Below are 57,671 nucleotides of genomic sequence, written 5' to 3' on the forward strand. Positions count from 1 at the left end.
TTGTATTTAAAAGGAAAAAGAGTATGTCATTAGACATACTCTTCTGTGATCCGCATGGGGCTCGAACCCATGACCCCAACATTAAAAGTGTTGTGCTCTACCAGCTGAGCTAGCGGATCTCCATTGCTCTTGTCAATTGCGGTTGCAAAGGTACTAAGTTTTTCTGAGCGTACCAAATAATTTGAGACATTTCTTTCTTTTAACCTTATTCATAGAGTTCTTTTATGCGTTTAGGCGTTTCCTTGGTAAGTGTCGATGGTTGACACATGTGGTGCGCAGCCTCCAATGAAAGCGTAGAAATGATGGAGATGAAATGATGAGAGATTGATCTGATAAAATGAAAACCAATTTTGCTGTCACTCCTGTCATTCAGTTTGGTGTTATAAGATTCTGGTTTACAGCCTGTCATGCGAAGTGTTAAAAGTGACAGCAACTATAATTAAAAATAAATTAAGGTATTTGTGGGTTAGATAGGGCGTATATTTCTTTTGTAATTTATGCTGTACTCAATTATTTTATGTAAGTTTATACTTCCTTATTAAACATATATTCTATAGTGATGTATGCTTGTATAATGATTAGATAAAGATAACATCATTACGATGAAATATTTTCTTTTGAATGTTTTGTTAGTTCTTTGTGGTTGTAGCTCTTATGACTATAAAGTATCATCGCTACCAAGTAAAGAACTTTCCTATCAAGAATTACCAAAGGAAGTAAGGCTTTACTTGTCATCAATTAAGCCTTGCGACCCTTCAACGGGAGCACTTCTTGTGGTTGATTCTATAGATAGTTTGAGGTATTCGTTAGAGGATGTAGCTACAATAGTGGGACCTTGGATAGCCTTTATAAAGTTGGTGGATAATAAAATGGGATTGGTCTATAGGATAGAGTGGAATGCTCCTGAACCATACATAATACTTGATGGTGCATTGTATATTCCCGATAGATATAATATACTCTGTAGTGATGAGATTCAAAGGGCGAAGTATGTAAGGTATCAATTAAGGTGATTGTCTTCTTTTAGTGTGTAACTTTAAAGAATGTAATAAGATTATCATATACAAAAAGGGGGCGATATTAAAAGTATGGATTATTCAATCTTATTTAGTTATCTAGCCTCGCTAGTACTAATGGATTGCCATCCGTCGGACATAGACTATTATATTCTTACTTTTAATAGCTCCCTTCTTGTAATCTTTTAAATGCTAGTAAGCCTTACTATTAGTAAGCGAAGAGAGGATAAGCAGCCATTGTCTCGTTTACTTTCTCACGTACTCTCTTGATTACCTGTTCGTTCTCTGGATCAGCGAGAACCTCATCAATAAGGTCAGCACAGAGCAACATCATGTCTTCTTTACAGCCACGTGTTGTCATTGCGGCAGTACCAAGACGCAAACCACTTGTCTGGAATGCTGAACGCTCATCGTATGGAACCTTATTCTTATTGGCTGTGATATCAGCAGCAACAAGTGCCGTCTCTGCCACCTTTCCAGTAAGGTCTGGATATTTCTGACGTAGATCGAGCAACATAGAATGGTTATCTGTACCACCACTAACAATGCTGAAGCCCTTATCAACGAGTGCTTGTGCAAGAACAGAAGCATTCTTCTTTACCTGCATAGCATATTCCTTCCAACTTGGGAGAAGGTTCTCACCGAAGCCAACTGCCTTTGCTGCAATGACATGCTCTAATGGTCCACCCTGGTTACCAGGGAATACTGCAGAATTGAAGAGCATTGACATTGGTTTTACAACGCCTTTCTTTGTAGTAAGTCCCCATGGATTCTCAAAGTCTTTACCCATTAGAATAACACCACCACGTGGTCCACGAAGTGTCTTATGGGTTGTTGTTGTAACAATATGAGCATACTTTACGGGGTTATCCAACAATCCAGCAGCAATGAGACCAGCAGGATGTGCCATGTCAATCATCAATAAAGCACCTACTTCGTCAGCTATTTTGCGCATACGCTTATAGTCCCATTCACGGCTATAAGCTGATCCTCCACCAATAATTAGCTTTGGCTTATGTTCAAGAGCGAGCCTTTCCATCTCATCATAATCCACTCTTCCCGTCTCACGATTCAGTGTGTAACCAACGTGGTGATAAAGGATTCCAGAAGTATTCACCTCACTACCATGAGAGAGATGCCCTCCTTGGTCAAGGTCTAAACCCATAAATGTGTCACCAGGTTTTAGTACTGCGAGCAAAACAGCTTGGTTTGCTTGTGCGCCAGAGTGTGGTTGAACGTTGGCATACTCTGCTCCGAAGAGTTGTTTTACACGCTCAATAGCAAGCGTTTCAACCTGGTCAACCACTTGACATCCACCATAATAGCGTTTGCCGGGATAACCCTCTGCGTACTTGTTAGTGAGGTAAGAACCCATAGCCTGCATTACTTCATCGCTAACAAAGTTCTCAGATGCAATCAGCTCCATACCTTTGAGCTGGCGCTTGTGCTCCATCTCAATGAGGTCGAAAATTTCTTGATCTCTTCTCATGTGTATTGAAAGTTTTAAAGGAGTCCGTGTTTTTCTAGACGAACTCGGGGTTAGTAATATGTCGCAAATATACGAATTAATGTTCTAACATGCAAACGTATCAAAAAAATAATGTACCTTTGCAGGCACAATCTCTTATTCTCTTGATTAGTAAGGATAATCTTCTGACGAATAAAAGATTTGTTCTGATAATTAAACAACAATATATTATGAAACTTAAAGAGTTGTTTCAAGCCTACGAGTTTGATGAGATTTATCCACAAATAGGACTTATGTTTCCTAAAGGTCGTCATTTGCGGAATGAGTTCCGTAATGCATACGACTTGTTATTGAGCATTAATCCTGTGTTATCAAAGAAGCAAATCCGGTATCAACTGATGGAAGATCCCGAAACAAATGAGATGTTCTTCGGTGCTGACGACCACGATTTCAATGGTCCATGGGATGTGTTATTAGGCAAGGAAGTGAAGAAAGAACCGAAAGTAGACCTAACGGATGAGGAGTTAGTGGCTAATTGTCTGCTTAATACAGTCCTCATTGGTCGTCATCCTCGTCCTTTCGATAAAGACTATCAAGCAATTATAAAGTGAGAAATAAGTAGTTTGAAGTTTGGTAAGATATAATTTCTCGAGGTATCATAGATGTTATTAGCAATCTAGGATACCTCAGAAATTTGTTTATGAGACTTTTACCTTTGTCTCGTAAAAGTATTTTTAACCTCTAATCATTGTAATTATCATCTTGAAACGCTCTGCTGCATTTACTGAATGATGGGCACCGCTAGGGATGATGAAGCTTTCGCCTGCACTAATAACGTGCTTTGTGCCTTCGACGGTTAGCTCCATCTTACCCTCAATCACCTGTATGAGAGCATCAAAAGGAGTGGAGTGTTCTGATAAACTTTGTCCTACATCGAAGCTGAAGAGTGTCACACTTCCTGCGTTGCTATGTATTAATTCCTTGCTAATTACACCACCATCAGCGTAATCAATTACCTTGTTTGCTGAAAAGATAGTACCTTTCTCTAGTTTTGCCATATCTTTATAATTAAATTGTTTATAACTGTTTACTATCTCCTAACAAGCAATAAGAATGCCACAGAAAGCCTTGGTAACAAATGTTACTCGTTCTCTTTATGCTGTGTTGCAGCTATATTTCGTTTCAAGCCTTCGAACTTTACACGCTTAACAGCTGACCCTTTAAATAATCGTCGATAATCTTCAATAGAAAGATTGTGCCATGCTTCCCTACTCATTGAGAGTAGTTCGGCTTTCGGTTGTAGACTTGGTTCGGTGTTAGGAGTGGCAAAACGATTCCAAGGACAGGCTGTTTGGCATCTGTCGCAACCATAGATTGTATCGCCCATAGCTGCCTTTGCATCCTCTGACAAGTCCCCTCTATTCTCAATCAGTTGGTACGATAAGCATCTATCTGTATGAAAGTCTTCATTCGGGATGATGGCTTTCGTAGGGCAAGCATCTATACATCTACGGCAGTTACCGCACCTACTCTCCATAGGTTCGTCATATTTATCAACGTCGAAAGGAAGAAATATCTCCCCGAGAAAGAACATCGAACCAGCATGAGGTATGATAAGTTGATGATTTCGCCCAACCCATCCTAAGCCTGCTTTTTGTGCCCAATAACGTTCAAGAACAGGTGCTGTATCACAGAAACAACGTATCTCTAATTCCTCCTCTTGTCCTTCCTTGTTTTCTTGAGAAGCATTAAGATAAGGTTCTGATTCCCTTATTTTATTAGCCAACTCCCGCATCTTTGCCTTCATTAAGTCGTGGTAATCCTGTCCTAGAGCGTATGCTGCAAACTGATATTCACCTTTGTGTAGGTGTTGAGAAGGGGCATAATTGAGGGCAAGAGATATTATACTTCGCACACCTGGAACCAGTTTACGAGGATCGAGACGCTTCTCTAAATAATTCGACATATATGCCATGGTTGCTTCCTCACCATTCTCCAGCCATTTCCGATACCCTTTTGCAACCTCTTCATCAACTGGTTCTGCCTTTGCAACCCCATAAGAGAAGAATCCAAGACGCTTTGCTTCTTCCTTTATCCATGTTGCGTTGATACTAATCATCTTGTTTCTTCGGGATTATCAGGGAATGTCTTAAACTCATATCCTTGTTCCTTGAGCCATTGAAGTGACTCTGGAAGTGCAGTACGGAGCTTGTCTATACTCTTTAAAGAGTCATGGAAGGTGATGATAGAACCATTTCTTGCATATCGTTTTACGTTCTCTACCACGTCTTTTGCAGTCAATAACTTAGAATAATCACGTGTGACAAGATCCCACATCACGACTCTGTAATTTTGTTTCACCCACCAGTAAACAGTGTGTCGAAGCCATCCGTGAGGTGGACGGAAGTAGGGAGTATTAAGCAAGTTATCAGCTTTTGTGACATCAACAGCGTAAGTTAACGTCCAATGTCTAAATGATCCGAGGTGGTGATAAGTGTGATTTCCCACTTTATGCCCTCTCCTTATCACCTCTTTATATAGGTCTGGATGTTTCCTTACATTATCTGCCACCATAAAAAACATAGCCTTCGCACCGAATTCATCCAACACATCAAGGATGAAAGGAGTGGCTTCTGGGATGGGACCATCATCAAAGGTAAGGTATACAGAATGGTCATTCTTATCCATGCGCCATAATGCGTGCGGATAAAAGAGGCGTAGCCATCGTGCTGGTTGTTCTATTAACATTGATACTTATAGCTAATTTTAATAAGTGATAATGTATGATATAAGAAGAAACTGGAGTGTAGCCACCTACATAAGGTAGACCACGCTCCAGTTTTATTTATTCCGTCTTTATCAAGACATAGATACTTTTAAAGTTGGATTATTCTCCCTGCTTCCATGTACCTCCTAGGCTTGCAAACCTGTTCATAAGCCCGTTCAACTGTCCAGCATGCTTGTTAGCCCATGCCCTGTCAGTATGATCATTAGCATTAACAAGATTCATCATAATTTGGAAGTGCATCTTGCATGAACTTTGCGACATATCGAAGTAACGTGAAGGAAGCGACATGTAGTAATTAGCGTACTGCATTGAAATCTTCCAAAGAGCGTCATATAACTGACGAGCCTTTGCCTTCTGTCCCAACATGGCATAAGCCTGCGCCATGTCACCAGAGCCACTCATATAACTTATTGGTACATTATAATAAGGTATCTCTTTCTCTGCCTTCTGCAGAACCTTCAGTGCTTTCGCTTTCTCACCCTTAGCAATAAGGTGGAGCGCAAGGTTTGCCATCTCCCGACGATGCGTATAACACATACGTGCAACAGTCTCATCAATATACAAGCCAGGCTTACTTAATCCTCCCCACTTGAATCGATTCATCACGACATTATATGTCTTTTCTGTATCGAAATTACGTAGATTGATTCCCAACGGATTGTTTCCACCTTGTGTCGTATTGAATGGTGTGATACGATTTACTAATCCCTCTTGAATGAAGTTATCACCGAGATTCATGAAGTTCTCACTTCCTACGGTAACAGCTACATAGAGTGGGCGAGTCCAATTACAATTAGCAATCATCTCAAGCATCATCAAGTCATTCTTGTATAATGCCTGCTTCCCTGCCAAAGAGATAACCATACGATCAGGAATAGAGTCACCTGGACGCATCATACCACTTCGTTTCACCGCTTCCTTATCAATAGTCATGTAGATGGTATCGGTTGGAATGAGGTGAGTGTCTTGATTCTTTGAGCGTACCCAGTACTTTAGTATATTCTTCAATTCGAATGGTTCGTCACCAAACTGAGCTTTTGCTGCGGCGGGATTCTGCTTATAGAAGTCCAAAACTTGCTGTTTGAACTCTGGTTGAATAGGTATAATCTCATTCGTACCACTCACATAATCAAGTCGTGGCCATGATATTGGCACACTCGGAGAGTTGTAAGCAGGGCGACGCATCTGGTCTATATACCAGTCAGTTTGTAGGTAAGAAAGGTTACAAACACGTGTGTCTGTCCTTACACCTTCAACCTCTTGATTGTACCAGAGTGGGAAGGTATCATTGTCACCATTGGTGAAGATGATAGGAGCTCCCTTATCTTGAAGTGACATCAAATAGTTCTGTCCGAAGTCACGACATGTATAACGACCAGAACGATCATGGTCATCCCAAGTCTGTGATGCCATCTGAATTGGCACGAGCAAACAAGCTATTGAAATCACAGATGCCGATAATACGGGTGCAATCTTCAGTTTTCTTGCCCAATCATAGAGTGCCAAAACACCCAAACCACACCATATTGCGTAAGCATAGAATGATCCCGCATAGGCATAATCACGCTCACGTGGCTGGCTAGGAGTCTGATTCAAATAGATGACAATAGCCAAACCTGTCATAAAGAACAGGAAGAATACCACCCAGAACTGCTGTATTCCACGCTTACCACGCCATGCTTGCCAGAACAACCCAAGTAGTCCGAGCAATAATGGAAGACAATAGAAGACGTTGTGACCTTTGTTTGCTTTCAGCTCATCTGGCAATTTACTCTGGTCTCCATAGAGTGCGTTATCAATGAACGATATACCTGTTATCCAGTTACCATGCTCTGGTTCACCATTGCCTTGTAGGTCATTTTGACGTCCAGCAAAGTTCCACATGAAGTAACGCCAGTACATGAAATTACATTGATAAGAGAAGAAGAACTTTAGATTCTCCCATTGTGTAGGCATCTTCACACCATCAACATCATGCCCTGTAACGCCTCCCATCCATTGTTCATACTGTGCAGCGTGAGCATCATCATACATTCGTGGGAAGAACATGTTCTGTTGGAACACCTGCGTAGCCTTGTTTCTAACGAGGAAGTAAGAGTCTTTCTCATCCTTAGAAGCCTTCTCTTTACGCTCATAGACAGGCGCTCCCTCCTTGAATTTATAGTGCATACCATCCTCTGCCACTGCCGGTTGACTCGTATAAGCCTGACCGTAGAGTAGGGGCCAATCACCATACTGATTACGACTCAGATAACTACCCAATGTGAAAATATCCTCTGGTGAGTTCTGATCCATCGGAGGGTTAGCTGTAGAGCGAATAACTATTACAGCATAAGATGAGTAACCGATTATCAGCATCAGCATACATAGTAAAGCTGTGTTCTTGACACGTGCAGATACTAACATTACTGGTTGCTTCTTACCATCCTTGTTAACTGGTCTGCGCCAGCGCAAAAGGAAGAAAACAATGGCTAAAACAACGATTCCGATGAAGAAAGCACTCCATCCATAACCATAGAAAGGAATACCAATTAAGGCAAAAGCCAATAGGAATGCAATGTTTTGGCGAGCCTGACTCTTATCCTGATAAGTCTCATAAATGCCCCACACAAAAGCGGATACAAGCAGTACTATATATATAATGGTACCCGTGTTGAATGGCATGCCTAAGGTGTTAGTAAAGAACAATTCAAACCATCCACCTACGGTGATAATACCAGGAACAACGCCATAAAGCACGGCTGCAACTAGTATGACAGACACGAGCAGAGCTAACAATGAACCTTTCAAGTTGGCATCTGGTACCTTTTTATAATAGTAAATTAGAACGATGGCAGGGATACAGAGGAGGTTCAACAGGTGTACACCGATAGAAAGACCAGTCATATAGAAGATTAATACCAACCATCTGTCGGAATGTGGTTTGTCTGCTGCATCTTCCCACTTGAGTATCAGCCAGAACACAACAGCAGTGAAGGCTGATGAGTAAGCATACACTTCACCCTCAACAGCAGAGAACCAGAACGTATCGCTGAAGGTGTAGATCAATGCACCGACAAGACCTGCTCCCTCGATAGCAATGGTCTTTGCAAGTGACGGAGCATCACCATCACGAACGATAAGACGGCGTGAAAGATGAGTAATAGTCCAAAACAAGAACATGATACAAGTAGCCGACAGCAATGCACTCATCGTGTTGACCATCTTTGCAACTTGTGTTGGATCACTCGCAAAGTGTGAGAATAGATTAGCAGTAAGCATGAAGAACGGTGCCCCGGGAGGGTGACCTATCTCTAACTTATAGCCTGTTGTAATGAACTCTGGACAGTCCCAAAAGCTGGCTGTCGGCTCAATTGTGGAACAATAGACGAATGCGGCGACTAAGAAAGCCACCCATCCTACGATGTTGTCCACCAATCTGAATTGTTTCATTTGTGTGATTAGTATTTACAATCTACCGCTTATCAGCATGGGAAAAGGGCAGAATCTGTTTATTCCGAAATAATCTTTGCAAAGGTAGTAATTATATATTAAGAATCAATGAAAGATGGTTTGAAAATATATTAAAATGCTTTTCTCTTCGATTGGCTCCATCTGGAATATGTCCTTTCCTTGCTGTTTTAAGGTCGTTATTAAGCTATTCAATTCACCATAAAAACACGAATTTAATTTTAATTTAGTTTGCTGTCACTTTTAACACTTTGCGTAGTTTATTGGTTTACAGTACTTTATGACATACAATTAACTGACAGGAATGACAGTAAAAATGAAATTGCTCTCAGTCTGCCAAGTATGAGCTTTTTGTATCAGAAGCCTCTCCATGTCTTGAGAGAGGAGGGGGATGTCTCTAAATCTCTCCCCGTCTGTCCCTACTTTGTGACATCTACTCCAATTGACGAGGGCGTTTCTTTATATCAACGAGGGCGTTTCCTTGCTTCAAAGAAAGGCTCTCTTGAATGCGAGAAGGGCGTCTCTTTCTTTGCAACCTCTTGTTTGTTGCTAACGAGACCAAGTCTCGTTACACATCTCCCAGCACTCAGCTACCATGTAAACACACATTTCGCTAAGTATTTTTCGCCTTTCGGAGAGGTAGAGTGGGGCTTTTAGAGGGATTTTGGGGAGGCTACTATTGAATTATAACCGACCGATTTCTGATAGTACATCAGCCACATCTTCGGGTGTATTGAATAGGATACCTTCCTCCAACTCATTATCTGATAACTGATTAAGAAGCTCTTTTGCGGATGCCTCATCAAAGCGTGGTTCACCCTTTGTGTTGGTCTTTGCGAGTAGAGCTGATAGTATTTCTTTGCGGAATTCTTCGATTGACATAATACTAATAGGTTATTGTTTGGAGTAAAAGAGTTATACGTTTTGCATTAAAATAAAGTGTGGGTGCGCCTCATCGCCATAGTTGGCTTGATAAGTAAAGCCCTCATATTCAAATGAAAGGAGGTCGCTTGGTTTTGTGAGACGATTGCGAAGAATATAGCTCGTCATCGCTCCTCGACAGCTCTTGGCATATACACTCACAGCCTTCAGACGGCTACCTTGATCTACCATAAACTGCGGTTGGATAATACGAACAGCCTTTTGCAGTCGCTTCCAGTCGAAGAGTTGCTGAAACTCTGCCGTTGCCAAGTGTACAAGCACGCCGTCATCATCTTGCACCACATTGATGAGTATATCGGTTAGTAAGGGCTTCCAATATGCAAACATATTCTTTCCATCATTCTGCATGAGCTTTGCCTTGCCCTCAAGACGATAAGGGTGAATGAGATCCAAGGGGCGCAAGAGTCCATAAAGAAAGCTCGTTATCCATAGATGATCATCGGCAAAACGGAAGTCATCGGGACTATATTGCTGTGCTTTCAAGCACTTATAAGCCTGTCCATAATAGGCTAGGAGAGCTGGAAGAAGTGCCTCCCGATTGAAGAAGTCTTGATAACGTAGCTTGTTTTCCAGGGCTATTTTCTCATTGCAATGTAGTTCCTTGGATAGGATATCAACGGACATCTCGCCCAGTTCTAACGCCATTCTCCCCACTTCCTTACCGAAGTGTGGCTCGTGCGTGAGGGGTACTTGCACCGAAGTGGTGCTATTCATTATCTTTGCCGAAGCAAGTAGCATTTGCATATTTAGTGCTTATTGGGGGCTTTGCAGGAGTTAATGAGGTTATAGGAGTTAATGAAGTAAAGACAATACTGCCATTGATTGCATTGCTTTCATACGACTACAAGCAACAGAAGGGATGTCTTAACTCCATTCACTCCTTCACTTCTTTCACTCCTATAGAAGTCTATTTCCTAATACTTCAACCCCATATTATAAAGGATGAAACCATAGATATCGGCTTGTTCCTCTAGTTGTTTAGATAGAGGCTTACCACTTCCATGTCCTGCCTTAGTATCAATACGAATCAAAACAGGTGTGTCGCCAGCATTACAAGCTTGTAAAGTGGCAGCAAACTTGAATGAGTGTGCAGGTACAACACGGTCATCATGGTCGGCAGTTGTTATGAGTGTGGCTGGATAATGAGTGCCAGGACGAAGGTTATGAAGCGGAGAATACGAACGAAGATACTCAAACATCTCCTTTGAATCGGCACTTGTTCCATAGTCAGGAGCCCAGTTCCAACCAATAGTAAACTTGTGGTAACGCAACATATCCATTACTCCCACCTGTGGAATACATACCTTAAAGAGGTCGGGGCGTTGCGTCATACAAGCGCCAACAAGCAGTCCGCCGTTTGAACCACCCACTATGGCGAGATAGTCCTTACTGGTATATTTGTTTGTAATCAACCATTCCCCAGCAGAGATAAAGTCGTCAAACACGTTCTGTTTATGCAGTTTCGTACCAGCGAGATGCCACTCTTCTCCATACTCACTACCGCCTCTCAAGCATGCTTGTGCATAGATACCTCCATTCTCAAGGAACGGTATTCTGTTAGATGCGAAGTAGGGTGGCATGGCAATGTTAAAGCCTCCGTAACCATAAAGATACACCGGATTCTTGCCGTTGCGTTTGAGTCCTTTCTTATAAGTAATGAACAGTGGGACACGTGTACCATCCTTACTTGGATAGAAGACTTGCTCTGTTACGTAGTCAGAAGACCGAAACTTAACCTTCGGAGTAGCGTACACTTTGCTTTCATTTGACGCTATATCGTACTGATAAATAGAGTTTGGAATGGTGAAGGAAGAGAATGAATAGAACACTTCCTTGCGGTCTTTTTTACCATAGAAAGCGGCACTTCCCACTGTTGGTAACTTGATTTCAGCCAGTTGCTTACCATCTAAGTCATAGACAAAAGCATGATTCGACGCATCCTTCATATAGTTTAGTATCATCTTACCATCTACGAAGGTCACGTCTTCCAACATATCTTTACTTTCAGGAACAAGCGTTTTCCACTCATTGAATCCAGGGTGTTCTATATCCGTAACCATCAATCGGTTCTTAGGGGCACCATCATTCGTGAGGAAGTACATCTTGTCACCTATAGTCTGTACAAGGCTATATTGCAAGTCAAGATTGGATGTCATCTGAATGAACTGACTATTGGGTTTGCGTAAATCACGTACATATACACAATTACCAGAGCCTGCACCGCTTTCGTAAAGGAACATCATTGTCTCGTCCTCGTTGGTAGATACGAAGTAAAAACGCATGGGATTGGCTGGGTTCTGATAGAACAACTGGTCTTCAGACTGCGGTGTTCCAATCTTGTGATAATAGATCTTCTGCACTGCATTCACATTACTATATTCATGTCCTTTGACGGGTGCGTCGTAGGCACTATAGTAGAATCCATCCCCCTGCCAAGCGGCACCTGAGAACTTAGCCCACATGATATGATCATCAAGGAGTTCGCCTGTTTGAGGATTCATAACATAGAATTCCTCCCAGTCACTGCCACTACGTGATATGGCATAAGCCGCGTATTTACCATTATGAGAGAAGCTAATACTTTTTAAAGCAACCGTTCCGTCCTCTGATAACTTATTAGGGTTAAGGAGGATGCGAGCGTTCTTCTCATCACCAAGATGGTCCATTACATAAAGGACGCTTTGGTTCTGTAGACCATTGTTCTTATAGAACAACCACTTCCCGATAGCCTTATTATAAGAAGGTGCAGATAACTTCTCGTAATTAGCTAACTCTTTCATGCGTTGGAAGAGTTTGCTTCGGAAAGGAATGCGAGCAAGGTACTGTTGTGTTACCTCATTCTCCTTCTTCACCCACTCGGCTGTTGCTTTAGAGCTATCATTCTCTAATGGGCGATAAGGGTCAGCCACTTGCACACCGAAATAGGTGTCAACTGTGTTGTCTTTAGGCGCTTGCGGATAGTTAATCTTCTGTGCCATTACACTCGTTACGGACATTACTGCCGCTGTTAATAATACTTGCTTCTTCATGTGGTAAAAGGTTAAAATGAATTATCTTAGGCTTTCTTGATACCACTCATAGAGCTTCTCTACACCTTGATCTATCTCTACTTTATGTGTCCAACCAAGTCTATGGAGTTTCTCAACATCGATGAGTTTGCGTGGAGTACCATTGGGTTTATCAGCATCCCAGACAATTTCTCCCTCGAAATGAACTGTTTTCTTTACGAGTTCCGCCAGTTCTTTAATGGTCAATTCTTTGCCAGTACCAACATTAATGTGGCAGTTTCGGATCTCACCTAACGATGGGATAGCACCTCCACGACCCTCTGAATTGTTGCGATCGACGGCTCCATCAATCTTAGCACCATAGAAAACACTTGAATACTTATCGATCCCGATGATATCTTTGAAGTCTACATTCAGGAGGACATGCACGCTGGCATCAGCCATATCTTCGCTCCAAAGGAACTCACGAAGTGGACTACCATCACCCCAGAGTGTCACTTTATTGTTCTCGATTCCATAGAATGATAATGCCTTTAAAATGCGTTCCTTAGCGTTCTTTCCATCAACATTTCCTTCGCCAATGAGTGCCCTCAACTGGTCAGTTGGGTTGATGGGGCGTTTATCCATGTCGTTGCGTATAGCATTCCAGTTGCCCTCGTGGATGAGTTTAGACAAGTAAATCTTACGCATCATGGCTGGCATTACATGCGAGTTTTCTAAGTGGAAGTTGTCGTTAGGACCATAGAGATTGGTTGGCATAACGGCTATGTAATTCGTTCCATATTGTAGGTTGTAGCTCTCGCACATCTTTAGTCCTGCTATCTTAGCAATGGCGTATTCCTCATTTGTATATTCAAGAGGAGAAGTGAGAAGCGCATCCTCCTTCATTGGTTGTGGTGCATTCTTAGGATAGATACAAGTACTTCCTAAGAAAAGTAACTTCTCCACACCATGGAGATAGCTCTGTTCTATGACATTGCATTGCATCTTCATGTTCTGCATAATGAAGTCTGCACGATACAAAGAGTTCGCCATGATACCACCAACGAAGGCTGCAGCCAATACAACAGCATCGGGTTTCTCTTCATCAAAGAATCGCTTTACAGCAAGCTGATCGGTTAAGTCCAACTCCTTATGTGACCTACCCACAAGATTCTTATAACCTCTTTTTTCAAGGTTATTCCATATAGCTGAACCCACCAAACCATGGTGTCCAGCTACATAGATCTTACTATCTTTATTCATTCTTTCGTGTTATTACCTTATTTCACAATACCCTTCTCAAGATATTCTGCTAAGTTTGTTCTAACCTTCTCAGCCGCACCATCCGATGCAACCTTAGCCATATCGTGATCAACCATGATATTGACAAGTTCTTCAAAGCTCGTACTATTAGGATTCCATCCCAGCTTAGCTTTCGCCTTGGTAGGGTCACCCCAGAGGTTAACAACGTCTGTTGGACGATAGAAGTCAGGGCTAACTTCGATCAAGACATTGCCTGTTGCCTTGTCAATACCTTTCTCATTCATACCTTCACCCTTAAACTCCAATTCAATACCAACACGTTTAAAAGCATGATAACAGAACTCACGAACACTGTGTTGAACGCCTGTTGCGATAACAAAGTCCTCTGGTTGTTCCTGTTGCAAGATAAGCCACATACACTCGACATAGTCCTTTGCATACCCCCAGTCACGTAATGAACTCAGGTTGCCCAAATAGAGTTTCTCTTGTTTACCTTGCTTTATTCTTGCTGCTGCGAGAGTAATCTTTCGAGTCACAAAGGTCTCTCCGCGACGTTCACTCTCATGGTTGAAAAGAATGCCAGAGCAGCAGTACATGTTATAAGCCTCTCGATATTCTTTTACAATCCAGAAGCCGTATTGCTTTGCAACAGCGTATGGACTATAAGGGTGGAAAGGCGTATTCTCGTTCTGTGGAACCTCCTCAACCTTACCATATAACTCTGAAGTTGAAGCTTGATAGATACGACATGTATCTGTCAAATCCAACTGGCGAACTGCTTCTAATATTCGCAACACACCGACAGCATCAACATCTGCAGTGAACTCAGGCGAGTCGAAGCTCACTTGAACATGGCTTTGTGCGGCGAGATTGTATATCTCATTGGGGCGAACCTTACCTATAACGCCAAGGATACTCATAGAGTCTCCAAGATCAGCATAGTGTAAGTGGAAATGTGGAAGACCCTCTAAGTGAGCAATGCGCTCACGGAAGTCTACTGATGAACGGCGTATAGTACCATGAACATCATATCCTTTCTCGAGTAATAACTCAGCCAAATAGGAACCATCTTGTCCCGTGATACCAGTGATAAGAGCTGTTTTTTGCATTGTTTTTAAGTTTTATCTGTTATTTTGTTGTAAGCCGTTATGTCATTACTTACGAATGCACAAAGATACAAATTATTATTAATAATCAAAGTTTTCAATGGGTATATTCTTTAGAATTATGCGTTAACTGTTTTGGATTTAACCCATATTTGGGTGTAAAGAGCCATGTGATCGAACTATACAGTATATAGCTCTAAAAGTACTTTTAATTTACTTAATCCATGGAAAATCATTCGTATATCAAGCACACAAAATCTCTAATTTAGTTTTAATTATAGTTGCTGTCATTTTTAACATTTATGGTAATGGCTTGTTCTTCAGTAGATTAAGAGCTATAAAGGAATGATAGGAGTGACAGTAACCAGCATCTTCTCTTTTTTATATAGTCTAACACTCTTCTACATCCTTTTGTTTTTAACTTTACAATTAGGATTTAGTTCTTCCTAAATTTATCTATCGAAGAATTATTCGTATATGTTAGTTTTATATAGTCTACGATCTCCCTCAAAACAAATATGTGCTTTCCTTAAATGGAAGAAAGCCTTTCTTGAGTGTGAGAAGAGGCTTCCTTTGATTGCAAGTAAGGCTTTCCTTTAAAACAAAAAGCCTTCTCCTGTAACAGAGAAGGCATGTCGTTATCTAATTAAATTAGGTAGAAAAATTATCCAACCATGCTCTTGAGATCTTCATCAACAGTTGTAATACCACCGAGACCGAAGTTCTCTACCAATACTTTCAGTACGTTTGGTGAAACGAAAGCTGGCAACGTTGGTCCTATATGGATGTTCTTTATACCGAGATGGAGTAAGGCTAAGAGAACGATAACAGCCTTCTGCTCATACCATGCAATATTGAATTCGATTGGAAGATCATTGATATCGTTAGCACCAAAAATCTCTTTTAGCTTCATAGCTACGACTGCCCATGAGTAAGAGTCATTACATTGACCAGCATCCAATACACGTGGAATACCATTGATATCACCAAGGTTTAGTTTGTTATACTTGAACTTTGCGCAACCACTGGTTAAGATAACTGTGTCCTTTGGAAGGCGACTTGCGAAGTCACGATAGTAGTCGCGGCTCTTCATACGACCATCACAACCACTCATAACAATGAACTTGCGAATAGCACCAGACTTTACAGCATCAACAACCTTATCGGCAAGTGCGAATACTTGTGCATGTGCGAATCCACCAATAATCTCGCCTTGCTCGATAGCAGTTGGTGCTTTGCAGGTCTTAGCAATCTCAATTACTTCAGAGAAGTCTTTGTGTCCGTTTGCATCAGCAGTGATGTGTTTCCAACCTGGATAACCTGTTGCATTGGTTGTGAAGACGCGATCCTTGTAGCTTGCCTTTGGTGAAGGAGGAACGATACAGTTCGTTGTGAAGACAATAGGACCATTGAAGGTCTCGAATTCTTCCTTCTGTTTCCACCATGCGTTACCATAGTTACCAACAAGATGCTTGTACTTCTTCAACTGTGGATAATAGTGTGCTGGCAACATTTCACCATGGGTGTAAACGTCGATACCAGTACCCTCTGTCTGCTCCAACAATTGCTCAATATCCTTCAAGTCGTGACCAGAAATGAGGATTCCAGGACGATTACCAGTACCGATGTTAACCTTGGTCAACTCTGGATTACCATATGCCTGTGTGTTTGCCTTATCGAGTAGAGCCATCGCATCAACACCATATTTACCAGTCTCCATAACGGTTGCGAGCAAGGTTTCCATATCAGCGTTTGGGTTGGAAACAATGCCTAATGCCTTCTCCATAAAGGCGATGATCTCATCGTTGCGTTCGTCGAGGCGTGATGCATGCTCATAATATGCAGCCATACCTTTCAAGCCTAATACGGTCAATTCCTTTAGTGAACGAAAGTCTTCATTCTCGGTACGTAACACTCCTTCTCGATTTCCTTCGGCTTCATAATCAGCCTTTTCTCCACCCCACATAATCTCTTGGTAATCAGGGAGGGTAACATTCTTTGAAGCCGCAAGATCGAGTAACTCACGTTTCAATTGTACACCCTTATCCACTTTAGCTAATATTGCTTGGTCATCGAAGTTAGCATTGGTGATGGTAACGAAGAGTGAGTCAACGATATAGTCACCTACTTCCTGACTTGTCTCAACACCTGCTTTGCGAAGTGAATCAGCGATAGTTCCAATACCACGAGTCACTGCGAGTAATAAATCTTGCCAACGACTTGTATCTGCCTTTTTACCACATACACCTTGAATAGTACATCCTGTGCCTTTTGCTGTTTCCTGACATTGGAAACAAAACATCTTGTTCTCTGCCATTTTAAATTATTTCTATGTAATGTTTTAATTTCGTTTTCGGTTGCAAAAATATAGACTAAATCATGGCTATAAGGTAACATTTGTGACTTTGCAAGGTTAAAGTATATTAAATATTAATCGTCCCTAATACCCTGTATAAGACTTGTTAAGTGTAAAAAAGAACATTAACAAGGATAAAGATAAAGTCCCTATTATACAAAGGTATGAGTTATGTGCATGTAAATATTTAGCTCTTTACAAATGAAGGGACAATTATGGTAATCGGAAAAACAACAACTAACAGATATTAAAAATTATACATAGCACTTGACAATATTAATTTATTATGCTATATTTGCATTGTAATAACATATTGGTAACTAAAAATCCACGGTTATGGCTAAGTATAATTTAACTGAAAAAAAGGAGAAGATGGCCGCGTACCGTAGTTTGGTAAGTCCGCAATTGATGGATGAACTTAAGGAGAAAATTCTGAATATCATTCTAATCCAGCAGCGTTACAAAGATAAGAATTATTCTGCGAAACAACTGGCTGAGGACTTAGGAACTAACACGCGTTACATCTCTGCAGTAGTAAATGTAAGGTTTCACATGAACTATACATCGTTCGTTAACAAGTTCCGAATCGAGGAAGCAATGGCCTTACTAGTTGACAAACGCTATCAGGATCTCAATATGGAGGATATCAGTGACATGGTTGGCTTCTCTAATAGACAGTCTTTCTATGCATCATTCTATCGTATTAATGGTGTGACCCCACGTGACTATAAGATGCGTCATCTAGCACAACATCCTTCAGAAGAGATGCGATTAAAGAAGCCACTAAGAAAGTAATCGGTGGCAAGTATATCATTAAGTCTATGATTGAAACAGCAGAAGAAGAATTTAATTATCTAGGTGAACATTTTGCCGATATACAAATGTTAAGGTATCGGCTACCCGAGTTTAGAACACTGACACTCAATCAGAAGCAACTCATTTATTGCCTTTCTAAGGCTACACTATTTGGACGTGACATTACGTTTGACCAGTTTGGAAAGTATAATCTCCGCATCCGAAAGATGTTGGAGACTATTTTCGTATATGCTCAAAAGGATAAACTCTCTGGTTGGAAAGGTAATTTTGATGGTCAGAGTGATAGATTTTTTAAGCAAAGAAACAAACTTGAGGATGAATTTCAAGGCTTAGAACAATATTTGAAGCAGGTGTGGTTTGCCAATGGTATATACCATCATTATGCTTGTGACAAGTTTGTTCCTTTATTCTCTGAGGACTTTTTGCGTGAAGCTACATTGAGTGTTGATGCAAAGTTGCTTCCACTTAAAGAAGGCGAAAGCGTTGAAGCCATGCTTGATGAGCTTTGCCCGATTATCTTTGACCCTACGGTTTTGCCCAAGCGGGTGGATAAGTCGGATGGTATTGATATAGTTCAAGCATCTGCATGTAACTTCTATGAAGGTGTAAATCAGCATGAAGTAGAGGCGTTCTATGCCCAAATGAAGTTGGATGATGTTAATAATAAGATGTCTGTTAGCGATAGTTTGTCAGTTGAACAGACCTCTCCACACCTGTATGGTGCGCCCTCCTATGGTCTAAATTCGACCCTTATAAAGGAGAATGGTGTCATTCGTGAAGACGCATGGAAGCTATCTGGCAAGTATGGAGCAGCCATTGAGAAGATCGTCTATTGGTTGGAACGTGCAAAGACTTATGCTGAGAATGATCAACAATGCCGTGTCATAAGTCTGCTTATACATTATTATATTACAGGAGACCTGCGTGACTTTGATGCTTACTCGATAGAGTGGCTTAAAGAGCAAGACGGTCGTATTGATTTTATCAACGGTTTTATTGAAGTGTATGGAGACCCCATGGGACTAAAAGGATCATGGGAAGGCATTGTAGAATACAAGGATCTTAAAGCAACGCATCGCACACAAACAATCTCAACAAATGCTCAGTGGTTTGAAGATCATTCCCCCGTTAATCCTATTTTCCGCAAGGTAAAGGTGAAGGGAGTCACTGCGAACGTCATTTGTGCAGCTATGCTTGGTGGCGACGAGTACCCTGCTTCAGCTATTGGAATCAATCTTCCCAATGCCGATTGGATACGTGCGGAGTATGGTTCTAAGAGTGTTACTATCTCCAATCTGACGCATGCTTATGATATGGCAGCTAAGGGTAACGGATTCAGAGAGGAATTCGTTATCGATGAAGACACCCGCAAATTGATGGATAAATATGCTGATAAGACGGACAACTTACACACCGATTTGCATGAATGTCTTGGTCACGGAAGTGGTAGACTGCTCCCTGGAACCGATCCAGATGCGCTGAAGAATTACGGAAACACCATTGAGGAAGCTCGTGCCGACCTCTTCGGACTCTATTATATAGCCGATGATAAGCTCATTGAACTTGGTTTACTCGATGACAAAGAGGCCTACAAAGCCCAGTATTATGGCTATATGATGAACGGACTACTTACTCAGCAGGTACGCATTAAGCCTGGTAAACAGATTGAGGAGTCCCACATGCAGAACCGAGCACTCATTGCTCAATGGGCAATGGAACTAGGTAAAGCGGATAAGGTAATCGAACTGGTCACACGCAAAGATGCAACTACTGGTGAGGAGAAGACCTATGTTCAAATCAATGACTATGCTGCTTTGCGCCGTATCTTCGCACACGAATTAGCCGAGATACAGCGTATTAAGAGTGAAGGCGACTTTGAATCGGCTCGAAAGCTGGTTGAGCGTTATGCCATCCAATTGGATGCTAACCTCCATGAGGAGGTACTCCGACGATACAAGCGATTGAATATTGCCCCGTATAAAGGCTTTATCAATCCCGTTTTGAAGCCTGTTCTTGATGAAAAAGGTAATACCATTGACATCGTTGTAGACTATTCTGAAGGTTATACAGAGCAGATGCTCCGTTATTCAAGAGAATATCAAACGTTATAGAAAAAGTTAGGGATGGAAACAGATAATGTTCCCATCCCTTATTTATAGGTATCTCCGTAGATTCCACCCAGCCTCCTCAAAAGGAAAGGACGGTTAATGTAAGTAGATGTTCTTTCTATATCTGTTCAAGATAGGCGGCTGTCATTTCTGCACAACGTTCGCCATCAATACCTGCACTAACAATACCCCCAGCATATCCTGCACCCTCAGCACAAGGGAAGAGACCTGTGAGTCGAATGTGCATGAGCTTTTCACGATCACGTAAAATGCGAACGGGTGAACTGGTTCGTGTTTCGGAAGCAATCATTACTGCTTCATTTGTTAAGAAGCCATGTGCCTGCTTTCCAAATGCTTTGAAGGCTTCTTGGAGTCGTTTGGTAATGAATGATGGCATCCAGAAATGGAGCGGACTAGAGATAAGTCCAGGCGCATAACTCGATTTGGGAAGATCGTATGATAAGCGATTATTCACAAAATCAGCCATGCGCTGTGCAGGAGCTGTTTGCTTTCGATTACCCTGTTGCCATGTATCACGCTCAAGTTTCTCTTGATAGTGCATGATACGTAGTAAGTCGTCACCTTCAACATCTTCTGGATTAAGCTGAACGACCATACCAGAATTAGACCATTGTGTACCGCGATTGGCTGGACTCATACCATTCGTTACCATCTGTTCAGGACCAGTTGCTGAAGGAATAACGAAGCCACCGGGACACATACAGAAAGAATAAACCCCACGCCCCTGTGCTTGTGTAACGAAAGAATACTCGGCTGTTGGGAGATATTTCCCTTTACCATTCTTATTATGATACTGGATCTGGTCAATCAGATGAGACGGATGTTCAAGACGAACGCCAACGGCAATACCTTTTGCCTCCATTTCAATATTAGCTTCCGCAAGATAACGATAAATATCGCGGGCAGAATGCCCAGTAGCAAGGATAACAGGACCATAAAACTCGCGAGTAACACTTAAAGCACTGCGATGATTATCAATAGCTTTTACACCGATAACCTCGTCGCCATCTAATATAAGAGAAGTCATTTTCGTTTGGAAATGCACCTCGCCACCACAATTAAGAATAGTATTTCGCATATTCTCAATCACACGTGGGAGCTTATCTGTTCCGATATGTGGGTGAGCATCAGCAAGGATAGACGTTGACGCACCATGTTGGCAAAATACATTCAGAATCTTATCAACGGGACCGCGCTTCTTACTGCGTGTATATAACTTACCATCCGAATAAGCACCAGCACCACCTTCACCAAAACAATAGTTAGATTCAGAATCTACTTCCTGTGATTTCTTAATTAAAGCTATATCCAATTTACGATCGCGCACATTCTTTCCTCGTTCAAGAATGACAGGACGCAAGCCTAATTCAATGAGTTTTAAAGAAGCAAACAAGCCGCCAGGTCCCTCTCCTACAACAATAACAGAAGGCTTATTGCTAACATCTTGATAGTCGGTCTTCGTATATGCATCGTCCTGTGGAAACTCATTCACATAAATACGCACCTTCAGATTCACATAAATATCACGATGGCGCGCATCAATTGATCGCTTCAGAACCCTCACTCGATAGATTGTTCGCTGATCCAATCCCTTCTCTTGAGCAATGTATGCCTTCAAATTAGCCTCGTTATATGCCACTTGCGGTAAGACGCGTATCTGAAATTCCTCTGTCATATAGCTTTATTTTTGACGCAAAATTAGGTAAATATATCGAGAAAATCGTTAGCTATTGCAATATTTCTTGCTATTTCTACCCCCAAGTTTTGTATTTCCTCCATTGTAAAGGCGGATACCGAATAATAATCGGTTTTTACAGACGTATAGAATGATGTGGAAATTAACACCCTTTTTCTCGTTTTTCATAGGATCATTTAATGGAAATATATTTTACATTCGCTTTTTTCAATCTAGAGTTTTTAGAAAGCATTTATAGAGCTTTTTAGAAACGTATATTGGTTTTTGGTGAAACGTATATACGTTTTTGATGAAATGTATATACGTTTTTAGTAAAATGTACCTACGTTTTTACTAAAACGATAGTACTTTTTGGTCAAAATGATGGTACTTTTTGCCTAAAACGCTAGTATTTTTCTTTCAAAAGTAAGCGTGGTTTTTATAACTTTCTATATATCAAGCAATTAAAATCACACATCAAAAACCGCTCAAAATTCGCGTATTTGGGTGAGAATAAGGGTTTGATTGAAAAAAACGCAATTAGAAGCTTGCAATTAGCAATATTCTATTACAAAAGATTAGAATATACTTTCGAGAAAATCCTCCTACGTGGTGATAAGATCTGATAGAACTCGACTGACAATTCTTACCACTTGCCAGCCGAGATTGATAGATTAAATCAGCTTCTTTACTGATGTTGTTGACGAAAGTTTGAATAGGCTTCCCATCGGACATACAAAGCGGCAATAAGGACGCGGTATGAAGATTGCCAATACGAGGAATAGGATTGCGATGAGAATCACCACCCAACTTGTTGATTGGAATATGAAGGCTACGAACAATTCATAGTCCATCCACTTCGACCATACGCCTGCTAACATCAGAATCATTAGAACCCAGAATAATATTTTACGGAAGTGTTCTAAGTTCTGCACTAATCGTTTGCTCATCTTCCATTTATGATGATTGGTCATTCCAACTAACTCTTGGGCTGCTCCGTAGGGGCAAACATTCGAACAGTAATAATTTTTCTTACCGAAAAGAGGGTAGATGAAAGCTGTAATGAGCATAACTATTGGAACGAATGATATCCAAAAGTTGATGCCGCCTGACATGAATCCAACAAGAACTGACCATGAAATAAAGGTTCCGCCCCATAGTCCCAGAACGACAACATTCAATGAAAGTTGGAAAATGCGATAGCGTTTCTTCTTTACGAATAGAGGGATTATAGCAGCCATTAGGACGACTAACAGACCGATAAGCGACTTAGCACGCAAATCCATCTTTTCAAAAATTGAAGGCTGCTGCGCTTTCTTGGAAGCATATACTAAGCCTGCTTTCATATTACCTATGATTCCACGGGAAGAGAAAGTTGCTCCGCTCACACCGTCTACTTTCATTGCGAGAGCTTGTTCGGTAGTTTTACCATTCCAGCGAGTTAGTAATGCACTGGCCTCTTGGAAGAAATCGGGAGATTCAGAGTTCTTTAATGCCTCAACCTTCTCAATTTTACCATTCTTTATATATATATTCAGTGGAACTGTACCGCCAAATCCTTTTACATCTTTTGCAAGATAAGTTGTATTGATAATAATCGTACCATCATCCAATGTGCGAAGCGTATCAATTTGATTGGTCGTTGTCGTTTTTTTGTTATTAGATAATTGTTCACCCCATATTTTGCCATCACGTTGTGCAGCTGCAACTGCAATCACAATGATACACGTAATTAGTATAAATGTTTGCTGTAATTTCTTCATAAGCCTATCCTAAACTTCAAAAATGTGAGGTGCAAAAGTACAAATTAATAATAGACTATCTTTATTCTCAAGGAGATATAACGTCACTTATTTATACTTTAGCTTTGTTAACATAGTTTTAATAAGCAAGTTTTGTGGATAATTTAATTAATTCGTATATTTGCGCAGTCCATAAGGTGGAACCTAAATCCGCAATTTATCATTTAGAAGAACAAATTAAACCTAAACAAATATGAATAACAAAAGGACCTGTCTATATGACAAACATGTTGCGTTAGGCGCACTCATCGCACCATTTGCTGGTTTTGACATGCCAATTCAGTATTCGGGCATTACGGAAGAGCATAATGCTGTACGCGGGCATTGTGGAGTCTTTGATGTTTCTCACATGGGAGAAGTACTCGTTACTGGGTCGGAAGCCGAGAAATATATCAATCACATCTTTACAAATGATGTGAGGGGGCTACCTGCTGGCAAGGTTTTATATGGCATGATGTGTTATCCTGATGGTGGAGTTGTTGATGATACTTGTATCTGTAAACTGGAAGATCAGGTGTTTTTGATGACAATCAATGCTTCTAATATAGATAAGGATATAGCGTGGATAGAAAAAAATGCTGCCGGATTCGACGTAGTTATTAAGAATAAGAGTGAAAACTATGGTCAACTTGCTCTACAAGGTCCCGAAGCAGAGGCAAAAATAGAAAGCGTTTTAGGGATAAGTACCAAGGATTTGAACTTCTATGAAGTACGGCAAGTCAAGACGGATGGCGAGGTAATCATCGTTTCTCGCACAGGTTACACGGGAGAAGATGGCTTTGAGATCTATGGTTCTCCTAAGTATATTAATGAAGCGTGGGATAAACTCATCGCAGCAGGTATTACTCCTTGTGGTCTTGGATGTCGTGATACATTGAGATTTGAGGTTGGTTTACCTTTATATGGTAATGAATTATCCGATAAAATATCTCCAGTAATGGCAGGTTTATCTATGTTCGTTAAGCTGGACAAGGAAGAATTTATCGGAAAAGATGCCCTTCAAAAGCAAAAAGCAGAAGGTGTTAGTCAGCGTCTTCGTGGTATTGTTCTTGAAGGAAATGCTATTCCACGTCATGGATATAAGGTGATGAAAGCTGGAAAAGAGGTAGGAGTTGTCACAACTGGCTATCGTCTAATCTCAACACCAAAGAGCTGTGCGGTTGCATTGGTTGATGCTTCTGTTCAGATGGGTGATAAACTTGAGATTCAGATCCGTAAGAAGTCGTTCCTGGGAATAGTCGTCAAAAAGAAATTCTATGATAAGCATTACAAAAAGTAGTGCTGTTATAACATATTATTCGAATTAAAAACCTAAAAATAATTTATTATGGCTAAAGTAATTGAGGGACTCTATTATTCAGAGTCACACGAGTTTGTGAAAGTAAGTGGTAATGTTGGCTATATCGGTATCACAGATTATGCACAGCACGCATTAGGTAATATTGTTTATGTAGATATGCCTGAAGTGGATGATGATATCGAAGTTGGTGAAGACTTTGGAGCAATTGAGAGCGTCAAAGCAGCTTCCGACCTAAAAGCTCCTGTGTCTGGAAAAGTCTTAGAGATAAATGAGGCATTAGAGGATGAACCGGGATTGCTTAATAAGGACGCTTTCGAGAATTGGATTATCAAGGTTGAGTTTTCTGATACTTCAGAATTGAAAGATCTTATGGATGCTCAAGGTTACGAGGAGTTCTGTTCAGAATCTTAAAAGCAATAAAAGGGGGTAAAATAAGGTTTGTTTGTCCTATTACATCCTTATTTATTATACTCCCTGCTATTTGTTTTCTCTTTATCATATATCTAAACAACTCTATACGAAAATGAACCATAAGTTTTTACCTCATACAAATGAAGAAATTCGGCAAATGCTTGATCGAATCGGCTTCAAGGATCTTGATAAGCTTTATTCGGAAATACCAGAAGAGATCCGCTTTAAAGGTGAATATGATATTCTGAATGCAATGAGCGAATTAGAGATTCGTGCTTTTTTTGATAAACTCGGTAAAAAAAATGATATGCTTACCTGCTTTGCTGGTGGTGGAGTTTATGATCATTATAGCCCAAGTGCAATCGCAAATATCGTAAGTCGCTCGGAATTTCTCACATCTTATACCCCCTATCAAGCAGAGATTTCTCAGGGAACCCTCCATTATATCTTCGAATTCCAAAGTATGATGGCAGAGTTAACAGGTATGGATATCGCCAATGCTTCAATGTATGAGGGCACAACCGCTACGGCTGAAGCAATGATGGTAGCTTTTAATAATAGTAAAAAGGCTGATACTATTCTTTATTCCGGAGCATTGAATGAGAATATCATTGCGGTGCTAAAGACTTATGCGTTCTTCCATGGTGTTAAATTGAAAGCTATTGAAACAGCAGAAGGTGCTACCACTTTAGACGAAGTAAAGAAGGGATTAGGTGAAGGTGGTATTGCTGGCGTTATCGTTCAACAGCCTAATCGCTATGGAATTATAGAAGATTTTACAGGTTTTGCTGATGCTTGCCATGAAAAGAAGACTATGTTTATTATTAATAGTGTAGCCGCTGACCTTGCTTTGTTAAAGACTCCAGGTGAATGGGGGGCAGATATTGCTGTCGGCGATATTCAAAGCCTTGGTTTGCCAATGAGCTTTGGTGGTCCTTATGCTGGTTATATGTGTTCTACTCAGAAGCTTATGCGTAAACTCCCAGGACGTATTGTTGGTCAGACACGTGATAATCGTGGACAGCGTGTATTTGTGCTTACCTTACAAGCACGCGAACAGCATATTCGTCGCCAGAAAGCAACATCAAATATCTGTTCAAATCAAAGTTTAATGGCATTGTATGCTACGATTTACATGGGACTTATGGGTAAAGAGGGGATTAAAGAAGCTGCACAATTAAGTTACGATGCAGCTCATTATCTATGTGAAAAACTTGTTAGTACAGGTAAAGCTAAGTTAGTTTACAATAGAGAGTTCTTTAATGAGTTCCTTATAGAAATGGAAAATCGAGATGATTTCTTTGAAAAGGCGATAAAGAAAGGCTTCCTTCCGGGTATTAAAGTTGATGATAATAAGCTTCTTATTGCTGTTACTGAAAAGCGCACCAAGGATGAGGTTGATTCCTTTATTGAATTATTCTAATTATACAATGTCTTAAATTATAAGTTGCGATGAATAACAAGTTATATGGAAATCTGATATTTGAATTATCCCATCCTGGCAGACGTGCTTATAGCTTACCAGAAAATAGTTTTGGAAATCATACTCTACCATCATCATGTAAACGAGCAAAGGATGCAGAATTACCAGAATGTGATGAGTTTACGGTTGTAAGGCATTATACAAATCATAGTGGAAATAACTTCGGAGTTGATAATGGCTTTTATCCTCTTGGTTCATGTACCATGAAGTACAATCCAACGATTAATGAAGAAATCGCTTCAATGCCTTCTTTCATTGGGCTTCATCCTCGCCAACCGATAGAAACGGTGCAAGGTGCTTTGGAAGTTGAATATAATATTCAACATGCATTAGCATCAATTACGGGTATGGCTGATGTCACGCTCAATCCTTATGCAGGTGCGCATGGAGAGTTGACGGGTCTGATGATCATTTCTTCATATCATCTCCAACGTGGAGATACTAAGCGCAAAAAAGTTATCGTACCAGATTCTGCCCATGGTACAAATCCTGCTTCTGCAGCGGTATGTGGACTTGAAATCGTTGAAGTGAAAAGTACAGAAGATGGGCTTGTAGATGTCAATGACCTAAAGAAATTATTAGGAGATGATATTGCGGGTATGATGATGACCAATCCTAATACTCTTGGATTGTTTGAAAAGGATATTCCCAAAATAGCACGTTTAGTGCATGATTGTGGCGGATTACTATATTATGATGGTGCTAATCTTAATCCTTTATTAGGAATTGCTCGTCCTGGCGATATGGGATTTGATGTGATCCATCTTAATCTGCACAAAACCTTCTCAACTCCTCATGGTGGCGGTGGTCCAGGTTCTGGTCCTGTTGGAGTCTGTGAGAAGTTAATCCCATTCCTTCCTAAACCTCACGTATGCAAGAATGAGAATGGTTTTTATATAGAGAGAGCTGGAAAGAAGGAAGAAAATAGTGTTGGAGATATTCATGTTGGAGGTTATTTGGGTAATTTCCTCGTGATTCTTCGTGCCTATACATATATACTTACAATGGGTAAGGATCATTTTAAAGAGGTAGGTTTGTTAGCGACATTGAACGCTAATTACATAAAGGAATGTCTGAAAGATGATTATGAACTTCCTATTGATATATTGTGCAAACATGAATTTGTATTCGATGGATTAAAAGACAAAAGTACTGGTATTACTACAATGGATGTGGCTAAGCGTCTCCTTGATTATGGATATCATGCTCCAACAATTTACTTTCCACTTTTGTTCCATGAGGCTATGATGATTGAACCAACAGAGAATGAAAGTAAAGAAACCATAGATGGATTCATTAAGACAATGCATCTTATTGCTAAGGAAGCTATAGATACTCCAGATCTATTAAGAGAGGCTCCACACAATACTCCTATTGGACGTGTGGATGATGTCCTTGCTGCAAAACATCCTATCTTGACCTATCAACAACTTGTTAATGATAAGGGGGAAGAATCTTAATTTGTGTTTGTGAAAAGTCTATATTGAATATAATAAATCTATTTAAAAGGATTTATATGGATAAAACAGATTTATTGATTATTGGTTCGGGACCTGGTGGTTACCGAACCGCTTCTTATGCAGCTAAAAATGGTCTTCAAGTAACTATTATAGAGAAAGGACAACTAGGCGGAACTTGTCTCAATGCGGGATGTATTCCTACGAAATGTCTTGCACATGATGCTGAGGTTCGCCTTACTGCTCTTTCGTCCATTGGTTCGCTTCCTTCACTTGATTTCAAGAAGGTGATAGAGAGAAAAGAAGGCGTACTTAACCAACTTAGAGAAGGGATTGGCTCCTTATTAGATCAGCACAATATCACTTTGATAAAAGGTGAAGCACATTTTGTGTCTGATCATATAGTTGAAGTTGATGACAGGAAAATAGAAGCAAAGAATATTATTATAGCAACTGGATCTCAAGCAAAGCTCCCACCTTTTATTAATAGGGAAGATTATTTAAATAATCCAAAGTCTAAGCGCACGGTTGTTACTTCTACAGAACTTCTTTCTATTGAGAAATTACCAGAAAAGCTTGTTATAATTGGTGCTGGAGTTATCGGAATGGAGTTCGCTTCTGCTTTCGCTGCTTTCGGAAGTCAAGTAACTGTTGTTGAGTTTATGAAGGAGTGTCTACCTCCTATTGATAGTGATATTGCAAAACGCTTAAGAAAAACACTTGAAAAGAGAGGTGTGACATTCTATATGCAAAGTGCTGTTGAAGAAATTATATATCCGACAGAGGGAGATAATCTCGGAACAATGGTTGTATTCCGTAAAAAAGATAAGGAATTTAAGATAGAAGCAGATATAGTTCTTATTGCTACGGGTAGACAGCCGAATGTAATGGATGTGGGATTAGACTCAACAAATATTGAGTTTTCACCAAAAGGTATCCCTGTTAATGATAATATGGAGACGAACATCAAGGGTATTTATGCCATAGGTGATGTAAATGCTCGTCAAATGTTAGCGCATGCTGCTACCTTCCAAGGATTCCGTGCTGTTAATCACATTATAGGCAAACAAGATAATATTCGTCTTGACATTATGCCATCAGCGATCTTTACTTATCCAGAAGCAGCCAGTGTTGGTAAGACGGAAGATCAATGTAAAGAAGCTGGGATTCCGTATACTACACGAAAAGGCTTTTATCGTTCAAATGGTAAGGCTTTAAGCATGAATGAAACAGAAGGAATGATTAAAATCCTGATAGGTGAAGATGGATTAATCCTTGGAGGACATGCGTATGGAAGCCATTCAGCTGATCTCATTCAAGAGCTTTCCGCACTCATGAATCGTGATATAAAGTTAGAAGAAATATGTGATATCATTCATATTCATCCAACGCTTAGTGAGATATTACAAGATACATTAATAGGGTAAAAGTATCAATGTAATATGTTTTGTCTCTCTGAAGAGAGATATTTAAATTGCAAAATGTTTGGATGATAAAGAACTTTACACTAACTTTGCATGCCGAAAGGATACAGATTTAGTCGTATCGATTCGATTGGGATAGTCATCAAATAAATTAGAAAACCCGAGAAGACTTCTTTTGTTAATGGCGGGCCACATAAATTGCATTTAGCGACTGAGCCGCAAGGTCAGTGGATTACAAAGACGAGGAGCTCTCTTATCATTGATACTCGGACTTTTCATCACATCATCGATACGACTTTCCATATTCCACCCACACAAGATGAGGGAATTGCGGTGAGATTCCTAAATGGGAGTCTCACCTTTTATATATCTATAGATTATTAACTAAATCTTAAACTCTCCATACGGAAAATAGCTATCCTTATATTATATGGTAAAGGGTATTAGTATCCCACTGCTACAGCTAGCTTTCAAAGGAGAAAAGAAAGGAATTAATTATATGTTCTCAGGTATTGTAGAAGAAATGGCAACTTTAGTCCGTATAGAGCACGAGCAAGAAAATATCCATTTTACTTTCCGTTGTTCATTTACAAAAGAATTGAAGATAGACCAGAGCGTAGCTCACAATGGTGTTTGCTTGACGGTTGTTAAGTTTGAAGGCGACACCTATACTGTAACAGCGATGAAAGAGACGCTCGAACATTCAAATCTTGGCTTACTTAAAGTAGGAGACCGAGTTAATGTTGAACGTTCAATGCTGATGAATGCTCGTTTAGACGGGCATATAGTTCAAGGGCACGTTGATCAAACGGCTAAGTGCATTAATATGGAAGATGCTGATGGCAGTACTTATTATACTTTTGAATATCCTCTTAACCCAGAAATGGCTCAAAGAGGTTATTTGGCTGTTGATAAAGGTTCGATAACTGTCAATGGTGTATCTCTTACCGTTTGCGAGCCTACAGATAATAGCTTTAAGGTAGCTATTATTCCGTACACCAAAGAGAATACAAACTTCGCCGATATTCGGCTTGGTTCTACTGTGAATATTGAGTTTGACATAATCGGTAAATACATTGCACGCCTCTATCATAAGGTATAATCATCGTCATGTTATAATGAAAAGGCAGTCCCTCTCATTAGCGACAGACTTTGTAAAACCTCAGCAAACAGTACTATTCACTCCCCTCTCCATTCGGAGAGGGGAGTGAAGGGTACTCTGATCCAGTGGTAGGATAAAAGCCTTCACAAGCCCCTCCAAGGGAGGGGATGTGCCTAACGGAAGCTAGTTAGGATAAGCGTTATTTTGATTAAAAGGATATGTACATTCTATATTTGTTTTCATTGTGTACCTTCTGTCTCTTTAAAAGCACCTTATATAATCTGTCATTGAAAAATATGTTTGTATGCTTTCTACCTGTATCAAAAAGCAAAAGACTTTAATTAATGTATTTGTATTTTGATACGCCTTCTTTTCGTATAAATATGGGTTTGTATTATAAAAATTAGTTAATTACATGGCTTTAGTATATATTTTCTATATGGTAAATGTAAAAATAACTCACATATTTTGATAATACATTTCTTTTACAGAAAGTTTTATTATCTTTGTTTGTGAATTGTGACAGATACGATAAATAAAGAGTAATAATGAGGAAACAAATTTATACATCAAAGGTATTTTGGAGTCAAATAGTACTTTGGCTTCCTTTGTTCCTCGTTCCTATCATATACTCCCCTTTTGGTTTATTTTCATGGCAAGAGAGCTTATCCCAGTATATAGTTCCTTTGTCAATGATGATAGTTGCCTACATTAATTATTTCGTTTTTGCACCAAAGCTACTTAAAGGTAATGAGAAAGAATTTTGGATATATAATATTGTTCTAATCTTATTTTTGTCTATAGCACAACATGAATGGTTGTATTATACGGGGACTGAACGATATATTATTTCGTTTTCTTACCAGTTGTTGTTGCAGAATGTGGAAGAGAATATAAATCCACATCTTTTCTTCATTACTCGTAATATCTTTAATTTGAGTATCTGTGCGGGAGCTGCAACCTCTGTATTGATGGCACAACGTTGGTCGAAAGCTGAAGAAGAGAAGCGAGAAGCTGAAACTGCTATGACAAAAGCAGAATTGATTAATCTTCGTCAGCAAGTGAATCCACACTTCATGCTCAATACGATGAATAATATTTATGCTCTTACAGCTTTTGATACTGAGAAAGCGCAAAAGGCTATCATTGATCTCTCAAAGATGTTGCGCCATATTTTGTATGATTATCAGCAGCCGTATGTAAGTTTAAAAGAAGAAGTTGAGTTCTTGAATAACTATATTGAGTTGATGATGATTCGTATTCCCGATAATATTGAAATTAAACGAGAATGTAATATACCAGAACCATGCAATATTCAAGTTGCTCCGATGATATTTATCTCACTGCTTGAAAACTCTTTCAAGCATGGTATAAGTCCTAACCATAAGAACTTTATTCACATTCTATTGGATGCGAACGATGAACGCATAATGTTTGCTATAGAAAATAGTAATTATCCGAAAACAAAGGAAGAAAGGAGTGGACATGGTATTGGACTAAAGCAAGTCGAACGCCGCTTAGAGCTCGCCTATTCTGGTAAATACCGATGGGAAAAGAAATATGATAGTAAAATGAACATATATTCGTCTAAAATAATAATCTATGACACTAAATTGCATAATCATTGATGATGAGCCATTAGCGGCAGATTTACTTGCTAGCTATGCAAAGAAAACTCTTTTTTTGAATCTGATAGGAGTGTTCAATAGTGCCGTAGAAGGTATTAGAGCCATTCGAGGGAATAGAGTAGATCTTATTTTCTTAGATATTCAGATGCCCGAATTAAGTGGATTGGAATTTGCGAAGATACTTCCCAAAGAGACAAAGATAATTTTTACAACGGCATTTAGTCAGTATGCTGTTGAGGGTTACAAGGCTAATGCTATAGATTACTTGATGAAGCCTATCAGCTATGACGATTTCTTAGCAGGAGCAAATAGGGCTTTAGAGTGGTTTAAGAGTGTACGTCAATCAGAGAATGCTTCAAATGATCGTTTTATCTTTGTGAAGAGTGAGTATAAGCTAGTCAAAATCATGTTTGATGATATACTTTACATCGAAGGAGTGAAAGATTATGTAAAGATATATCTGGAAGATGGTCATAAACCTATTATGAGTTTGATGAACATGAAGAAGATAGAAGAGGCTCTTCCTAAACCAGAATTTATGCGTGTTCATAGATCTTATATCATACACATGAAAAAAGTGGATGGAATTGATCGTTTTCGGATTGTCATCGGTGGCGCGATCCTTCCGATATCAGATAGTTATAAGGTTAGATTACAAGATTTCTTAGATGGACATACTTTGTAATTTGTAATTCAATATGCAAAAGGTAGTTAGGTTTTTCTAACTACCTTTTTATGTTATTAGAGTTATATAAACTCTTTAGTTTTGGGATAATTCACCTCCAATTTAAATGTGTAATTGTTCATTATTTATTATACAATTTCAATAACTATCACTAATATCTTCGAATAGGTTGAGTCATTGCATGGGTAAAAGTGGAAGAGTAAATAGGTGATGATGCTTCTGCTTATTAAATAGGAATGTTGCTCACAGGTAGGATCCTCTTACTTTGGTGGCTTTTTTCAGTCATCCCTTTGCCATATCTTAATTTTTTAGTAATTTTGCATGTATTTTTGGAATAAACAATATATCTAGATAATGAAGATTTCATACAAATGGCTAAAGGAATACGTTGACTTTGACCTTACTCCACAGGAGACGGCGGACGCGCTGACATCTACTGGTTTGGAAGTTGACGCATTGGAAGAGGTTGAAACGATACGTGGCGGACTCAAGGGTCTCTTTGTTGGTAAAGTGTTGACTTGTGAGGCGCACCCTAATTCAGATCATCTTCACGTTACAACCGTAGACTTAGGCAAAGGGGAACCACAGCAAATTGTTTGTGGTGCTCCAAATGTAGCTGCAGGGCAGAAGGTTATTGTAGCTGATCTTGGTTGCGTGCTCTATGATGACGACAAGGAATTTACAATTAAGAAGAGTAAGTTGCGTGGTGTTGAAAGTCTTGGCATGATCTGTGCGGAAGATGAAATAGGTGTCGGTACAGCTCATGATGGAATAATAGTTTTACCAGAAGATGCACCAGTAGGTCAGCCCGCTGCAGAGTATTATCATTTGGACAGCGACTGGCTAATTGATATAGATATCACTGCCAACCGTGCCGATGCTCTTAGTCATTATGGTGTGGCTCGTGATCTTTATGCTTGGCTCACACAGAACGGCTATAAGACATCGCTTCATCGTCCTAATTGTGATGCTTTTGTAGTTGATAATCATGATCTTCCAATTGAGGTAACTATTGAGAATCCCGAGGCATGCCGTCGCTATGCTTGTTTGAGTATTACTGATTGCGAGGTTAAGGAAAGCCCACAATGGTTGAAAGATAAGTTGAATGTCATTGGTCTGCGCCCCATCAATAACATCGTAGACATTACTAATTATATTATGATGGCCTATGGTCAGCCAATGCACTGCTTTGATGCAGACATGGTGAAGGGTCACCATATCATAGTAAAAGACAATAACGAGGGAAAGAAGTTCGTTACACTTGATGGTGAAGAGCACATTCTAGGTGAGCATGACCTTGCCATTTGTAATGAGGAAGAACCGATGTGTATTGCAGGTGTCTTTGGCGGAAAGGGTAGTGGTACTTATGAGACCACTCGTAATGTGGTACTAGAGAGTGCTTACTTCCATCCAACATGGATACGTAAGAGTGCTCGACGTCATGGATTATCTACTGATGCTAGCTTCCGTTTCGAGCGTGGTATTGATCCAAATGGCGTTATCTATGCACTCAAGCAAGCTGCTATTCTTTGTAAAGAATTGGCAGGAGGTAAGATAAGTATGGAGATTCGTGATGAGTATCCTACAAAGATGTCCGACTTCCCAGTTCGTTTAAATTACGAGTATTGTGATCGCCTCATTGGTAAGAAACTTGGCAATGATGTTATTAAGCGAATTGCCGAAAGTCTTGAGATGAAGTTAGTGAAGGAAGATGCAGAAGGTTTAGATTTATTGGTTCCAGCCTATCGTGTGGATGTTCAGCGTCCTTGTGATGTTGTCGAGGATATACTTCGTATCTATGGATACAATAATGTAGAGATTCCAACCACATTGAAGTCTTCATTGACGATAGCAGAGGATGCTGATAAAGAGTACCATAAAGAGAATATCATTGGTGAGCAGCTTGTAGGTGAGGGCTTCTTAGAGATTATGAACAACTCTTTGACTAAGGCTTCTTACTATGAGGAGACTGGTTTTAATGCTTATCCTTGGGAAGAAACAGTAAAGGTGATGAATCCACTATCAGCTGACTTGGGGGTAATGCGTCAGACCTTACTCTTTGGTGGTTTGGAGAGCATTGTTCGTAACGTTAATCGTAAGGCACAGAACCTCCGCTTCTTTGAGGTGGGCAATGTCTATAAGTACGTTAAGGAGAAATGGTCAGAAGAAAGCCCTGTAAAGGCTTACGTACAAGATCATCACATTGCCTTATGGGTAACAGGTAAACATATTCAAGGATCATGGGCACATCCAGACGAGGATAGTTCTTTCTATGAGTTGAAGGCATACGTTGAAAATATCCTTCGCCGTATAGGTGTACCACAAGGTTTATTGGTTTGTACTAATTCGGACAATAATGCTTTCGATAAGGCACTTGTCTTGAAGACACGTGCAGGCAAGGCATTGGTAGAAATGGGAATCGTTAATCATAAGGTTCTGAAGAGTTTTGATATAGAGCAGAAGGTTTATTATGCAGAACTTGATTGGACTGGCTTGATGAAAGCAACTCGCAAGAATAAGTTGCAGTTCCACGAGATTTCTAAGTACCCTGCAGTAAGTCGCGACCTTGCATTATTGGTTGATAATAATGTAGAGTTTGCTCAGATAGAAGAGATAGCACGTCAGACAGATAAGAAACAGTTGAAGCGTGTGGAACTCTTTGATGTTTATCAGGGTAGGAACTTGCCAGAAGGCAAGAAGAGCTATGCTGTAAACTTCATTCTTCAGGACGAGACAAAGACGCTAAATGATAAGGCTATCGATGCTATCATGCAGAAATTAATTAAGAATTTAACAAATAAACTAGGAGCAGAACTCCGTTAATAAGAAAATCCAATGGGTAGAGCATTTGAATATCGCAAAGCTACTAAGCTCAAGAGATGGGGCCACATGGCTCGCACATTTACAAAGTTAGGTAAGGAAATCGCTATTGCTGTAAAGGCAGGTGGACCAGAGCCTGAAAACAATCCTCGCCTTCGTGCAATTATTGCTACATGTAAGCGTGAGAATATGCCAAAGGATAATATCCAGCGAGCTATCAAGAACGCAATGGGTAAGGATCAAAGCGATTATAAGGAGGTACCATACGAGGGTTATGGTCCTCATGGTATTGCAGTATTTGTTGACACATTGACCGACAATACCACACGTACCGTTGCCGATGTTCGTTCAGTATTCAACAAGTTCAATGGTAACTTGGGTACTCAAGGTTCTTTGAGCTTCCTCTTCGATCACAAAGCAGTCTTCTCATTCAAAAAGAAGGACGGCTTAGATATGGAAGAATTGATTCTCGACTTGATTGACTATGGAGTTGATGATGAGTTTGATGAGGATGAAGAAGAGAATGAGATTACCATCTATGGTGAGCCAACTAGCTTCGGTGACATTCAGAAACATTTAGAGGATAATGGTTTCGAGATAACTTCAGCAGAGTTTACACGTATACCAAACGACTTGAAAGATGTTACTCCTGAACAGCGTGAAACTATAGATAAGATGGTTGAAAGACTTGAAGAGTTTGACGATGTACAGAATGTGTACACTAATATGAAGCCTGCAGAAGAAGAGCAAGAATAAGCATCTTCTTTAATAGGTAATATACTAATATACCAAAGAAGAGGATATGTCTATGGGCATATCCTCTTTTATTATTATGATATTTATAGTTAGTTTAAATGCAAATATCAGTAAGCTAAATGATTAAGATTGCCAGTTGCAGTTGTTCTTTATCATCTGGTAATTCGTTCCTAACAATCTATTATATAGAAGGAAATGCCTCTCCTCATTTAAAGAGGGCGTTTCTTCACATCAACGGAGGCGTTTCTTTATGATGAAGAGAGCCTTTCCTTGCATCGAAGAAAGCCTCTCTTCATTAAGCCTTAACTATTTTCTGTAAAATTCCTGCACGCATGGAGGGCGAGTAGGGAAGGCTTGGGCATTTAGAATAACACATCCTTAAAGAGCTTCACACGGGCAAGTAGTTCCCTGATATGCGTCAGTTGGGCAAAGAAGTCATGTACATCTTCAGCGTTATAGCCCACTGCGTATATGCCTAAATGGTCTGCCAAGTAAATTGATCGTTGGTTATGCCACTTCTGAGAGATGATGATAATCGAGTCTGCATGATACTCTTCTTGTATGTTACGCATCGATAAGAAGGTGCGATGACCACTACCATCCATGTGGATAATGTTGGCTGGTATGCCTCTAACAATGAGGTTCTTCTTCATGGCGGAAGGCTCATCATATCCCTTGCGCTTCTCTCCGCTGATGATTAACTGCTTGTATTTATGATTCTTGTAAAGCTCAACAGCAGCATTGATACGTGCTTGGAAGAACAGATTAGGTCCTTCCGAGTAACGGCTCTTGGGACTTGTTCCGAGCAAGACAGCCGTTTTCATCGCAGGTACTTCCGCTGGATTATCGAAGACACGACCCTTCGCATTGTTATTAACAATGATGTTACACGTTGCAATAATTGCTACAACGATGACCAAAAGGGCTGTAACTGTATAGATAACTTTGCGTTTCATAATGTTATTTCCTGCTCTTTAATACATCAAGAGCATCGAAGGAATAGACCATTGTACCACTGGTAAAGGTGGTAGTCTCAATCTTCAGCGAGCGATACTTGCGTAGGTAACTGACGAAAGCGACGGGGTTTTGAACAAAGGCAGAATCTGTTTGTTTGCTAATACCGGATTTGTAAGTGAATCGCCCGACCTCATCTCCTTGCGCATAAACACGTACATAGTTCGTACTGTCATAGCTATTACCAGCGAACTGTTCGCCATCTCCGAGAATCATACAGGCTTCCAAGCCCAGACGCCCAAGTCTCCTCACTCGGATAGTCATGCGGTTAGTGGTCGTAATCTGCGACTTCTTGTTCGGAGCACTTTGTATGGTTGCCAGTGCCGAATCGTTCAGGTAAGTCCAAGCCGACACGTATGTGCCATCGTCACCCTTAGTACTGTCAAGGTTAACAGCAACCATTGTGTCAACCAAAGTGGTATCATAATGCCCCACACCACGCGATGAACACGAGGTGCAGGAAGTAAGAGTTGTTGCTGTTACCAGCGTCAGAAAGGCAACTGGTAACAGCATCATTGATTGTAATCTCATTGTTATTGATTCTAATACTCACCCCACGCCTTGATGTCGATGTCGTCAAGCGAGACATTACAGAAGGCATTGATGAACGCACTTGCCAATCGGCTGTTCGTAATCAATGGTATATTGAGGTCGATGGCGGCACGTCTGATCTTATAACCATTGGTTAGCTCGCGCGGAGTTAAGTCTTTCGGCATGTTGACAACCATGTCGATTTTCTTCTCATGGAGCAAGTCCAAGGCTTGAGGCGAATGTTCCTTATCAGACGGCATGTACACAAGTGTGTTCTCAATACCATTCTCTGTGAGGTACTTAGACGTTCCCACGGTTGCAAAAAGCTCATAGCCGTGTTGCTTCAAGGTCTTTGCTGCATCCAACATCTCGGCTTTCTGCTTCGCACCTCCTGTAGAGAGAAGGATGGTCTTCTTCGGTATTCTCTGTCCAACAGACAGCATACTTTTCAGCAAGGCAGTGGCAGAATCGTCACCAAGACAGCCCACTTCACCCGTTGAACTCATGTCAACACCGAGCACAGGGTCAGCTTTCTGCAATCGATTGAAGGAGAACTGCGAAGCCTTTATGCCCACATAATCAAGGTCAAAGAGGTTCTTGTTAGGCTTTTCAACAGGTACGCCGAGCATGATCTTAGTAGCGAGATCGATGAAGTTGAGCTTTAGCACTTTACTAACGAACGGGAATGAGCGACTTGCGCGTAGGTTACATTCGATGACAAGGATATCGTTCTCGCGTGCCATATACTGTATGTTGAATGGTCCGTTGATATGTAGCTTCTTCGCAATCTGGCGGCTAATGCGTTTGATACGACGCACGGTTTCAACGTAAAGCTTCTGCGGTGGGAACTGAATCGTTGCGTCCCCGGAGTGGACGCCAGCAAATTCTATGTGCTCAGAGATGGCATACGCCATGATTTCTCCATCCTTTGCGACAGCATCCATTTCGATCTCTTTCGCGTTCTCAATGAACTTACTCACCACAACGGGATGGTCTTCACTGACGTTGGCAGCCAACTGGAGGAATCGAGTCAGCTCATCCTTGTTAGAACAAACATTCATGGCTGCACCCGAGAGAACGTAAGATGGGCGTACAAGAACAGGGAATCCGACACGGTCAACGAACTTGTCTATATCCTCCATACTCGTTAGTGCGCTCCATTCCGGTTGGTTAATTCCGTTCTCGGTAAGCATAGATGAGAACTTAGCACGGTCTTCCGCATTGTCGATGTCCTTAGCTGCCGTACCCAGAATTGGCACGTTCTCTTCATCGAGATACATAGCTAAGTTGTTCGGAATCTGACCTCCCGTTGAGACGATAACACCATGAGGAGTCTCGGCATCGATGATATCCATGACACGTTCGAACGTCAGTTCATCAAAGTAAAGACGGTCGCACATGTCATAGTCAGTCGATACCGTCTCTGGGTTGTAATTGATCATGACGGATCGATACCCATGTCTTCGAATGGTGTTCAATGCCTGTACTCCACACCAGTCGAACTCTACAGAACTACCAATACGATAGGCTCCTGAACCCAGAACAATGACTGACTTTCGATCGTTGGAGAACGTTACGTCCGATGCTACTCCTGCATAGGTAACGTATAAGTAGTTGGTCTGTGCAGGATATTCGGCAGCCAGTGTGTCAATCTGTTTGACGACTGGAAGGATGCCAAAACCCTTACGCAATCTTCTTACAAGCATCATTGCTTTGTGCATATTAGGGCACTCTTCTTCCAGTCCTACTGCACGAGCTATTTGGAAATCAGTGAATCCATAGACCTTAGCCTCACGTAGTAACTGCTTGTCGAGGGTGTTGATATTCTTGCGTTTCAGCTCTTCGTCAATGTCAATGATATGCTTTAACTTGTTCAAGAACCATTTGTCAATCTTCGTCAAATCGTGTATCTGATCAACAGTATAGCCCTTGTGCATAGCCTTTGAGATGATGAATACACGCTTGTCGGTTGGTTCGCGCAATGCAGCATCTATATCTTCAATCTGCAACTCCTTGTTTTCTACAAAGCCGTGCATGCCTTGTCCTATCATTCGTAAGCCCTTCTGGATAGCCTCCTCGAAGTTACGACCAATCGCCATAACCTCTCCGACGGACTTCATACTTGACCCCAACTCCTTGTCGACACCACGGAATTTGCTTAAATCCCAGCGTGGTATCTTGCAGACAACATAGTCGAGTGCAGGCTCAAAGAAGGCAGATGTCGTTTTTGTAACAGAGTTCTTCAATTCAAAGAGACCATAGCCCATACCCAATTTAGCTGCCACGAACGCCAAAGGATAGCCTGTTGCCTTACTTGCGAGAGCTGACGAACGAGACAAACGGGCGTTTACCTCGATGACACGATAATCCTCGCTCTGTGGGTCGAAGGCATATTGAACGTTACACTCACCGATGATTCCGATGTGACGAACTATCTTTATTGATAATTCGCGGAGCTTGTGATACTCGCTATTAGTCAATGTCTGTGATGGAGCAATTACGATAGATTCACCCGTGTGGATGCCTAATGGATCGAAATTCTCCATGTTACAAACTGTGATACAGTTGTCATATTGGTCACGAACAACCTCATATTCGATTTCTTTCCAGCCCTTGAGACTCTTCTCAACAAGTACTTGTGGAGAGAAAGAAAAGGCTTTCTCGCATAAGGTGTTAAGCTCTTCTTCATTGTCAGCAAAGCCACTGCCAAGTCCACCGAGTGCATAGGCTGCACGCACAATGACTGGATAACCAAGCGTCTTAGCAGCTTTCCGTGCTTGAACTATACCCTCGCAAGCCTCACTCTTGATGGTCTTTACATCGATTTCATCAAGTCTTTCGACGAAGAGTTCGCGGTCTTCTGTATTCATGATGGCTGCAACGGGGGTGCCAAGAACTCGTACATTATATTTCTTTAGTACGCCCGTTCGCTCTAATTCTACACCACAGTTTAATGCAGTCTGCCCACCGAAGGACAAGAGAATGCCATCAGGGCGCTCCTTCTCAATCACCCTTTCAACAAAATAAGGTTGTACAGGAAGGAAATAGATCTGGTCTGCTACGCCTTCAGAAGTTTGCACTGTAGCAATGTTCGGATTGATGAGAACGGTAGAAACACCTTCTTCTCGCAATGCTTTTAACGCCTGCGAACCAGAGTAATCGAACTCTCCAGCCTCGCCTATCTTCAATGCTCCCGATCCGAGAAGCAGTACTTTTTTAATTGAATCGTCTTTCATTATCTTAGTGTTTCTACGAATTTATCAAACATAAAGTATGTATCCACTGGACCAGAGCAAGCCTCTGGATGGAATTGAGAAGTAAACCATGGATTCTCAACGTGACGTATGCCTTCATTGCTGCCATCGTTCATGTTGACGAAAAGTTCAGTCCAATCCTTGTCGAGAGTAGACGCATCAACAGCGTAACCATGGTTCTGGGAGGTGATATAACACTTATTGGTACCAACCATGCGAACTGGTTGGTTGTGTCCACGATGACCATATTTCAACTTATAGATAGTTGCTCCGGCAGCCTTAGATAACAATTGGTTGCCCATGCAAATACCACAGATAGGCTTCTTACTAATACTCATCTGCTTACGAATCACACTAACGGCTTCGATGCACATGTCGGGGTCTCCAGGTCCATTCGCTAGGAAGAGTCCATCGTAGTCCATCGATGTGTAATCATAGTTCCAAGGTACTCGAATGACCTCAACTCCTCTATTGACAAGTGATCGAATGATGTTTGCTTTGACCCCACAGTCTACAAGGATAACCTTCTTGCCAGCACCCTCGTTATAGTGAATAATCTCTTTCGTGGATACGAGGTCAACGAAGTTTACGCCTTCATAGTTGGCTTCTGGGATGTTATCAGGTTCATCGTCAAAGAGGATCTTACCCATCATCACGCCATGTTCACGCAGTACTTTGGTTAACTCACGAGTATCTATGTCCGTGATACCAGGTACATGTTCACGCTTTAACCAATCGCCTAGGCTCTCCACAGCATTCCAATGGGAGTACTGCTCGGTGTAGTCTGATACGATGATAGCAGACGCATAAATCTTGTCGCTCTCCATAAAGGTTGGGATGCCATTAGCCTCTATTGAGAAGGGTGGCACACCATAGTTTCCCACCAAAGGAAAGGTCATGGTAAGCAGTTGACCAGCATAGGAAGGGTCGGTAAGGCTCTCTGGATAACCCATCATAGCCGTGTTGAAGACTACCTCTCCGGCTACTGGTGCATCGTAGCCAAACGACTTGCCATGGAATTTTGTTCCGTCACTCAGGACTAAAGTTACGTTCCTCATTATTACTTAGTGTTGTTGGGTTGATTGTTTTTATTTGTTTCTTTTCTGTGTTATAACAATGAAATAGGGACCTATGGGTTGTGCGACCGATTCATAAAGAAGCCTTGGACGCACAAGCCGTACGTCCCTATCTATTGGAGTCTAGCTCATGTGATGATTAAGATGTTCGTGTTCATAATAGTTGATGAAGTTCTGGTTGACCAGTCTCATACCACCTGGAGTGGGGTAGTCACCCGTGAAATACCAGTCGCCGGGGTGGTTAGGAATGGCGTTATGCAGCCCTTCTATACTTTGGAAAACCAGTTCAACGGGCGTCGTCATACCCTCTGGACGCAGTATTTCAACAATCTTCTGGTTGATTTCCTCAATGGTGAAAGGCTTGTAGATAGCCTTTACTGCATTCTTAATAACTTCCCCCTTAGGTTTAGCAACCTCTTTCTTACAAGCCTCGTAGACTTCATTAAGAAGATACTCCATCTTTCGCTCCAGTATTAACTCAATCGTTGCACGGAAGACACAGAACTCTTCTGGACGTGGCATGTCTATGCCGTAATAGTCGGGGAAGCGTATCTGTGGGGCACTGGAGACTATGACAATCTTCTTCGGGTGTAGGCGATCAAGGATGTGAAGAATGCTCTCCTTGAGGGTTGTCCCTCGAACGATTGAGTCGTCAATGATTACCAAGTTGTCCTTGTTGGGTTCGATACTCTCGTATGTAATATCGTACACATGAGAGGCGAGATCATTACGTGAATTGCCCTCGGCAATGAATGTTCTTAGTTTGATATCCTTCCATGCTACCTTCTCAGCACGTATTCCTTGCTTAAGAATCTGTCGAACATCTTCCTTTGAAGGGTTGCTTCCTAAGGCTGCTATCTGTTCAACCTTTCGATTGTCCATCCATTCTTTGATACCATGAGTAAGCCCATAGAAAGCTACTTCGGCAGTGTTAGGAATGAAAGAGAGAACCGTATGAGTGGTATCATAATTGACGGCTTCCAGAACTCGTTCAGTCAGTTGTTGACCAAGTTTCTCACGCTCTTTATAGATGTCTCTGTCCGATCCGCGGGAGAAGTAAATGCGCTCAAATGAACAAGCCGCATAGGTCTTTGGCTCGAGAATCTGTTGTAGGAAGGATTCTCCCCGTTTGTTAACTATGATTGCTTGACCAGGTTTCAACTCTTGTATGTCTTCGCATTCTAGATCGAAAGTAGTCTGTAAGACGGGTCGCTCACTGGCTACTGCTACGATCTCATCGTCCCTATAGTAGAACGCTGGACGTATAGCCCAAGGATCGCGGATAGCGAACATCTCACCCGAACCCGTTTGTCCACAAATGACGTAACCACCATCGAAATGTTCCATGGTAGTCTTTAAGACATTACTTATTTGTATATTTTCTTCAATATAATTTGTGATGTCTCGCTTTGTCAGACCAAGTCTCTGTGCTTCAACGAAATTACGTTCAACCTCACGATCAAGCCTGTGCCCCATGAGTTCTAATAGAAGATAAGTATCGCTATAGATGCGTGGGCACTGTCCTTGATCAGTCAGTTTCTCAAAGATGTCTTCAATGTTTGTCATATTGAAGTTGCCACACATGCAAAGATTCTTAGCCTTCCAGTTATTGCGACGTAGGAAGGGATGGACATAAGAAAGACCACTCTTGCCAGTAGTTGAGTACCGGAGGTGGCCCATATAAAGCTCTCCTGCGAACGGAAGACTTGTTTTTGCAAAAGAGACATCAGCTAATTGCTCCTGTGATAAGCCTTTATAATGCTTGTGAACATCGGCGAATATCTCCGTAACAGCATTCTTTCCCTCTGCTCTCTCACGAAACATATATTCGTTACCAGGCTCTGATGCGAGTTTAACAGCCGACAGTCCAGCACCTTCCTGCCCACGGTTATGCTGCTTCTCCATCATCAGATAGAGTTTATTTAACCCATACATCCATGTGCCATACTTCTCCTGATAATACTCTAAAGGCTTTAGCAACCTTATCATTGCTACTCCGCAATCTTCATGAATGTTCTTTTCCATTATATAGATGTATTGTCTTTCTTTTGCAATTATTGAATGATAACTAACTTGTTAAGATGCCCATCGCCTGTTATTAGCCTATCCCCATCATCTTAGATGCTGTGTGGAGCATCCTTAATGATGGTGATTTTGATGAGTTCTATTCTACTGTAACCGACTTAGCCAAGTTGCGAGGTTGGTCTACATCTTTGCCTTTGCAAACCGCAATATGGTATGCTAAGAGTTGCAGTGGGATTGTTGCTACAAGTGGCTCTAAGCATTCCATCGTTTCAGGAAGCTCTATCACAGCATCTGCAATATGTGAGATAGTAGTGTCACCTTTGGTTACCAAGGCTATAACTCGCCCTTGTCTCGCCTTTATCTCTTGTATGTTGCTGCGTACTTTCTCATACATCCCGTTCTGCGTTGCGATAGCTACTACAGGCATATCAGAGTCTATCAACGCAATAGGTCCATGTTTCATCTCTGCTGCGGGATAGCCTTCTGCATGAATGTAAGATATCTCTTTGAGCTTTAAAGCCCCTTCCAAGGCTACCGGATAACTGAATCCACGCCCCAAATAGAGGAAGTTCCGAGCATAAGTAAAGGTGCGTGCCATATCAGCGATTTGGTCATTTGCCTTCAACACTTCCTTTATCATATTAGGAATCTCTGCCAGTTCCTTCACCGTCTGCACGTACTCTTCGTGCTTAATAGTGCCTTTGGCGTTTGCTAAAGCGAGTGCAAACATGGTCAAGACAGTGACCTGTCCTGTAAAAGCCTTTGTAGAAGCAACACCAATCTCAGGGCCTACGTGGATGTAAGTTCCTGTATCTGTTGCACGTGGGATGCTCGATCCGATGGCATTGCAAATACCATAGATGAAAGCACCCTTAGCCTTTGCCAGCTCCACAGCTGCTAATGTATCGGCTGTCTCACCACTTTGAGAAATAGCGATAACAACGTCATTCTCATTAACTACTGGGTTGCGATAACGGAACTCACTAGCGTATTCAACCTCTACAGGAATCCTACAGAATGTCTCAATCAGCTGCTTTCCGATGAGTCCTGCATGCCAACTTGTACCACAAGCAACGATGATGATGCGCTTAGCATTAAGTAGTTTGCTACGGTAATCAATCAATGCACTTAACGTAACATGGTCATGTTCTACATTAATTCGCCCACGCATACAGTTCGTTAAACACTCTGGTTGCTCAAAGATCTCCTTTAGCATGAAGTGGTCGTAGCCTCCCTTCTCAATCTGTCCAAGGTTGATATCAACCGTACGAACCTCTGGTGACAACTCTTCGTTGAGGATGTTTACGACCTTCAACTCCTCTCCTAGCTTCATTACTGCAATGTTCCCATCATCGAGATAGACCACTTTATCTGTGTACTCGATTATTGGACTTGCATCCGAACCGAGGAAGAATTCACCATCGCCAATGCCCACTACAAGTGGACTCTGCTTCCTTGCTGCAATGATAGTATCGGGGTTTCGCTTGTCCAAGATGGCTATTGCGTATGCACCAATCACTTGATGCAATGCCAGCTGCACTGCTTCTAGGAGGCTAATTGCCTTCTTCTCCTGTATATAGTCAATCAGTTGAACTAACACTTCAGTATCAGTCTCTGACTGAAATTGTATTCCTTTCTCTATCAAGTTATGCTTTATTTCTGCATAGTTCTCAATGATTCCATTGTGAATGATAGCCAGATTCTTCGACTGTGAATAATGCGGATGCGCATTCACAGATGATGGCTCACCATGAGTTGCCCATCGCGTGTGAGCAATACCAATGTTACCAGTGACGTTCTTATCGGCACAATACTCTTCCAAGTCAGCCACTTTCCCTTTCGTCTTATAAACATCTAAGTTGCCATTATCGTCTATTAGTGCTACGCCTGCACTATCATATCCTCTGTATTCAAGGCGTTTTAAGCCCTTTATCAATATTGGGTAAGCCTCACGCTTAGCCCCTATGTATCCTACAATACCACACATTTTACCTTAATCTTTTGTTTTTATGACAAATGAGAACACCCTCCCATCCACTTCTTTTCAGCTAGTTCCTCCCAAAACTAGGCTAGATATGGATGTCAAAGAATGTTCTCATTTTATGTATTTGCCTTTATAATGAAGACAACAGTCCTCATTTAAGGATAGAATCTTACTTTCTCAACACGTTAACCAATAGCGAAGCTACTGACGTAACGATACCTATGAAAGAGAACCAAATGGTAGTGGAACTACCAATACTAGACGTCTTTGCCTTTACAGAGTTCGGTTGAACGTATAGCACATCATTCTGTTGTAGATAATAATAAGGTGAGTTGATGATGTTAGCATCATTCAGATTCATACGCACGGCATGCTTTTCTCCATGTGCATCCTCACGTATCAACAATATGTTATTACGCTTGCCATATACGCCCAAGTCGCCTGCCTGTGCGATAGCCTCTAGAACGCTAATCTTCTCAGTAGATACTGGAATGACACCAGGCTTACCTACTTCACCCAAGACAGTGATGTGATAACTACTCATACGAACCGATACAACAGGGTTCTCGGTACGTGCAAGGTAAGGTTGAATCTTGCTCTTTATCAAGTCCTCGCATTCGGTCTTTGTTAAGCCAACAACATGTACCTTGCCAACAACAGGGAAGTTGATGAATCCCGAATTGTCTACGAGATAACCCTTAAAAGCCGTTGATGCTTTCTCACCACTTTGTAAGTTAAAGGGTGCGGAAGCCTCTGGATTAGTTGTATTGACAGTGATGGTTAATTCGTCCTTAGGCATGATACGTGCATCAAATAGACCTCTTGAAGCAGCAAGACTAATGGAGTCTATGTTCTCAACATAGGTGAATCCCTTGCTAGAACCACATCCCGTCATTGCCATAATCATAGCTACTACTATGAGAGATAAGATGATTTTTTTCATTCAAAAATAGCGTGAAGTCAATTATAAATTATACTTTTCTGCAAAAATACGACTATTTTTCGAGAATTACAAGCGAATGGCTTTTTTTCTCCTAAGCGATGGATAAAATAAAACCGACCATCAATACCATTCTTTCCATAGCCCTTCTATTCTCTTCTTTGTCGATCTCTTTATTCACAGGAGAATCTTTTTTACAATGCAGCAGCCTTACTGTATTGATCGTAAAGCCATTGTTGTTGCTGCTCAATCGTTATGTTGCTGTTGTCTAATTCGATAGCTCCTTCAGCCTTACGGAGAGGTGAGGTGGCACGGTGCGAATCGATGTAGTCACGTTCTTGAACATTCTTTAATATATCGTCGAAGTTAGCCTCCATACCCTTAGCCTTTAGTTCATCGTAACGCCGTTGGGCTCGAACTTCGGGCGAAGCAGTGACAAATACCTTTAGTTCGGCATTGGGGAAGACCACCGTTCCGATGTCTCTTCCATCCATGACAATTCCTTTCTCTGCTCCCATCTGTTGTTGTTGTTCAACAAGGGCGGCACGCACAAAAGGCAATGCGGCGATGACACTGACATGTGAAGACACCTCCATGGTACGGATCTGGTTCTCTACATTCTCTCCATTAAGGTAAGTATCAGGGCGTCCAGTAGCCTTATTCAACTTGAAACTAATCTTTATATTCCCCATCTGTGCCTTTAACTCCTCTTCTTTGATGGTGCCATTCGCATTGAATAAACCCTTCCGTAAGGCATAGAGAGTTACTGAACGATACATCGCTCCAGTGTCTACATAGATGTAACCAATCCTCTTTGCGAGGTCTTTAGCCATTGTGCTTTTCCCACAAGAGGAGTGCCCGTCAATGGCAATAGTTATTTTTTTCATTTCTTAAAAATGTGTTTTGTTTCGTCTGATCTGTACTACTTTCTTTCGCAGTGAGTGCAAAGTTACTAAAAAAAGTGGTATGCTGATGGCATTAAGTGACATATCTTTTAATTCAAAAGTCAAAGTTCATAATTCAAAATTATGATTACTTTAAGTTGACGAGTGGACAGGTTGACAAGTAAACGAGTTATTTGTTCTGTGGAAAACAATACTATCTACTCCCCTCTCCATTCGGAGAGGGGGCGGGGGTGAGGCTCCTTAAGTAGGGACAGACGCCCTCATCTGTCCGATACAAGATGATTTTCTCAGACAGCAAGCATAAGGATATATTATTCTAATAACATATTCCATTCACCCCAAACATCCCATCTGGGCGGATAGACGAAGGCATCTATCCCTACTTTGTAGCATCATCGTTTAATTAAGGAAACGCCCTTTTCAATTTGAAGAAGGCGTTTCTTCATTTCCAAGAGATGCTTTCTTTGGCACAAGGAGACGCCTTCTTCAGTTCAAGGAAACGCCCTCTTCGTTTGTAAACAACGTTATCCTTTTCTCTTTCCATTCGGAGGGATAAAACCATTCCAAGCCTCTTCCAAGGAGAGGATGTGCCTTAATGGGATATTGTCTGGTTGTTATCTCTGTGCGTAAAGTATTATCACAGAATACAGAAACTACGCATAATCCCCCGTCTATCAGTATAAGAACTTGTGGTTCTATATATTACAATGATTGTTAATGGTTCTTAGTGGACACTATTGAGATATAGGCTTGATAATGATGAATTATTTTTTTGCTGTCACTCCTGTCACTTCTTCGTCTCTTATAATTCGCTGATCACTAAATAGTTGTCGCAAATGTTAAAAGTGACGGCAACTCTATTTAAAACTTAATTATGTATTTGTGGGGTGGGGGAGTATTGTTTTTACATCGTAAAAAATGAAGAAATAATATGGAGGAAATACTAAACCTTCTCATAGCTCAAGTATTTGAAGAAGTGTAAAAATGTGAAGGTCGGATAATGATTATCGTTTTTTTTCTTGTAAATTTGTAGACCTTTAAGTCGGGATGATAAGTTGGTTCCGATAAAGCAAACAAAAGTTTAATCCTATACATATTATATAATAAGACGATGATAACTGATCAGATTCACGAGAAACTAAAGCAAATAAAACAATCATTCCGCCTGTTGATGAATGGTGTGGCTTCACAGTCAATGCGCGAGAAAGGGGTTTCTTATAAGATAAATTGGGGTGTCCCTGTGCCTGAACTGCAAAAGATGGCGGTAGAATATGGCAAAGATTATGACTTAGCCATTGAACTTTGGAAAGAAGACATACGTGAGTGTCAAGTGCTGGCAACACTGATTATGCCTGCTGAACGAATGTCGGAAGATCTTGTGGACGTATGGATGGAGCGTTTACACACGCAAGAAATGGCAGAGCTATTGGCCTTTAATCTTCTTCAACATCTTAATTTTGCTCCTTCATTGGCATATCAATGGATAGCATCTGATAAGGATATGTATCAACTTTGTGGTTATCAGTTGTTAGCAAGATTGTTTGCCAAAGGTATGGAACCTAACGAGCGTGGTATTAATGAGTTTCTTGATCAGGTACATACGACGCTTGCTGGTAATAATTTAGCACTGAAGCATGCTGCTTTTAACTGTGTCTTAAACTTCTGTGAATTAAGTGAAGAGATGGAGATAATTGCAAAGAAAGCTCTGTCCGACCTTGATCTCCTTTGAAACCCTATATTGTTTAAAAATAGAAAGAGCCGATACATTGATTAATGTACCGGCTTTTAAAATTATTTATCTCCGTCTGTTGGATTTTACCAAACAGTCTCTTAATGGAATACTAATTTCCTCCTCCTTTCCTTCTTACTAATCAAGGTCTATCTTCTTAGATACAATCAAGACCTCTGCAAGTACTGCTGCAACGATTGTTGCAATACCAAATGTCAACATAATATTGTCCTTTCTTCTTTTGTGCGAAGCCCCTTTGGCTCTGCGGTTATTACTTAATTCTACTTGAAACTCATTGCAAAGGTACGATAATTGTATAATACTTTTAAGCCATAAAGTATAAATATTAAATTCTTAGCCGTATTCTTGACTTTAATCAAATAGGTTGATTATCATCAAAAATATAATCTAAGTGGATAAAAAATAGAACTTTCTTCTGGCTTAATTAATAGGAAGGGTGTATCTTTGCAACAAGTTGTGTTTAAGATAACAAATGATTATGGACAAGTTAATTGCAATGAACCAGGAATTCGATAGCAGTATAGATGCTCGTTTCCTACAGATTCAGAATGCACGTCGTGAGGCTCTTGCTCGTAAGGCAAAGCGTAACTAAAAGAATGTAACGTGCGCATTGGGCATCTCAGAAACAGGTTTGAAGTTGATGTGATCGCCAACAAGATTAAAGAAAAAGCATACAAGCAAAATGAAAGGAAACCTTGTTGAATTAACTTCAACAAGGTTTCCTTTCATTTTAATATTATATATCAAGGTGAAGAGATGACCTAAAAGTCATCATCATCACCAACCTCTTCCGCCTGTATTTCTAGCTCTTCTGGATTTGTGTCGAAAGTGGTGCGATAACTTTCCTCCGTCAACTTATCATCATCGAAGCCATCGTCATCATCTTCTTCAGATGATTTTTCATCTTTCGGCAAGTCCCCCTCATCATCTAAATTATCAAAGTCATCATCATCATCTTGTTCCTCTGGCTGAGAGAACTTAATATGATTGAGAGTTGCCATAGGCTTCTCTTTGGCAAAGATAGCCTCTGTCCATGAACCTTTTGAAATCTCTAAGACTTCAAAACCATCAGAAGTCTTCTTGTCATACAAACCTCCTGGCTTCTTGAGGCGAGCTGTAGGTAGGGTAGTTGTACTAATGTCGAAACCACTCTGGATAATATCCTGTACACTTTGAGGAAGGCTTTCCCAGCCACCACCGAAATTGCGTTCCAGCACTTCGATGAGCTTTTGGGCTGAGATATGATGTATATTTTCCCATGTTAAATCAGTGATTCTGAGGATTGGTTTCTTCTTCAATGCCCACTTAACAACAGTACTTTCATCAAGTCTAATAGTACCTACTTGATATCCACGATCCTCATACTTCTTTATGACTTCAGGCTTATCTACCTTTACTTCTTCGATTGTAAAGGCACTTTTAAGCACGTCAATGTAGTGGTGCTCGTTATCCTTAAGGTCTGCATCACGCTCTGCTTGCGCCCAAAGACGGAAGACATCGCTCTCCTGAATGTCCCAAACATTACTCTTCGTAAGATTCTTCAATGATAATGATTGTCCTTTTTGCTTCATATATATATTACTCTTTCAATTTGCTTTTGGGGGTATATTTGCACAGAACTAAGCCCTTCCATATTGGTTGCAAAAGTATAGACTAAAACGTAAACCTCCAAACTTTTTCACAAAAAAGATTTATCTCTAAGATGAAAAAGAGACTCTTGTAAATTCTTTAAATGTAGGAGTAGATCCACACCTAATAACTATCACAATAAGAAAAAATAATCTTTTCCTAGTAAAGAAAGACTTTTATAAGTAATGAGACTTATGATAAATAGATGTGGAAAACGTCCTTGTTTATTACTTTAGGATAATCATTGTTGAGGATAAGGGGCTGTTTTTTAAAAAAGAATATGTAATTTTGCGGCTGATTTAATTATACCATTGATCAGAGGTGATACGTTTCTATATCTAACACAAGGTTTCCGCCAAGTGAAGTAAATAGATTATTGTCATCTGACGAAAAACTGTGGTCAGATCGTGAAGCTATGTTATAAAAGTAAACAAAATGCTTTTATCAGATGGTAAAGCCATCTTATTAAAAGTAAACAAAATACTTTTATCAGATGGTAAAGCTATCTTATTAAAAGTAAACAGGATACTTTTGTCAGATGATAAAACATGTCTTCAAAAGCAAACAAAATACTTTTGTCAGATGATGGAATATGTCTTCAAAAGCAAACAAAATACTTTTGTCAGATGGTGATGACATATCTTTAAAAGTAAATATAGAACTTTTTTGAATCAAGATGATACATTTTATTAATATTAAAAAGACTTTCCAACAAACCAAGATGATGAACTTATCGTTACAAATGAAGGCTAATAAAAATGATAGCAGACATTCAGCTATGAGGTTGATTACCATTTGCCTTTGTGTGATATTATCGCTTTGTACAGAGGTGCATGCCAATAATATTACTCCTAAAGAGGCTTTCCAGATTGCAAAAAGATATGTTCGTGTAGACAAAAAGACACAGAGGAAGATTCTTACCAGAACTTCTTCTGCGTCCCAATCGAGCTTCTCTCAGAAGCAAGGAACTACACCTTATTATATATATAACGATTCCAAAGGTAACGGATTCGTAATTGTTGCAGGCAATGATGCCATGGGGCAAGTGTTAGCCTATAGCCATGAAGGAGTGATAGATACAACCCGTTTGAATCCTGAAGTAGCTTATTTACTTCATGAATACCGCCAAGTTTACAAAGAGCTCAATAGCAATCAGAAGCTATCAACAGCGGCAGCAGTGCCCCAATCTATCGCTTCGAAGAATGAAGTGAAGCCCCTCCTCCATTCGCATTGGAGCCAAGAAGAACCTTATAATAAGTACACTGGTTATTACACGGGGTGCGTTGCTACGGCTGTGGCACAAGTGATGTTCTACCATAAATGGCCACTCGTGGGAAGAGGACAGCATACATATACCACGAGAATTGACCAACAGCAACGTTCTGCAGACTTCTCCAAATCAACCTACCAGTGGCTCAATATGGATAATGACTATCGATATGGTCAATACAACGAAACGCAAGCCAATGCCGTTGCACACCTAATGAGTGACGTTGGAATAGCGGTTAACATGCAGTATTCCCCTAATGGAAGTGGAACTCAAGACGGCAATGCCTTGAATGCTCTCCGTGAGTATTTTAACTATGACGCAACGATAATTACCAAGGCTGATGAGGGTCCTTACCATTTCACGGAGATAATTAAGAACGAATTACGTAACGGCTTTCCGCTGTACATATCAGGTAGTCCTGGTGGTGGCAGAAGCGGTCATGCGTGGGTGGCTGACGGCTTCGATCGTGACGACTTGATACACATGAACTTTGGTTGGGGCGGTAATGCTGATGGCTATTATTCGTTGAAAGCACTGAATCTGACCACCTCTGGCAAGGAATTTAGCGGTAGAGCCTTGAGTTTTGGCAAGCAGTTAGTCATTATATTAGCCCACCCCAATAAGGAAGGAGTTGCCAAGATTGATTATAACCTACGTGAGGATGCCCCCAACATAGCCTTTAACAGCGAGGCAGATATGCACTTTGTTGGTAATGAGCCAACCGCTTTAGAGAAGTGCCAAATAGCTTATAAGAACTTTACAAACCAAAGTACAACACCGTTCCAAGGCGACTTTGGTATTGGAATCTACGATGAGAAAGGAAAGAGTATAGCTGTTTTTCCATCTGATACTCACGATAAGGGAGGCTATACAAAGGAGTATTTTAAGGCGAACGAGGGCAAGATTGTTTCCGGAGGACTCGTCTTCCAAGATATCAATTTCACCATTGATTTAACCCAACTCACCGATGGATTATACAATCTCTCACCTATCGCCTGCACTCGAAAAGACGATGGCGAATGGGGCAAATGGGTAAAGATTAAGAAGGCACCTCGCTATGTTTTTGAGGTCAAGGAAGGTAAAATCACCTATCGTGAAAAGCCTTCCGTGGATGCGTCCTTCCAGTTTGCTACGATGCCAACAACCGATGATAAGCTACAGACAGGTAGTGAGGCTAAGCTCCATCTTGCCATCAAAAAGCTCTTTGCAAGGCCTTTCGATGGTAAGATCCGATTAGACTTCTTGGATGCTAACAACCAGTCTGTTTATACGCATACAACTAAGAGTGTCGACTTTGAAGACTTTGTCGCAACCCGCTTGACATTGACCCTTTCCCTCCCAGATGACCTCCCTTCTGGACGTTACCGACTGCGCGCAACGATCATTAACGACTATAGTGATGAAACGTGCCAGGTACGTGATGCCAATCAGAACGAGCCTTGTTATGTTGAAGTTGTAAAGGTGGAACGCCCCAAGGAACTCCTTTCTGGTGTGGTCGGATTCGTCCAAAATAATGCAGAAGAGTCTATCGAGGGGCTTAATATAGATGTGAAACGAGAGGGACTCATCAAAGTTGGATGTGTTATCTACGCCAATAAAAACGTTGATTACAATGGATCTATCACCTTAACGCTTGTAGATACCAAGACAAATGAGCGTATTTCCTTGCCCAGCTATCCGAAGACAATCAACCTTGCTAAGGCTTCCGATGGCGTTACCATTACAAGTGGATGGCTGAAAGCAAGCGACATAAAACTCATTAATCATCATCTATATCGCTTAGCACTCATCGCCAATATTGATGGAGAAGAGCAGGATTTATTGCCAAGGAAGGCTACTCCCCTACTCGTCTCAATCATCAATGGACCTAATAATGATGTGCCTAATGCTATTGACGAACTGCATACAACCAGTCAAATGAGATATGTGGACGGTCAGTTGGAGATAATTCAAACAGGCTTGAAATACGTTGACATCTACACGATGAATGGCTTACCTCTCCTTCATAAAGCGGTTGCTGGAAGCAATAGAATCGCTTTCCCATTAGCTCCATCAGCCTATATTATAAAGGTTACAACCGATAAGGGCTATTACACTAAGAAGCTGCTTGGCAATTAAACAAAGCCTTATAAGTCCCATGTCAAAGCCATTGACAACCTTTCACATCAAACAATAAGAATAATGGAAACGACAGATTTGCAATATCCAAACGAAGAGAAGTTCAAGAGTGATTTGGTAAACTATCTGCAAGAACATGGTCTTGTGGATGAGATGTTACCCAATGCACCAGATATTGAAGAGAAGTGGCAGGGGATTGCCGAAGCCTATCTTCCTGATGGAATAAAGGAGTTTTCGGCTTATCCCACCGTATCATTAGGTTGGATGATGTATGTTGGTATGGCGATTGCCAAGTATTGGGATGAAGATTGGGAACTATATAATAAGGTGGAAAACCTCTACACCCATCTTCGTAATCGTATTGATTATGACCACATGGACGACTATATTTGTGAGAAAGTCTTACTCCTTTCTGCCGAAGACCATCAGCAACTAACAACCATCGTGGGAGAGTGTGCAGCTCGAACGAACAACCTTCTCCATCACCTCGGATTAGCTCCTGGCAGTCCAGAAGCCTTCCACTCATACGTAGCTGCACTCCATCAACTTTATTATATGGGTGCTGCTGTGCAGTTGAAGCGTATGGGGTATCACATGAGGAAGATGTAAATAGAAGCCTCCCCAAGCCCCTCTTTAATTCAAAATTCAAAGTTCACAATTCAAAATTATGATTAGGTAGAGTTGACGAGTGGATAGGTTGACAAGTAGACAGGTTATTTGTTCAGTGCAATAGAGTACCACGATGTAGGGACGGATGCCCTCGTTGGAACCCCCACCCAGCCTCCCCTAAGGGGAGGAGTGCCTCACGGAAGGTAGCCAGGAAAGGACAGGATGACACATAACGAGGTAAGGTCTCGTTAGTAGAAACCACTGAAACGAAACAAGGAAACGCCCTCCTCAAAGCGAAGAGGGCGTTTCTTTGCTATGAAGAAAGCCTCTCTTTGATACAAAGGAACGCCCTCCTTAAATGGAAAAGATACAAACCTGTAGGGACAGACGCCCTCGTCTGTCCGCAAAAAGAGTAGATACTTACGGACAGACGAGGGTGTCTGTCCCTACATTATGATATTGTTTTCTCATGCAAATAGTACTATCTCCTAATATTTTTTGTACCTTTGCTGTTCAAAAGGTAATAGGTATATGGCAATCAAAGCAGCATTCTTCGATATTGACGGGACGTTGGTCTCGTTCACTACTCACCAAATTCCTCCATCCACTATAAGGGCTATTGAACTGGCAAAGGAGCGTGGCGTAAAGATCTTCATATCAACAGGTCGACCTGTCGCCATCATCAATAACATCGATGCAATCCGTCATCTCATAGACGGATACATCACTTTTAATGGTGCAAGAACGTTCATTGGCGATGAAGATATTACTTTGATGCCTATTCCGGAGGCTGAAGTTCGACTCATGATAGCCGATGCCAAGGAACGAGATTACGCTGTTGTGGTGTGCGGAAGGGATGATATTGGTATCTACAACCACTCTAAGATTTACGAAGATGTGTTTGTCAAGGGCTTGAAAGTGACGAATATTGATGTGCATAAATCCATAGAGCCAATGCTTGATAAGCCTGTTTTACAATTAACGCCTTTCTTCCGTGTGGAGGACGAAGCCATCATTTTGCCCGCCATGAAGCATTGTGTCTCTGCCCGTTGGAACCCTCTTTTTACTGACATCACCGTCAAAGGTGCCGATAAGGGGAGTGCGCTCTTGAAGTTGGCAGCACATATCGGACTTGAACCGAGCGAGTGTATCGCTTTTGGAGATGGTGGAAACGACATGAGCATACTCCATGCAGCAGGCATTGGAGTGGCTATGGGCAATGCAAATGAGGATGTTCAGGCTGCCGCCGATTATATCACAACGAGCGTTGATGAGGATGGTGTCCGCAACGCCTTCATACACTTTAATATAATAGAAGAGTAATGTCAAATAAGATAGAACGTACTTCGCAGGAGAAGAGAACAGCCTTTGTTGTTGTCTTCACTTTCGTTATGATGTTGGCAGAAGTGGTCGTTGGACTCCTCTCCCACTCGATGGCTCTCTTCGCAGATGGCGTTCACATGGGATCACATGTACTTGTCATCGGTTTGAATTGGGCTGCCTACGTATTGGTGAGGCACCTTGAGAGCAAGGGAACAAGGCTATACGACTCGGATAAGATACTGAATTTATCGGCTTTTACAAGCGGTATCTTCCTTATCTTAATGGCTATTTTTATTATTGTCGAAGCTGTCGAACGACTCTCTTCCCACGTAGGAATACTCAATTACGAGTTTGCTCTTGGCACTGCAATCGTGGG

42 protein-coding genes and 1 tRNA gene (1 of these 43 cut by a window edge) are annotated in these 57,671 nt (G+C 41.0%); 19 read left to right on the top strand and 24 right to left on the bottom strand.

What is annotated here, in order from left to right; genetic code table 11:
• Positions 1–46: 46 nt before the first annotated feature.
• Together D464_RS0102965 and D464_RS13715 are read right to left on the bottom strand one after the other, a co-directional pair.
• Positions 47–119, bottom strand: a tRNA-Lys gene (locus D464_RS0102965).
• Positions 120–205: 86 nt separating this feature from the next.
• Complete coding sequence (locus D464_RS13715) at positions 206–409, bottom strand: hypothetical protein (RefSeq protein ID WP_167319245.1); 204 nt, start codon at positions 407–409, stop codon at positions 206–208.
• A 193-nt stretch (positions 410–602) separates the two neighbouring features.
• Here D464_RS13715 and D464_RS0102970 point away from each other — a divergent pair, with 193 nt between their 5' ends.
• Positions 603–1,013, top strand: coding sequence for a hypothetical protein (locus D464_RS0102970; protein WP_018910076.1), 411 nt, complete (start codon positions 603–605; stop codon positions 1,011–1,013).
• Between the two features lie 211 nt (positions 1,014–1,224).
• Here D464_RS0102970 and glyA read toward each other — a convergent pair whose 3' ends face one another.
• Complete coding sequence (gene glyA / locus D464_RS0102975; protein WP_018910077.1) at positions 1,225–2,505, bottom strand: serine hydroxymethyltransferase; 1,281 nt, start codon at positions 2,503–2,505, stop codon at positions 1,225–1,227.
• 209 nt (positions 2,506–2,714) lie between these two features.
• Between glyA and D464_RS0102980 the strand changes: the two genes are divergently transcribed.
• Complete coding sequence (locus tag D464_RS0102980; RefSeq protein ID WP_024985724.1) at positions 2,715–3,095, top strand: hypothetical protein; 381 nt, start codon at positions 2,715–2,717, stop codon at positions 3,093–3,095.
• A 123-nt stretch (positions 3,096–3,218) separates the two neighbouring features.
• Here D464_RS0102980 and D464_RS0102985 read toward each other — a convergent pair whose 3' ends face one another.
• From D464_RS0102985 to hcp, 10 genes are all read right to left on the bottom strand, one after another.
• Complete coding sequence (locus tag D464_RS0102985; RefSeq protein WP_018910079.1) at positions 3,219–3,542, bottom strand: cupin domain-containing protein; 324 nt, start codon at positions 3,540–3,542, stop codon at positions 3,219–3,221.
• Between the two features lie 83 nt (positions 3,543–3,625).
• Positions 3,626–4,603 (bottom strand): tRNA epoxyqueuosine(34) reductase QueG, encoded by a 978-nt coding sequence (gene queG / locus D464_RS0102990; protein WP_018910080.1) that lies wholly within the window; start codon positions 4,601–4,603, stop codon positions 3,626–3,628.
• On the bottom strand, positions 4,600–5,232 hold the full coding sequence (locus tag D464_RS0102995) for a polysaccharide deacetylase family protein (protein ID WP_004382145.1): 633 nt from the start codon (positions 5,230–5,232) through the stop codon (positions 4,600–4,602). The genes queG and D464_RS0102995 overlap by 4 nt, the downstream gene beginning before the upstream one ends.
• 139 nt (positions 5,233–5,371) lie before the next feature.
• The gene (locus D464_RS0103000; protein WP_018910081.1) at positions 5,372–8,704 is read right to left on the bottom strand and encodes a DUF2723 domain-containing protein; all 3,333 of its coding nucleotides are present in this window, start codon (positions 8,702–8,704) and stop codon (positions 5,372–5,374) included.
• A 702-nt stretch (positions 8,705–9,406) separates the two neighbouring features.
• The gene (locus D464_RS0103010; protein WP_004382141.1) at positions 9,407–9,604 is read right to left on the bottom strand and encodes a hypothetical protein; all 198 of its coding nucleotides are present in this window, start codon (positions 9,602–9,604) and stop codon (positions 9,407–9,409) included.
• A 33-nt stretch (positions 9,605–9,637) separates the two neighbouring features.
• The gene (locus D464_RS0103015) at positions 9,638–10,408 is read right to left on the bottom strand and encodes a YaaA family protein (protein WP_018910083.1); all 771 of its coding nucleotides are present in this window, start codon (positions 10,406–10,408) and stop codon (positions 9,638–9,640) included.
• Between the two features lie 170 nt (positions 10,409–10,578).
• Positions 10,579–12,693: a prolyl oligopeptidase family serine peptidase gene (locus D464_RS0103020; RefSeq protein ID WP_018910084.1), complete on the bottom strand. Its 2,115-nt coding sequence runs from the start codon at positions 12,691–12,693 to the stop codon at positions 10,579–10,581.
• A 21-nt stretch (positions 12,694–12,714) separates the two neighbouring features.
• Entirely contained in the window at positions 12,715–13,917 is a 1,203-nt protein-coding gene (locus D464_RS0103025) for a GDP-L-fucose synthase family protein (protein ID WP_018910085.1), read from the bottom strand.
• 17 nt (positions 13,918–13,934) lie between these two features.
• Positions 13,935–15,026: a GDP-mannose 4,6-dehydratase gene (gmd, locus tag D464_RS12465; protein ID WP_018910086.1), complete on the bottom strand. Its 1,092-nt coding sequence runs from the start codon at positions 15,024–15,026 to the stop codon at positions 13,935–13,937.
• A gap of 661 nt (positions 15,027–15,687) precedes the next feature.
• On the bottom strand, positions 15,688–17,340 hold the full coding sequence (gene hcp / locus D464_RS0103035; protein ID WP_018910087.1) for a hydroxylamine reductase: 1,653 nt from the start codon (positions 17,338–17,340) through the stop codon (positions 15,688–15,690).
• 375 nt (positions 17,341–17,715) lie between these two features.
• On the opposite strand from hcp, the gene D464_RS0103040 reads away from it, so the two are divergent.
• Both D464_RS0103040 and D464_RS0103045 read left to right on the top strand, forming a co-directional pair.
• Positions 17,716–18,174 (top strand): helix-turn-helix domain-containing protein, encoded by a 459-nt coding sequence (locus D464_RS0103040; RefSeq protein ID WP_018910088.1) that lies wholly within the window; start codon positions 17,716–17,718, stop codon positions 18,172–18,174.
• Between the two features lie 26 nt (positions 18,175–18,200).
• Positions 18,201–20,306 carry a dipeptidyl-peptidase 3 family protein gene (locus D464_RS0103045; RefSeq protein ID WP_018910089.1) on the top strand — a complete coding sequence of 702 codons (2,106 nt, stop codon included), beginning with the start codon at positions 18,201–18,203 and terminating at the stop codon, positions 20,304–20,306.
• Positions 20,307–20,421: 115 nt separating this feature from the next.
• Here the strand turns inward: D464_RS0103045 and D464_RS0103050 are convergent, their stop codons facing one another.
• Together D464_RS0103050 and D464_RS0103055 are read right to left on the bottom strand one after the other, a co-directional pair.
• Positions 20,422–21,999, bottom strand: coding sequence for an NAD(P)/FAD-dependent oxidoreductase (locus tag D464_RS0103050; protein ID WP_018910090.1), 1,578 nt, complete (start codon positions 21,997–21,999; stop codon positions 20,422–20,424).
• A 674-nt stretch (positions 22,000–22,673) separates the two neighbouring features.
• Entirely contained in the window at positions 22,674–23,762 is a 1,089-nt protein-coding gene (locus tag D464_RS0103055; protein WP_018910091.1) for a 4Fe-4S binding protein, read from the bottom strand.
• 232 nt (positions 23,763–23,994) lie between these two features.
• On the opposite strand from D464_RS0103055, the gene gcvT reads away from it, so the two are divergent.
• The 10 genes from gcvT to D464_RS0103105 all read left to right on the top strand — a co-directional run bounded on the left by gcvT (position 23,995) and on the right by D464_RS0103105 (position 36,867).
• Complete coding sequence (gene gcvT, locus D464_RS0103060) at positions 23,995–25,080, top strand: glycine cleavage system aminomethyltransferase GcvT (RefSeq protein ID WP_018910092.1); 1,086 nt, start codon at positions 23,995–23,997, stop codon at positions 25,078–25,080.
• A gap of 48 nt (positions 25,081–25,128) precedes the next feature.
• Positions 25,129–25,512, top strand: a complete 384-nt coding sequence (gene gcvH, locus D464_RS0103065; RefSeq protein ID WP_004381778.1) for a glycine cleavage system protein GcvH — start codon at positions 25,129–25,131, stop codon at positions 25,510–25,512.
• Positions 25,513–25,624: 112 nt separating this feature from the next.
• Positions 25,625–26,935, top strand: a complete 1,311-nt coding sequence (gene gcvPA, locus D464_RS0103070) for an aminomethyl-transferring glycine dehydrogenase subunit GcvPA (RefSeq protein WP_018910093.1) — start codon at positions 25,625–25,627, stop codon at positions 26,933–26,935.
• A gap of 29 nt (positions 26,936–26,964) precedes the next feature.
• Positions 26,965–28,455: an aminomethyl-transferring glycine dehydrogenase subunit GcvPB gene (gcvPB, locus tag D464_RS0103075; protein ID WP_018910094.1), complete on the top strand. Its 1,491-nt coding sequence runs from the start codon at positions 26,965–26,967 to the stop codon at positions 28,453–28,455.
• 56 nt (positions 28,456–28,511) lie between these two features.
• The gene (gene lpdA, locus D464_RS0103080; RefSeq protein ID WP_018910095.1) at positions 28,512–29,879 is read left to right on the top strand and encodes a dihydrolipoyl dehydrogenase; all 1,368 of its coding nucleotides are present in this window, start codon (positions 28,512–28,514) and stop codon (positions 29,877–29,879) included.
• 496 nt (positions 29,880–30,375) lie between these two features.
• Positions 30,376–30,978 carry a riboflavin synthase gene (locus D464_RS0103085; RefSeq protein WP_026284618.1) on the top strand — a complete coding sequence of 201 codons (603 nt, stop codon included), beginning with the start codon at positions 30,376–30,378 and terminating at the stop codon, positions 30,976–30,978.
• 548 nt (positions 30,979–31,526) lie between these two features.
• The gene (locus tag D464_RS0103090; RefSeq protein WP_004381772.1) at positions 31,527–32,606 is read left to right on the top strand and encodes a sensor histidine kinase; all 1,080 of its coding nucleotides are present in this window, start codon (positions 31,527–31,529) and stop codon (positions 32,604–32,606) included.
• Positions 32,581–33,291, top strand: a complete 711-nt coding sequence (locus D464_RS0103095) for a LytR/AlgR family response regulator transcription factor (protein WP_018910098.1) — start codon at positions 32,581–32,583, stop codon at positions 33,289–33,291. Before D464_RS0103090 ends, D464_RS0103095 begins: the two co-directional genes overlap by 26 nt.
• A gap of 354 nt (positions 33,292–33,645) precedes the next feature.
• On the top strand, positions 33,646–36,114 hold the full coding sequence (pheT, locus tag D464_RS0103100; protein ID WP_018910099.1) for a phenylalanine--tRNA ligase subunit beta: 2,469 nt from the start codon (positions 33,646–33,648) through the stop codon (positions 36,112–36,114).
• Between the two features lie 12 nt (positions 36,115–36,126).
• Entirely contained in the window at positions 36,127–36,867 is a 741-nt protein-coding gene (locus D464_RS0103105) for a YebC/PmpR family DNA-binding transcriptional regulator (protein ID WP_018910100.1), read from the top strand.
• 362 nt (positions 36,868–37,229) lie between these two features.
• Here the strand turns inward: D464_RS0103105 and D464_RS0103110 are convergent, their stop codons facing one another.
• The 8 genes from D464_RS0103110 to cmk all read right to left on the bottom strand — a co-directional run bounded on the left by D464_RS0103110 (position 37,230) and on the right by cmk (position 48,578).
• A complete protein-coding gene (locus D464_RS0103110; protein WP_018910101.1) occupies positions 37,230–37,823 on the bottom strand; it encodes a SanA/YdcF family protein in 594 nt (197 codons plus the stop codon).
• A 4-nt stretch (positions 37,824–37,827) separates the two neighbouring features.
• The gene (locus tag D464_RS0103115; protein ID WP_018910102.1) at positions 37,828–38,412 is read right to left on the bottom strand and encodes a hypothetical protein; all 585 of its coding nucleotides are present in this window, start codon (positions 38,410–38,412) and stop codon (positions 37,828–37,830) included.
• Positions 38,413–38,423: 11 nt separating this feature from the next.
• Positions 38,424–41,648 (bottom strand): carbamoyl-phosphate synthase (glutamine-hydrolyzing) large subunit, encoded by a 3,225-nt coding sequence (gene carB / locus D464_RS0103120; protein WP_018910103.1) that lies wholly within the window; start codon positions 41,646–41,648, stop codon positions 38,424–38,426.
• Positions 41,648–42,724, bottom strand: coding sequence for a glutamine-hydrolyzing carbamoyl-phosphate synthase small subunit (gene carA, locus D464_RS0103125; RefSeq protein WP_018910104.1), 1,077 nt, complete (start codon positions 42,722–42,724; stop codon positions 41,648–41,650). Before carA ends, carB begins: the two co-directional genes overlap by 1 nt.
• Before the next feature lie 141 nt (positions 42,725–42,865).
• On the bottom strand, positions 42,866–44,767 hold the full coding sequence (locus D464_RS0103130) for an amidophosphoribosyltransferase (protein WP_018910105.1): 1,902 nt from the start codon (positions 44,765–44,767) through the stop codon (positions 42,866–42,868).
• A 139-nt stretch (positions 44,768–44,906) separates the two neighbouring features.
• Complete coding sequence (gene glmS / locus D464_RS0103135) at positions 44,907–46,754, bottom strand: glutamine--fructose-6-phosphate transaminase (isomerizing) (RefSeq protein WP_018910106.1); 1,848 nt, start codon at positions 46,752–46,754, stop codon at positions 44,907–44,909.
• Positions 46,755–46,920: 166 nt separating this feature from the next.
• Positions 46,921–47,694 (bottom strand): polysaccharide biosynthesis/export family protein, encoded by a 774-nt coding sequence (locus D464_RS0103140; RefSeq protein WP_018910107.1) that lies wholly within the window; start codon positions 47,692–47,694, stop codon positions 46,921–46,923.
• Between the two features lie 191 nt (positions 47,695–47,885).
• Positions 47,886–48,578, bottom strand: coding sequence for a (d)CMP kinase (gene cmk / locus D464_RS0103145; protein WP_018910108.1), 693 nt, complete (start codon positions 48,576–48,578; stop codon positions 47,886–47,888).
• Between the two features lie 1,132 nt (positions 48,579–49,710).
• Between cmk and D464_RS0103150 the strand changes: the two genes are divergently transcribed.
• The gene (locus D464_RS0103150; RefSeq protein WP_024985725.1) at positions 49,711–50,325 is read left to right on the top strand and encodes a DNA alkylation repair protein; all 615 of its coding nucleotides are present in this window, start codon (positions 49,711–49,713) and stop codon (positions 50,323–50,325) included.
• 782 nt (positions 50,326–51,107) lie between these two features.
• On the opposite strand, the gene D464_RS0103170 is transcribed toward D464_RS0103150, so the two are convergent.
• Entirely contained in the window at positions 51,108–51,917 is an 810-nt protein-coding gene (locus D464_RS0103170; RefSeq protein WP_018910112.1) for a hypothetical protein, read from the bottom strand.
• 734 nt (positions 51,918–52,651) lie between these two features.
• Between D464_RS0103170 and D464_RS0103180 the strand changes: the two genes are divergently transcribed.
• The 4 genes from D464_RS0103180 to D464_RS0103195 all read left to right on the top strand — a co-directional run.
• The gene (locus D464_RS0103180; protein ID WP_018910114.1) at positions 52,652–55,363 is read left to right on the top strand and encodes a thiol protease/hemagglutinin PrtT; all 2,712 of its coding nucleotides are present in this window, start codon (positions 52,652–52,654) and stop codon (positions 55,361–55,363) included.
• A 63-nt stretch (positions 55,364–55,426) separates the two neighbouring features.
• Positions 55,427–55,972: a hypothetical protein gene (locus D464_RS0103185; RefSeq protein ID WP_018910115.1), complete on the top strand. Its 546-nt coding sequence runs from the start codon at positions 55,427–55,429 to the stop codon at positions 55,970–55,972.
• A 531-nt stretch (positions 55,973–56,503) separates the two neighbouring features.
• Entirely contained in the window at positions 56,504–57,295 is a 792-nt protein-coding gene (locus tag D464_RS0103190; RefSeq protein ID WP_018910116.1) for a Cof-type HAD-IIB family hydrolase, read from the top strand.
• Positions 57,295–57,671 carry the 5' portion of a cation diffusion facilitator family transporter gene (locus D464_RS0103195; protein ID WP_004382100.1) on the top strand. 256 nt of this gene lie beyond the right edge of the window, so 377 of the gene's 633 nt are visible here — the first part of the coding sequence; it begins with the start codon at positions 57,295–57,297; its stop codon lies beyond the right edge, outside the window. Before D464_RS0103190 ends, D464_RS0103195 begins: the two co-directional genes overlap by 1 nt.

The sequence above is a fragment of the Prevotella veroralis DSM 19559 = JCM 6290 genome (assembly GCF_000377625.1).
Classification (GTDB): Bacteria; Bacteroidota; Bacteroidia; order Bacteroidales; family Bacteroidaceae; genus Prevotella; species Prevotella veroralis.

Excerpts from the sequence above, each read along its gene's own strand:
- D464_RS13715 (WP_167319245.1), bottom strand. The coding sequence starts at position 409 with ATGACAGGCTGTAAACCAGAATCTTATAACACCAAACTGAATGACAGG.
- D464_RS0102970 (WP_018910076.1), top strand. The coding sequence starts at position 603 with ATGAAATATTTTCTTTTGAATGTTTTGTTAGTTCTTTGTGGTTGTAGC.
- glyA (WP_018910077.1), bottom strand. The coding sequence starts at position 2,505 with ATGAGAAGAGATCAAGAAATTTTCGACCTCATTGAGATGGAGCACAAG.
- D464_RS0102980 (WP_024985724.1), top strand. The coding sequence starts at position 2,715 with ATGAAACTTAAAGAGTTGTTTCAAGCCTACGAGTTTGATGAGATTTAT.
- D464_RS0102985 (WP_018910079.1), bottom strand. The coding sequence starts at position 3,542 with ATGGCAAAACTAGAGAAAGGTACTATCTTTTCAGCAAACAAGGTAATT.
- queG (WP_018910080.1), bottom strand. The coding sequence starts at position 4,603 with ATGATTAGTATCAACGCAACATGGATAAAGGAAGAAGCAAAGCGTCTT.
- D464_RS0102995 (WP_004382145.1), bottom strand. The coding sequence starts at position 5,232 with ATGTTAATAGAACAACCAGCACGATGGCTACGCCTCTTTTATCCGCAC.
- D464_RS0103000 (WP_018910081.1), bottom strand. The coding sequence starts at position 8,704 with ATGAAACAATTCAGATTGGTGGACAACATCGTAGGATGGGTGGCTTTC.
- D464_RS0103010 (WP_004382141.1), bottom strand. The coding sequence starts at position 9,604 with ATGTCAATCGAAGAATTCCGCAAAGAAATACTATCAGCTCTACTCGCA.
- D464_RS0103015 (WP_018910083.1), bottom strand. The coding sequence starts at position 10,408 with ATGCAAATGCTACTTGCTTCGGCAAAGATAATGAATAGCACCACTTCG.
- D464_RS0103020 (WP_018910084.1), bottom strand. The coding sequence starts at position 12,693 with ATGAAGAAGCAAGTATTATTAACAGCGGCAGTAATGTCCGTAACGAGT.
- D464_RS0103025 (WP_018910085.1), bottom strand. The coding sequence starts at position 13,917 with ATGAATAAAGATAGTAAGATCTATGTAGCTGGACACCATGGTTTGGTG.
- gmd (WP_018910086.1), bottom strand. The coding sequence starts at position 15,026 with ATGCAAAAAACAGCTCTTATCACTGGTATCACGGGACAAGATGGTTCC.
- hcp (WP_018910087.1), bottom strand. The coding sequence starts at position 17,340 with ATGGCAGAGAACAAGATGTTTTGTTTCCAATGTCAGGAAACAGCAAAA.
- D464_RS0103040 (WP_018910088.1), top strand. The coding sequence starts at position 17,716 with ATGGCTAAGTATAATTTAACTGAAAAAAAGGAGAAGATGGCCGCGTAC.
- D464_RS0103045 (WP_018910089.1), top strand. The coding sequence starts at position 18,201 with ATGATTGAAACAGCAGAAGAAGAATTTAATTATCTAGGTGAACATTTT.
- D464_RS0103050 (WP_018910090.1), bottom strand. The coding sequence starts at position 21,999 with ATGACAGAGGAATTTCAGATACGCGTCTTACCGCAAGTGGCATATAAC.
- D464_RS0103055 (WP_018910091.1), bottom strand. The coding sequence starts at position 23,762 with ATGAAGAAATTACAGCAAACATTTATACTAATTACGTGTATCATTGTG.
- gcvT (WP_018910092.1), top strand. The coding sequence starts at position 23,995 with ATGAATAACAAAAGGACCTGTCTATATGACAAACATGTTGCGTTAGGC.
- gcvH (WP_004381778.1), top strand. The coding sequence starts at position 25,129 with ATGGCTAAAGTAATTGAGGGACTCTATTATTCAGAGTCACACGAGTTT.
- gcvPA (WP_018910093.1), top strand. The coding sequence starts at position 25,625 with ATGAACCATAAGTTTTTACCTCATACAAATGAAGAAATTCGGCAAATG.
- gcvPB (WP_018910094.1), top strand. The coding sequence starts at position 26,965 with ATGAATAACAAGTTATATGGAAATCTGATATTTGAATTATCCCATCCT.
- lpdA (WP_018910095.1), top strand. The coding sequence starts at position 28,512 with ATGGATAAAACAGATTTATTGATTATTGGTTCGGGACCTGGTGGTTAC.
- D464_RS0103085 (WP_026284618.1), top strand. The coding sequence starts at position 30,376 with ATGTTCTCAGGTATTGTAGAAGAAATGGCAACTTTAGTCCGTATAGAG.
- D464_RS0103090 (WP_004381772.1), top strand. The coding sequence starts at position 31,527 with ATGAGGAAACAAATTTATACATCAAAGGTATTTTGGAGTCAAATAGTA.
- D464_RS0103095 (WP_018910098.1), top strand. The coding sequence starts at position 32,581 with ATGACACTAAATTGCATAATCATTGATGATGAGCCATTAGCGGCAGAT.
- pheT (WP_018910099.1), top strand. The coding sequence starts at position 33,646 with ATGAAGATTTCATACAAATGGCTAAAGGAATACGTTGACTTTGACCTT.
- D464_RS0103105 (WP_018910100.1), top strand. The coding sequence starts at position 36,127 with ATGGGTAGAGCATTTGAATATCGCAAAGCTACTAAGCTCAAGAGATGG.
- D464_RS0103110 (WP_018910101.1), bottom strand. The coding sequence starts at position 37,823 with ATGAAACGCAAAGTTATCTATACAGTTACAGCCCTTTTGGTCATCGTT.
- D464_RS0103115 (WP_018910102.1), bottom strand. The coding sequence starts at position 38,412 with ATGAGATTACAATCAATGATGCTGTTACCAGTTGCCTTTCTGACGCTG.
- carB (WP_018910103.1), bottom strand. The coding sequence starts at position 41,648 with ATGAAAGACGATTCAATTAAAAAAGTACTGCTTCTCGGATCGGGAGCA.
- carA (WP_018910104.1), bottom strand. The coding sequence starts at position 42,724 with ATGAGGAACGTAACTTTAGTCCTGAGTGACGGAACAAAATTCCATGGC.
- D464_RS0103130 (WP_018910105.1), bottom strand. The coding sequence starts at position 44,767 with ATGGAAAAGAACATTCATGAAGATTGCGGAGTAGCAATGATAAGGTTG.
- glmS (WP_018910106.1), bottom strand. The coding sequence starts at position 46,754 with ATGTGTGGTATTGTAGGATACATAGGGGCTAAGCGTGAGGCTTACCCA.
- D464_RS0103140 (WP_018910107.1), bottom strand. The coding sequence starts at position 47,694 with ATGAAAAAAATCATCTTATCTCTCATAGTAGTAGCTATGATTATGGCA.
- cmk (WP_018910108.1), bottom strand. The coding sequence starts at position 48,578 with ATGAAAAAAATAACTATTGCCATTGACGGGCACTCCTCTTGTGGGAAA.
- D464_RS0103170 (WP_018910112.1), bottom strand. The coding sequence starts at position 51,917 with ATGAAGCAAAAAGGACAATCATTATCATTGAAGAATCTTACGAAGAGT.
- D464_RS0103180 (WP_018910114.1), top strand. The coding sequence starts at position 52,652 with ATGATACATTTTATTAATATTAAAAAGACTTTCCAACAAACCAAGATG.
- D464_RS0103185 (WP_018910115.1), top strand. The coding sequence starts at position 55,427 with ATGGAAACGACAGATTTGCAATATCCAAACGAAGAGAAGTTCAAGAGT.
- D464_RS0103190 (WP_018910116.1), top strand. The coding sequence starts at position 56,504 with ATGGCAATCAAAGCAGCATTCTTCGATATTGACGGGACGTTGGTCTCG.